Source organism: Arsenicicoccus sp. UBA7492, from assembly GCF_002479615.1.
Classification (GTDB): domain Bacteria; phylum Actinomycetota; class Actinomycetes; order Actinomycetales; family Dermatophilaceae; genus Arsenicicoccus; species Arsenicicoccus bolidensis.
Genome location: NZ_DLOE01000042.1, coordinates 6261 through 47626 on the forward strand (window position 1 = coordinate 6261; position 41366 = coordinate 47626).

At 72.9% G+C, this 41366-nt stretch carries 36 protein-coding genes and 1 tRNA gene; 20 read left to right on the plus strand and 17 right to left on the minus strand.

What is annotated here, in order from left to right:
• Positions 1-35 precede the first annotated feature (35 nt).
• Together B4E97_RS12160 and B4E97_RS12165 are read right to left on the minus strand one after the other, a co-directional pair.
• Positions 36-1016: an LLM class flavin-dependent oxidoreductase gene (locus B4E97_RS12160; protein WP_019285181.1), complete on the minus strand. Its 981-nt coding sequence runs from the start codon at positions 1014-1016 to the stop codon at positions 36-38.
• 128 nt (positions 1017-1144) lie between these two features.
• On the minus strand, positions 1145-2275 hold the full coding sequence (locus B4E97_RS12165) for a citrate/2-methylcitrate synthase (RefSeq protein WP_286960040.1): 1131 nt from the start codon (positions 2273-2275) through the stop codon (positions 1145-1147).
• A 95-nt stretch (positions 2276-2370) separates the two neighbouring features.
• Here B4E97_RS12165 and B4E97_RS12170 point away from each other — a divergent pair, with 95 nt between their 5' ends.
• Together B4E97_RS12170 and B4E97_RS12175 are read left to right on the plus strand one after the other, a co-directional pair.
• A complete protein-coding gene (locus B4E97_RS12170; protein ID WP_286960042.1) occupies positions 2371-3579 on the plus strand; it encodes a citrate/2-methylcitrate synthase in 1209 nt (402 codons plus the stop codon).
• A gap of 276 nt (positions 3580-3855) precedes the next feature.
• On the plus strand, positions 3856-5823 hold the full coding sequence (locus tag B4E97_RS12175) for a PTS mannitol transporter subunit IICBA (protein WP_084412765.1): 1968 nt from the start codon (positions 3856-3858) through the stop codon (positions 5821-5823).
• An 84-nt stretch (positions 5824-5907) separates the two neighbouring features.
• On the opposite strand, the gene B4E97_RS12180 is transcribed toward B4E97_RS12175, so the two are convergent.
• Together B4E97_RS12180 and B4E97_RS12185 are read right to left on the minus strand one after the other, a co-directional pair.
• Entirely contained in the window at positions 5908-6444 is a 537-nt protein-coding gene (locus tag B4E97_RS12180) for an AAA family ATPase (protein ID WP_286960044.1), read from the minus strand.
• Positions 6445-6446: 2 nt separating this feature from the next.
• On the minus strand, positions 6447-9959 hold the full coding sequence (locus tag B4E97_RS12185) for a TM0106 family RecB-like putative nuclease (RefSeq protein ID WP_286960045.1): 3513 nt from the start codon (positions 9957-9959) through the stop codon (positions 6447-6449).
• Between the two features lie 119 nt (positions 9960-10078).
• On the opposite strand from B4E97_RS12185, the gene B4E97_RS12190 reads away from it, so the two are divergent.
• The 5 genes from B4E97_RS12190 to B4E97_RS12210 all read left to right on the plus strand — a co-directional run bounded on the left by B4E97_RS12190 (position 10079) and on the right by B4E97_RS12210 (position 15823).
• On the plus strand, positions 10079-10729 hold the full coding sequence (locus tag B4E97_RS12190) for an SDR family oxidoreductase (RefSeq protein WP_019285176.1): 651 nt from the start codon (positions 10079-10081) through the stop codon (positions 10727-10729).
• Between the two features lie 122 nt (positions 10730-10851).
• A complete protein-coding gene (locus tag B4E97_RS12195; protein ID WP_019285175.1) occupies positions 10852-11112 on the plus strand; it encodes a hypothetical protein in 261 nt (86 codons plus the stop codon).
• A gap of 14 nt (positions 11113-11126) precedes the next feature.
• Entirely contained in the window at positions 11127-12947 is a 1821-nt protein-coding gene (gene glmS, locus B4E97_RS12200) for a glutamine--fructose-6-phosphate transaminase (isomerizing) (protein ID WP_029211751.1), read from the plus strand.
• Between the two features lie 185 nt (positions 12948-13132).
• A complete protein-coding gene (locus tag B4E97_RS12205) occupies positions 13133-14683 on the plus strand; it encodes an amidohydrolase (RefSeq protein WP_286960046.1) in 1551 nt (516 codons plus the stop codon).
• A gap of 231 nt (positions 14684-14914) precedes the next feature.
• Positions 14915-15823 carry a DUF559 domain-containing protein gene (locus B4E97_RS12210; protein WP_286960047.1) on the plus strand — a complete coding sequence of 303 codons (909 nt, stop codon included), beginning with the start codon at positions 14915-14917 and terminating at the stop codon, positions 15821-15823.
• Between the two features lie 230 nt (positions 15824-16053).
• Here the strand turns inward: B4E97_RS12210 and B4E97_RS12215 are convergent, their stop codons facing one another.
• Positions 16054-17277, minus strand: a complete 1224-nt coding sequence (locus tag B4E97_RS12215) for a globin domain-containing protein (protein ID WP_029211753.1) — start codon at positions 17275-17277, stop codon at positions 16054-16056.
• A gap of 161 nt (positions 17278-17438) precedes the next feature.
• Between B4E97_RS12215 and B4E97_RS12220 the strand changes: the two genes are divergently transcribed.
• Positions 17439-18374, plus strand: coding sequence for a pirin family protein (locus B4E97_RS12220; RefSeq protein ID WP_029211754.1), 936 nt, complete (start codon positions 17439-17441; stop codon positions 18372-18374).
• Positions 18371-19012, plus strand: a complete 642-nt coding sequence (locus tag B4E97_RS12225) for a phosphoesterase PA-phosphatase (RefSeq protein ID WP_156911357.1) — start codon at positions 18371-18373, stop codon at positions 19010-19012. Before B4E97_RS12220 ends, B4E97_RS12225 begins: the two co-directional genes overlap by 4 nt.
• 52 nt (positions 19013-19064) lie before the next feature.
• Here the strand turns inward: B4E97_RS12225 and B4E97_RS12230 are convergent, their stop codons facing one another.
• The 3 genes from B4E97_RS12230 to B4E97_RS12240 form a co-directional block, all read right to left on the minus strand.
• Positions 19065-20219 carry an NAD(P)/FAD-dependent oxidoreductase gene (locus B4E97_RS12230; protein WP_286960048.1) on the minus strand — a complete coding sequence of 385 codons (1155 nt, stop codon included), beginning with the start codon at positions 20217-20219 and terminating at the stop codon, positions 19065-19067.
• A 272-nt stretch (positions 20220-20491) separates the two neighbouring features.
• Positions 20492-20568, minus strand: a tRNA-Pro gene (locus B4E97_RS12235).
• Positions 20569-20641: 73 nt separating this feature from the next.
• Positions 20642-21586 (minus strand): metallophosphoesterase, encoded by a 945-nt coding sequence (locus B4E97_RS12240; RefSeq protein ID WP_286960049.1) that lies wholly within the window; start codon positions 21584-21586, stop codon positions 20642-20644.
• An 89-nt stretch (positions 21587-21675) separates the two neighbouring features.
• Here B4E97_RS12240 and B4E97_RS12245 point away from each other — a divergent pair, with 89 nt between their 5' ends.
• Entirely contained in the window at positions 21676-22128 is a 453-nt protein-coding gene (locus tag B4E97_RS12245; protein WP_029211758.1) for a GatB/YqeY domain-containing protein, read from the plus strand.
• Between the two features lie 338 nt (positions 22129-22466).
• Here the strand turns inward: B4E97_RS12245 and B4E97_RS12250 are convergent, their stop codons facing one another.
• On the minus strand, positions 22467-24872 hold the full coding sequence (locus B4E97_RS12250) for a penicillin-binding protein (protein WP_029211759.1): 2406 nt from the start codon (positions 24870-24872) through the stop codon (positions 22467-22469).
• Between the two features lie 186 nt (positions 24873-25058).
• Here B4E97_RS12250 and B4E97_RS12255 point away from each other — a divergent pair, with 186 nt between their 5' ends.
• Entirely contained in the window at positions 25059-25388 is a 330-nt protein-coding gene (locus B4E97_RS12255; RefSeq protein ID WP_034252972.1) for a WhiB family transcriptional regulator, read from the plus strand.
• Positions 25389-25428: 40 nt separating this feature from the next.
• Here B4E97_RS12255 and B4E97_RS12260 read toward each other — a convergent pair whose 3' ends face one another.
• Both B4E97_RS12260 and B4E97_RS12265 read right to left on the minus strand, forming a co-directional pair.
• Positions 25429-26604, minus strand: coding sequence for an ArsA family ATPase (locus tag B4E97_RS12260; protein ID WP_286960052.1), 1176 nt, complete (start codon positions 26602-26604; stop codon positions 25429-25431).
• Entirely contained in the window at positions 26601-27641 is a 1041-nt protein-coding gene (locus B4E97_RS12265; RefSeq protein ID WP_286960053.1) for an ArsA-related P-loop ATPase, read from the minus strand. Before B4E97_RS12265 ends, B4E97_RS12260 begins: the two co-directional genes overlap by 4 nt.
• Positions 27642-27692: 51 nt before the next feature.
• Between B4E97_RS12265 and B4E97_RS12270 the strand changes: the two genes are divergently transcribed.
• The 4 genes from B4E97_RS12270 to B4E97_RS12285 are packed head-to-tail and all read left to right on the plus strand — an operon-like array spanning position 27693 to position 30094.
• Entirely contained in the window at positions 27693-27848 is a 156-nt protein-coding gene (locus B4E97_RS12270) for a hypothetical protein (protein ID WP_286960054.1), read from the plus strand.
• A 14-nt stretch (positions 27849-27862) separates the two neighbouring features.
• Complete coding sequence (locus tag B4E97_RS12275) at positions 27863-28339, plus strand: RidA family protein (protein ID WP_286960055.1); 477 nt, start codon at positions 27863-27865, stop codon at positions 28337-28339.
• 7 nt (positions 28340-28346) lie between these two features.
• Complete coding sequence (locus B4E97_RS12280; RefSeq protein ID WP_019285158.1) at positions 28347-29252, plus strand: NUDIX hydrolase; 906 nt, start codon at positions 28347-28349, stop codon at positions 29250-29252.
• Positions 29249-30094 carry an MBL fold metallo-hydrolase gene (locus tag B4E97_RS12285; RefSeq protein WP_376786868.1) on the plus strand — a complete coding sequence of 282 codons (846 nt, stop codon included), beginning with the start codon at positions 29249-29251 and terminating at the stop codon, positions 30092-30094. The genes B4E97_RS12280 and B4E97_RS12285 overlap by 4 nt, the downstream gene beginning before the upstream one ends.
• Before the next feature lie 116 nt (positions 30095-30210).
• Here the strand turns inward: B4E97_RS12285 and B4E97_RS12290 are convergent, their stop codons facing one another.
• Positions 30211-30888, minus strand: coding sequence for a Crp/Fnr family transcriptional regulator (locus B4E97_RS12290; protein WP_029211765.1), 678 nt, complete (start codon positions 30886-30888; stop codon positions 30211-30213).
• 63 nt (positions 30889-30951) lie between these two features.
• Here B4E97_RS12290 and nth point away from each other — a divergent pair, with 63 nt between their 5' ends.
• Genes nth through B4E97_RS12305 form a run of 3 tightly spaced genes read left to right on the plus strand, consistent with a single transcriptional unit; the run spans position 30952 to position 33620 of the window.
• Complete coding sequence (gene nth / locus B4E97_RS12295; RefSeq protein WP_019285155.1) at positions 30952-31758, plus strand: endonuclease III; 807 nt, start codon at positions 30952-30954, stop codon at positions 31756-31758.
• A complete protein-coding gene (locus B4E97_RS12300; protein ID WP_286960056.1) occupies positions 31755-32408 on the plus strand; it encodes an NUDIX hydrolase in 654 nt (217 codons plus the stop codon). The genes nth and B4E97_RS12300 overlap by 4 nt, the downstream gene beginning before the upstream one ends.
• 6 nt (positions 32409-32414) lie before the next feature.
• Positions 32415-33620 carry a MarP family serine protease gene (locus B4E97_RS12305; protein ID WP_286960058.1) on the plus strand — a complete coding sequence of 402 codons (1206 nt, stop codon included), beginning with the start codon at positions 32415-32417 and terminating at the stop codon, positions 33618-33620.
• 187 nt (positions 33621-33807) lie between these two features.
• On the opposite strand, the gene B4E97_RS12310 is transcribed toward B4E97_RS12305, so the two are convergent.
• The 4 genes from B4E97_RS12310 to nhaA all read right to left on the minus strand — a co-directional run bounded on the left by B4E97_RS12310 (position 33808) and on the right by nhaA (position 37924).
• Positions 33808-34737: an alpha/beta fold hydrolase gene (locus B4E97_RS12310; protein ID WP_286960059.1), complete on the minus strand. Its 930-nt coding sequence runs from the start codon at positions 34735-34737 to the stop codon at positions 33808-33810.
• Positions 34738-34917: 180 nt separating this feature from the next.
• Positions 34918-35514, minus strand: a complete 597-nt coding sequence (locus B4E97_RS12315) for a phage holin family protein (RefSeq protein WP_029212948.1) — start codon at positions 35512-35514, stop codon at positions 34918-34920.
• 179 nt (positions 35515-35693) lie between these two features.
• Positions 35694-36557: a YwiC-like family protein gene (locus B4E97_RS12320; protein ID WP_286960061.1), complete on the minus strand. Its 864-nt coding sequence runs from the start codon at positions 36555-36557 to the stop codon at positions 35694-35696.
• Positions 36554-37924 (minus strand): Na+/H+ antiporter NhaA, encoded by a 1371-nt coding sequence (gene nhaA / locus B4E97_RS12325; protein ID WP_286960062.1) that lies wholly within the window; start codon positions 37922-37924, stop codon positions 36554-36556. The genes B4E97_RS12320 and nhaA overlap by 4 nt, the downstream gene beginning before the upstream one ends.
• Positions 37925-38175: 251 nt before the next feature.
• On the opposite strand from nhaA, the gene B4E97_RS12330 reads away from it, so the two are divergent.
• Positions 38176-38988 carry a glycerophosphodiester phosphodiesterase family protein gene (locus B4E97_RS12330; protein ID WP_239264271.1) on the plus strand — a complete coding sequence of 271 codons (813 nt, stop codon included), beginning with the start codon at positions 38176-38178 and terminating at the stop codon, positions 38986-38988.
• Positions 38989-39061: 73 nt separating this feature from the next.
• Entirely contained in the window at positions 39062-40687 is a 1626-nt protein-coding gene (locus tag B4E97_RS12335) for a hypothetical protein (protein WP_239264273.1), read from the plus strand.
• On the opposite strand, the gene B4E97_RS12340 is transcribed toward B4E97_RS12335, so the two are convergent.
• Positions 40688-41366, minus strand: a 679-nt coding sequence (locus B4E97_RS12340) for an AMP-binding enzyme (RefSeq protein ID WP_286960063.1), incomplete at its 5' end; no start/stop codon positions are given. It abuts the gene before it with no gap.

The following is a 41366-nucleotide window of genomic DNA, read 5'->3' on the forward strand; positions in this document are numbered from 1 at the left end:
GAGGAAACACTCACGATCTTTTGTGGTGGGGAGGGTCAGGGGACGGTGGCGATGATCTCCAGCGCCCGCTTGCGGTCCTCGAGGCCCTGCGTGGCGTTGGTGACCATGAGCTCGTCCGCCTGGGCGTGCTCACGGAACTCCGCGAGGTAGCGCGCCACCTCGGCCCCGTCACCGACCGCCGTGTAGCGCATCATGTGCTGCACCTGCTGCCCGAAGGCCGTCCCCATCGCCTCGTCCACCTGCTCCTCGGTGAGCTCGGTGCCGCGGCGGCCGGCCATGGTCCGCAGCCGCTGGCGGCGCACCAGGCGGGCCTGCTCCTCGGCCGCGGCCGTGTCGTCGGCCGCGATGACGTTGAGCGCGGCGATGACATAGGGCTCGGCGAGCTGCTCGGAGGGCTGGAAGCGCTCGCGATAGACCTGCACGGCCTGCTCGAGCGCGTCGGGCGCGAAGTGGCTGGCGAACGAGTAGGGCAGGCCGAGCGCCGCCGCGAGCTGGGCGCCGAACAGCGACGACCCGAGGATGTAGAGCGGGACCTGCGTGCCCCAGCCGGGGTAGGCGTGGATGCCCGGGATCAGGCTGTCCTGCGACAGGTAGCCCTGCAGCTCCTGGACGTCCTGCGGGAACTGGTCGGAGGCGCGGGGGTCGCGGCGCAGCGCACGCAGCGTCTGCTGGTCGGTGCCGGGGGCGCGGCCGAGCCCCAGGTCGATGCGGCCGGGGTGCAGCTCGGCCAGGGTGCCGAACTGCTCGGCGATGACCAGCGGGGAGTGGTTGGGGAGCATGATGCCGCCGGCGCCGACGCGGATGGTCGAGGTGGCCGACGCGACGTGACCGATCAGCACCGACGTCGCCGCGGACGCGATGGTCCGCATGTTGTGGTGCTCGGCGAACCAGATGCGCTCGAACCGGCCCGTCTCCTCGGCCTTCTGCGCCAGGGCGACGCTCTCGAGGAGCGCGTCGCGCGTGCTCTGGGCGGGGGCGACGAACGCCAGGTCAAGGATCGACAGGGGAGTGGCCATGTGGTGGACAACCGGTCGGGCGCGGCGAGGATTCCCGGCGCCCGTGGACCAGCCCGTCCACCAGCCCGTATGCCGACCCGCCCGCCGCCACACGGGGCGGATTCGGGGTGGCGGCGCCGCGCGCGGGCTCAGCGCACGACCGGAGGGCCCACGTAGCGCGCCGACGGGCGGTAGATCTTGGTCGTCGTCGCCTGCTCGAGGACGTGCGCGCTCCACCCGACGACCCGGCTGACGGCGAAGGTCGGCGTGAACATCGAGCGCGGGATCCCGCAGCGCTCCATGACGACGCCGGCGTAGTACTCGACGTTGGCGTAGAGCCGGCGCCCGGGCTTGAGCTCGGCGAGCGTGTCCTCGACGACCTGCTCGACGGCGACCGCGAGGTCGACGAGCGGTCCACCGAGGCGCTGCGCCTCGGCCTTGAGCATCTCGGCCCGGGGGTCGTGCGTGGTGTAGACGGCGTGCCCGAACCCCATGATCCGGTCGCCGGCCGCGACGCGCTCGCGCACCCAGGCGGGTGCCCGGTCGACGGTGCCGATCTGGTCGAGCGCCTCGAGGGCCCGGTCGGGTGCGCCACCGTGCAGCGGTCCGGAGAAGGCCCCGAGCGCCGCGCACAGGGCCGACCCCACGTCGGCGCCCGAGGACGCGACGACCCGGGCCGCGAAGGTCGAGTTGTTGAAGCCGTGGTCGACCGTCGCGACGAGGTAGCGGTTGATGGCGCGCTCCACCTCCGGCGTGGGGCGCTGGCCGGTGACCATCCACAGCCAGTCGGCCGCGGCCGAGAGCGTGGGGTCGGGGGCGACGGCGGGGAGCCCGGCGCCGCGTCGGTGCAGCGCGGCGAGGATCGTCGGGGTGGCGGCGGCCAGGCGCAGTGCCTCGGCCCGGACGGCGGCGGGCGAGGCGCCATACGTGGGGGGTGAGCCCGTGGCGAGGTGCGAGAGGACGGTGCGCAGCTGGGCGAGGGGCGCGCCCGTGATGCCGGTCGAGGCCTCGCGGTCGACGAGGTCGAGCGTCGCGTCGTCGAGGACCCGCAGCGGCGCGAGCTCCTCGGCGAAGGCGCGGGCCTCGTCGGGTGTCGGCAGGTCGCCGGTGAGGAGCAGGTGCCAGACCTCCTCGAGGGTGCAGCGCTCGACGAGGTCCAGCGCCGAGTGCTCGCGGTAGTGGTAGAAGCCCTCGGCGCCACGCACGTCGCCGACGGTCGTGTCGGCGACGACGAGGCCCTTGAGCCCGGGTGGGACGGCGATCTGACGGGTGTCGGTCATGTTGATACGGTCGGCCTGCTATCAATGTGTTGTCAACGTTGATCGCGTGCATGGTTGATCCTGTCAACGTCGCCTGATCGCCCCTCGGAGGTCGTATGCCGAACCGCCCCGCCCCGGATCGCGAGCTGCTGACCACGGCCCAGGTCGCTCGTCTGCTGGGGGTCAAGACCCAGACCGTCTACGCCTACGTGAGCCGGGGGCAGCTCCGGCCGACGCACCGTGACGGCCGGCGGGCGAGCTACTTCGCGCCGGAGGACGTCGAGGCGCTGCAGGGGCGTTCGGGCACGCTCGGGCGGGGGACCGGGCTCGCGGAGTCGGTGCGCACGACCATCACGCGGCTCGAGGGCGACCGGCTCGCCTATCGGGGGCGCGACGCGTCCACCCTGGCGGAGGCGGCCTCGGTGGAGGAGGTGGCGGGCCTGCTGTGGGGCGGTGACGAGCCCGTCTCGCTGGTCGTGGACGAGGAGGCCCTGGCCGACGTCCGCGACGGGCTGGCGGCCCTGCCCGAGGGTGCTCGCCTCGTCGAGCGGCTGCGCCTGGCCGTGCTGCTGCTGACCGCGCGCGACGCGCGACGCCACGACCTCGACCCGGCGGCCGTGCGGGAGCGGGCCGGGCTCCTGATCGCCACCGCCACCGCCGCGCTCCTCCCCCGCGAGGCGTGGGGGTCGGCATACGAGGGCTCCGACCAGGCGACGCGGTGGACGGCGGTCGTCGGCGGCGACCCCGACGACGAGGCGCTCGTGGACCTCGTGCGGCGGGCGCTCGTGCTCCTCGCCGACCACGACATGGCCGCGTCGACGACGGCGGTGCGGGTGAGCGCCAGCGTGCGCGCCGACCTGGGGTCGTGCCTGCTGGCGGGGCTGAGCGCCATGGACAGCCCGCTGCACGGGTCTGCCGGGGTCCAGGCGCGGCTGCTCCTCGAGGCGGCGGTCGCCGACCCGCCCAGGACGCTGGGGCGGGTGCTGGCGGACCCGTCGGCGGCGGCGGGTTTCGGCCACCGGATCTATCGCGAGAGCGACCCGCGGGCCGAGCACCTCCTGGGCAGGCTGCGGGTCGCGGGGCTGGGGGCGCTGGAGGGGCCGGCGACGCTGCTCGAGGAGGGGCTGTGGGAGCGGCACGGCCTGTTCCCCAACAGCGACTGGGCGCTCGCGGTGCTCGCCCACCGCCACGACCTGCGGGTGGACGCACCGGAGGCGGTGTTTGCGGGGGCCCGCCTGGTGGGGTGGGTGGCCCACGTGCTGGAGGAGTATGCCGAGGAGCCGCTGCGCTTCCGTCTGACAGGGGTCTACCAGGGGCCGCGATGAGACATCTGATGTGCCCGTTTGAGGGGGGACGTTTCGGGGGTTGGACCTGCGGATCTGTCCGTTGCGGCGAGGATCGTGCCCGAATTTCTGTGTTCTCTTCACTTTTGCTATTGACTGGACAGAAGCGGGCGCGCTTTACTGGTGCCACGGATCCTCGCCGTTGAGGGTCACCTTGTGAAAGGAACGGCCGTGGCTAGTACCACCGCTACCTCGGGCGGCGCAGAGCGCGTGTCGGCCCGCGTGCACGTCCAGAAGTTCGGGACCTTCCTGTCCAACATGGTCATGCCCAACATCGGCGCGTTCATCGCGTGGGGCCTCATCACCGCACTCTTCATCGAGAAGGGGTGGCTCAACTCCGGCGGAACCGGTGGCCTCGCCGCCAACAGCTGGGTGGCCCAGATCGGTGGTTGGGGTGACTTCAAGGACGGCGGCATCGTCGGTCCGATGATCACGTACCTGCTGCCCCTGCTCATCGGCTACACCGGCGGCAAGAACATCTACGACGTCCGCGGTGGCGTCGTCGGCGCCATCGCCACCATGGGCGTCATCGCCGGCACCGACATCCCGATGTTCATGGGCGCCATGATCATGGGCCCCCTCGGTGGCTGGACGATGAAGAAGATCGACGCCATCTGGGACGGCAAGATCAAGCCCGGCTTCGAGATGCTGGTCAACAACTTCTCGGCCGGCATCTGGGGCATGGTGCTCGCCATCTTCGGGTTCTTCGCCATGGGCCCGGTGGTCAAGGCGTTCAGCAGCGCCGCCGGCAGCGTCGTCGGCTACCTGGTGGACCACGGGCTGCTGCCGCTCACCTCGATCCTGATCGAGCCGGCCAAGATCCTCTTCCTCAACAACGCCATCAACCACGGCATCCTCACGCCGCTCGGCACCAACGAGGCCGTCCAGAAGGGCAAGTCGGTCCTCTTCCTGCTCGAGGCCAACCCCGGCCCCGGCCTCGGCCTGCTGCTCGCGTTCTCGCTCTTCGGCAAGGGGCTGGCCAAGGGCTCTGCTCCCGGCGCCGCGATCATCCACTTCTTCGGCGGCATCCACGAGATCTACTTCCCCTACGTGCTCATGAAGCCGAAGCTGATCGCGGCCGTGATCCTCGGTGGCATGGCCGGCGTGTTCACCAACGTGCTCTTCGGCTCCGGCCTGCGCGCCCCCGCCGCTCCCGGCTCGATCATCGCCGTGCTGCTCCAGACCGCCAGCGACAGCTACATCGGCGTCATCCTGTCCGTCATCGTCGCCGCGGCCGTGACGTTCGCCGTCGCCGCCTTCCTGCTCAAGACGGACCGGGCCGACGACGAGGGTGACCTCGCTGCCGCCACCGCCCAGATGGAGGCCAACAAGGGCAAGAAGTCCTCGGTCGCCTCGTCCCTGACCGGCGGAGCCGCCGGTGCGGGTGTCGGCACCGACGGCCACAGCGGCCCGATCCACAAGATCGTCTTCGCCTGCGACGCCGGCATGGGCTCGTCCGCCATGGGCGCCTCGGTCCTGCGCCGCAAGGTCAAGGCCGCGGGCCACGACGACGTCACCGTCGTCAACAAGTCCATCGCGAGCCTGTCCGACGAGTATGACCTCGTGGTCACCCACCAGGACCTCACCGACCGTGCCCGCCAGCGGACCGGTTCGGCCGTCCACGTCTCCGTGGACAACTTCATGAACAGCCCGCGGTACGACGAGATCGTCGATCTCCTCGGTCGCACCAACGGCTCCCAGACCCCCGCGGCCGTCGCTGCCCCCTCGGCGGCGGCCGTGGGCCCCACGTCCGGCGTCACGCACGACGCCACCGCCGGCGCCCCGCAGGGCGGCGTCCTCGACCGTGACGGCATCGAGCTGTCGGGTCGGGCCCGCACCCGGGACGAGGCCATCGAGGAGGCTGGGCGTCTGCTGGTCGCGCAGGGCGCGGTCGACGACGCCTACGTCGCCTCGATGCACGAGCGCGAGCGCTCCGTCTCGACCTACATGGGCAACCTGCTGGCGATCCCGCACGGCACCAACGAGGCCAAGGCGTCGATCCGCCGCACGGCCCTGTCGTTCGTGCGCTACGCCCACCCGGTCGACTGGAACGGCAGCGAGGTGAGGTTCGCGGTCGGCATCGCCGGTGCCGGGGACGACCACCTCACCCTGCTGGCCTCGCTCGCCCAGGTGTTCCTGGACGAGCAGCAGGTGGCTCGCCTCGAGGCGGCGACGTCGCCCGAGGAGGTGCAGGAGATCCTCTCGACCGTGCAGGCGCAGGCCTGACACAGCCCCTGAGGACTCACCTCCACAGAACCCCACGAGGGGTCGCTGCGACTGATCGCGGCGGCCCCTCGTGGTATGTCTGCGTCAGGCCACCGACGCAGGCCAGCGGTGCCGGCGCCACGCGTCCCAGGTCGCGAAGCCGGCGGGTGGCGCATCGATCGGCTCGCTGCCGTCGAGCTCACCCGGGGTGGGGACCTCCATGGCGGCAGCCCACTTCGTCAGCTCCTCGTCGGACATCGGCCAGGTGGTGCGTGGCTCCTCGGCCTGGCGTCGGTCCAGCCGTCGGCGCTGCTCCTCGCGCGCGAGCTCGACGTAGCGCAGCTCCACCGTCGCCCCACGATCGAAGGCCGCCTGCCGGAGTGCGGACCGCTCGTCCCGGCTCCACAGGCCGAAGTCGATGACGACGTCGACCCCGAGCTCCAGGGCGCGGAGCCCGATCTCGACGAGGCGGCCCTCGATGACGGCCTGGGCCTCCGGTGGGTTGTCGGGCCCGTAGAGGGCGCGCACCCACTCGTCCTTGGTGAGGCGGAGCGCCTGGTGCTCGACCTCGAGGGCGCGGGCCACCGTGGTCTTGCCGGTCCCGGGCAGCCCGACGGTCAGGTACAGGGTGGCCCGCCGCATCGTCACCGGCCGCGGCACAGCCGGATGAACGCGCCCAGCTGCAGCAGCTGCTCGGGGGTCTGCGGCGTGAGCTCGGTGAGTACGCTCGAGCGCACCACCACGGCGAGCCACTGGGCCCGCGAGATGGCGACGTTGAGCCGGTTGCGGTCCAGCAGGAAGTCGGCCCCGCGGGGCAGGTCGGCCAGGGCGGACGCGGTCATCGACATGATCGCCACGGGCGCCTCCTGGCCCTGGAACAGGTCGACCGTGCCGACCCGCACCTCGTCGAGGCCTGCGCGGTCCAGCGCCTCCCGCAGCGCGCCGACCTGTGCGTTGTAGGGCGCGACCACCACGAACCCGTCCTGCCCGAGCGGCTGCTCGTCACCGTCGGGCATAACGCGCCAGGGAGTCCCGAGCAGGCCCCGCACGACCTCGACGACCGCGTCGGCCTCCTCGGGCGAGGAGACGGAGTTGTCGTGGTGCTCGACCGTGACGACGCGCAGCCCGGGCTCGACGCCGCTCAGCGACCGGCCCAGGGTGACGGACTCCTCGGAGCGCAGACGCCCTGCGTAGGCCAGGTGCGAGATGGGCTCGCACACCGCCGGGTGCATCCGCCACGTGCGTTCGAGGAAGTACCCGAGCTCGGCGGGGAGGGTGTCGTGCCCGGCCGAGAGCCACCCGAGGGCGGACTCGTCGACGGGCTCGGGGTGGATGCCCTGGGACACCTGCGGCAGCTGCTGGGGGTCGCCGAGCAGCAGGAGCCGGGAGGTGCAGCGGGCCACGGCGAGGGTGTTGGCCAGGGAGTACTGGCCGGCCTCGTCGATGACCAGGACGTCCAGGTCGCCGTCGTCGACCGCGTTGAGGTTGCAGAAGTCCCACATCGTGCCGCCGACCACGCAGCCCCGGGATGCGGCCCGGTGCTCGTCGAGGAATCCCCGCACGGCGCGCGCGTCCTTGAGCGCCGTCCAGGAGGGGTCCTCGTGCTTGGTCTTGGGCTTGCAGACGTCATCGGCGGGGACGCCGACCTTGACGACTCTGTCGAGGACGTTCTCGACCACCGCGTGCGACTGGGCGACCACGCCCACCCGCCAGCCCAGCCGGACCAGAGCAGCGATGACGTGCGAGGCGACATAGGTCTTGCCGGTCCCTGGAGGTCCCTGCACCGCGAGGTAGGACCCGTCGAGCGCCGTGACGGCGGCCGTGATGGCGCCCACCGCGTCACCGTTCACCACGGGCGGCAGGCGGTCCAGCCCGCTGAGCCGGGGCGGCCGGCGACGCAGGACCTCGATGCCGGGGTGGGGCGGGAGCGCCGCGACCCCACCGGCCGCGTCCACCCGTGACGCCAGCGTCAGCAGCGCGTCCTGGATGGCCTTGACCATGGGGCCTGGTCCGACGGTCAGGGCCGCGGGCAGGTCGTCGTGCTCGTCAGCGCCCTTGGCGAGGCGTTCCTCGATGGTCAGGCGCAGCCGCCCGCCGGGGACCACCTCGGCCTCGGTGACCGCGAGGGTGCTGGTGGCTCCCATCGCTTCGGGGCTCGGCGCCTCGATGCTCACGGGGACGGGTGAGGGGTAGACGAGGAAACCGCCCCCCTCGCCCTTGCCGAAGGACATGCCCGGCTCGTGCCGACCCACCGCCGACAGCACCCGGCGGACGCTGCGCTTGCCGGGCGGCTTGCCCCAGTCCTCGACGACCTCGACGCGGTCCAGCACGACCGCGTCCCGCGAGGCGGGCCAGTCGTCGAGCGAGGACTGCAGCCGGTCGAAGTGCGCCCACCAGAAGGGCTTGCCCTCGCGCCGGTGGTAGTCGACGGCCGCGCCCACCATGGCGACCGCCTGGTCGTCCGCGTCGCGCTCGTCGGCCGGGCCCGCCAGCGCGAGGAGCCGGTCCACCACGACGGCGCCGGGATCGGCAGCCGGGGCGTCGCCCTCGGGCTCTACGTCGACCAGCGCTCCTTTGGGCGAGCGCTCCGTGGCGACGCCCGACTCGGCGAGCCGGTCGAGCAACCAGTCGCGCAGCCGCAGGGTAGAGACGCAGTCGTATTCGTTGTAGTCGGCGATGGACTGCAGCAGCCGGTCGGCCTCCTCGACGTCGCCGCGGGCCCGGGCCTCGGACCACCGGTGGTACTCGACGATGGAGTCGCCGGCCGTCGTGACCTCGCCACCGCGCAGGTCGTCGCCCATGTAGAGGGGCTCGAGCTTCTTGATGGAGTAGGACGGCTGCGAGACGCGCAGGGACCGCTTGACCACGGTGTAGAGGTCGACCAGGACGCCCTCCCGCAGCAGACGGTCGACGGCATCCTCGCCGACACCGTGACGCCCGGCGAGGCGCAGCAGCGCCGTCCGCTCGTAGGCGGCGTAGTGGTAGATGTGCAGCCCCGGGTGGCGGGCCCGGCGCTCCTCGACGTAGGCGAGGAAGTCGATCAGCGCCTGCCGCTCTTCGCCTCGGTCGTGCGCCCAGAACGGCCGGAAGGTGCCGTCGGTCTCGACGACGCCGAAGAGGTACTCCAGGCCCTGGTCGCCCGCCTCGTCGCCGGCCCACATCGGGTCGCCCTCGAAGTCGAAGAAGATGTCGCCCTCGTCCGGGGCCGGGATCGCCCGGATCGCCTCGGGGGTGTGGACGTCGAACTCGACGGGCCGCGTCGAGCCGTCGGGCGGGCACTGCCGCACCTGCAGCCGTGCCTGCGCCCGCAGCTTGTCGAAGGTCGTCCGTGGCAGGTCCTCCACCGGCTCCTCGCACGCGGCGAGCTGGTCGATGGTGCTGATCCCGGCGGCGAGCAGCTTCTTGCGCTGCACCGCGCGGACACCCGCGACCTGCCAGACGTCGCGGGTGGCTGCCACCTCGGCGGCGCACACGTCGCAGGACCCGCAGGCCGTGATGCCGGGGGCGCCCCAGGCGACGGGCTCGGTGGCGGCCAGCCGGTCGGCGACCAGCGAGACGAGGTGGGCGCGGCGCTCGGCATACACCGCCTCGATCTCGGCCACCGGAAAGGTGGGCCGGGAACGGTCACCCAGCACGAGGGTCACCCGATCCGTCGGGTCGATGCCCCCACGGCGCAGCTGGTCGGCGTAGGCCGCCAGCTGCAGCAGCGCGGTGACCTTGGCGTGGCGCGCCAGCTTGGTGTCGTGCACCTCGTAGGCCGGATGCTCCGGGGTCCAGGAGTCGGCGCGCACGAGGAAGTCCGAGTAGCCGAGGAACTCCCCGTCGTAGAGGCAGCCCTGGTAGACCACGGGCACGCCCTCGCGCATCGCGGCGAAGGTCGCCTCCCGCGCCGCCCACAGCGCGATCGGCGTGGACCGCGGGTGCTCGATCCGGCGCACGCCCTCCGCGCCGTGCACGGCGAGCAGCCGCTCGAGCTCCACCTGCTCGTGCGCGTCACCGAGGGTCGCCAGCTGGTCCAGCATCGCGTCCGGTGCGGCCTCGGTGCGGGGCAGGCGCCCCAGCATCACGTCGAGCTGACGCAGCAACCCGAGCTCGCACGCCGATGCGCGAGACAGGTCCGTGGCGCTGATGACGATGCGTTCGCCGATCTGGTGCATGTCGACCCCCTTGGTCCTCTGCCAGGAACCTAGCAACGACCACCGACACACCCCCTCGGGGCATGAACCCGGACGTGTCGTCGTTGGCACGAAGACACCCCGAACGGAAAGGACTCCTCATGTCCCGCATCGCCGTCATCGGTGGCCACGGCAAGGTCGCCCTGCTCCTCGCCCCTCTCCTCGTCGCCGACGGTCACGAGGTCACCTCGATCATCCGCAACCCCGAGCACGCCGCCGACGTGGAGGCGACCGGTGCCACCGCGCGCGTCGCCGACGTCGAGCAGCTCGACACGGACGGCATCGCCGACGTGCTCCGCGGGCACGACGCGGTCGTCTGGTCCGCCGGCGCCGGCGGGGGAGACCCCGAGCGGACGTATGCCGTCGACCGCGACGCCGCGATCCGCTCGATGGACGCGGCCGGCCAGGCCGGCGTCCAGCGCTACGTGATGGTGAGCTACCACGGGGCCGGCCAGGACCACGGGGTGGACCCCGACGACGCCTTCCACGCGTACGCGCAGGCCAAGGCCGACGCCGACACCTACCTCAAGCGCACCGACCTCGCGTGGACGATCCTCGGGCCGAGCCGGCTCTCCCAGGACCCGGGCAGCGGTCGCATCGCCACCCCTGGCGTCAAGGACGCGGCCGTGTCGCGCGCCAACGTCGCCGCGGTGATCGTCGCGACGGTCGACCGGTCCGGCCTCACGGGCCAGACGATCGAGTTCAACGACGGCGACACCCCCATCGCGGAGGCGCTGGCCGACCTCGGCTGAGACCGAGCGAGATCGAACGAGATCGAGGCTCAGACCCTCCTAAACAGTGCACAACGCCGAGTTCCTGCCCGATATCGGGCAGGAACTTGTCGTATGACATCCCTCCGCCTCACGATCATCCTGTGCACGACCCCGACATCGTCGATCGCGTCGCCGCCTCGACCGGCCTGAGCCGCTCCGAGGCCGAGCGCGTCGTCGACGACGTCGTGGCCTGGCACCGGGAGAGCGTCGAGGACTACGTCCGCCGCCGCCACGCCCACCTCAAGACCTACGGCACCCGCAACGCCGAGGCGTTCGCCATCATCGCGGACGAGCTGCGATCGCGGGTCGTCGCGGCGCCCGAGCTGTCCGAGCGACAGCTGCGGCGCATCATCTACGGCTGACCAGGAGATCACCCATGTGCGGCATCGTCGGATACATCGGATCCCAGCCCGCGGCACCCCTTCTCGTCGAGGGGCTGCAGCGGCTGGAGTACCGCGGCTACGACTCGGCCGGCCTCGCCGTGCTCGGTCGGACGGGAACCACGGTGGTGCGCACCGTCGGTCGCGTCCGCGGGCTCGAGGCTGCGCTGCCCAAGCGGCTCGCCGGCAAGGTCGGCATCGGCCACACCCGGTGGGCGACCCACGGACCCGCGGCCGAGCGCAACGCCCACCCGCACCGCAGCGAGGACGGTCGGATCTCGGTGGTGCACAACGGGATCATCGACAACGCCACCGCGCTGCGCGCCCAGCTCACCTCTGCCGGGGTGGAGCTCGCCAGCGACACCGACACCGAGGTCGTCGCCCACCTCGTCGCCTGCTCCGGCGCCGACACCCTCGAGGGCGCCGTGCTGGAGGCCCTCGACCGCATTACCGGCACCTACGCGCTCGCCGTGGTCGACGAGCGTCACCCGGACCGGATCGTGGTGGCCCGCAACGGCTCTCCGCTGATCATCGGCGTGGGGGACGGCGAGATGTTCCTGGCCTCGGACGTGGCAGCCCTGGTCCGTCATACGACCTCCGTGGTGCACCTCGACGACGGCGAGCTGGCGACCATCACCGCCACGGGCTTTCGCACGTTCACGGCCGACGGCGAGGACACCGGGCGCACGCCCGTCGAGATCGCCGTCGCCGCAGAGGATCTCGAGCTGGCCGGGCACGAGCACTACATGCGCAAGGAGATGCTCGAGCAGCCCGACAGCGCCGAGGCCGTCATCCGTGGCCGGCTCGACGAGCGCTTCGGCACCGCCCGGCTCGACGGCCTCAACCTCGCCCCGCGCGAGCTGCGCGGGTTCCGGCGCGTCAAGATCCTCGGCTGCGGATCCGCCTACTACGTGGGGCAGCTCGGCGCCCAGCTGCTCGAGGAGCTCGCCCGCGTCCCCGCCGACGCCGAGGCCGCCTCCGAGTTCCGCTACCGCAACCCCGTGATCGAGCCGGACACGCTCTACGTCGTCGTGTCGCAGAGCGGCGAGACCGCCGACACGGCCTTTGCCGTGCAGGAGGTCAAGCGCAAGGGCGGCCAGGTCGTCGCCCTCGTCAACGTCGTCGGCTCGACCATCGCCCGCGAGGTCGACGGTGGCATCTACCTGCACGCCGGGCCCGAGATCGCGGTCGCCTCGACCAAGGCGCTCACCAACATGGCCATGGCCTTCGCGATGCTGGCGCTGCTCATCGGGCGCGTGCACGACCTGTCGGTCGCTGACGGCAAGCGAATCATCAACGGACTCAAGGCGATCCCCGCGCAGATCCGCGAGATCCTCGACCAGGAGGGCGAGATCGCCGAGCTCGCCCGCGAGATCGCCGGCTCCCAGAGCGCGTTCTACATCGGACGCGTGCGCGGCTTCCCGGTCGCGCGCGAGGGCGCGCAGAAGCTCAAGGAGGTCAGCTACATCCACGCCGAGGCCTACCAGACCTCCGAGCTCAAGCACGGCCCGCTGGCCCTGATCGACGAGTCCATGCCCACCGTCGCGATCATCCCCGACGACGACCTCACCGACCGCAACGTGGCCGCGGCCGAGCAGGTGCTGGCGCGCAAGGGCCCGCTCGTCGCCATCACCCACCCCGGAGTCGACCTGTCCCACCTCGGGATCCGCTCGATCGTCGTGCCTCGCAACGAGCCCGAGCTCGACCCGATCCTGCTGACCATCCCCACGCAGCTCATCGCCTACCACGCGGCCCTCGCGCTCGGCCACGACATCGACAAGCCGCGCAACCTGGCCAAGTCCGTCACCGTCGAGTGACGGCGCGGGGTCGTCTTGGCCGGCTGCCCCCGTCGCGAGCTCCATCCGCCGTCTGCGGCTGCGGCCCCGGTCTCGTGCTGCAGCCCGAGACCGGCGCCAGCGAGCAAGACGGTGGACAGGGCATCAGACGCCGCGTCGTGGACGCCCACCTCCGAGCGGCCCGGCGCGCCAGGTAGCGTCGCCGCATGAGCTCGACCTCCCTCCTGATCCACGACGTGCGCCCGGTCGGCCTCGACGGGCCCGCCGGCAGGGCGGCGTCGCTGTCGCGAGGCGAACCTGTCGAGCCGGTCGAGCCTGTTGACGTCTTGGTGATCGACGGGGTGATCCGCGAGGTCGGCCCACGCCTGACGGGTCGCGCGGGCCAGGGCGTCGACGTGCTCGACGCCGGTGGCCGCTTCGGCATACCGGGCCTGTGGGACCAGCACGTCCACCTCGACCAGTGGGCGCTGCAGCAGGTGCGGCTCGACACGACGCTCGCCACGGGGCCGGGCGACGTCGTCGAGCTGGTGCGCCGCCGGGTCGCGGAGCTCGGGACGGCCGACCGGACCAGCGTGGTCCAGGGCTGGGGACATCGCTCGTCGACCTGGACCGAGGCTCGCACCGCCGCCGCGCTGGACGAGGTCAGCGGCGATCACCCCGTCGTCCTCATCAGCGGCGACGCCCATCACGGGTGGATGAACTCCGTTGCGCTGCAACGACTGGGCTTCCCGACCGGGGCTGGCGCGGGCGTGGTGGAGGAAGGGCCGTGGTTCGCGGCCTACGGGCGTCTGGGGGCGACGTTCGGGCCCGACCCGCACCTCGACGACGGCCTTCGGACCGTGCTGCGATCGGCCGCCGAGCTCGGCGTCGTCGGCGTCGTGGACTTCGAGTTCGGCGGGGCGCTGGGGTCGTGGCCGGGCCGGGTGGCCGCGGGACTGGACACGCTGAGGGTGCGGGCATCGACCTACGAGGACGGTCTGGCCGACGTGCTCGCCCGCGGTCTGCGCACCGGGGACCCGCTGGACGCGACCGGACTGGTCACCATGGGCCAGCTCAAGCTCATCTCCGACGGCTCGCTCAACACCCGTACGGCGCACTGCTGCTCGCCCTACCTCGACGGGACCGGACGCGGCGCGCAGAACTACTCGGCCGAGCAGCTGGTGGAGCTCCTCGGCCAGGCCGCCCGGGCGGGGCTCGAGTGCGCCGTGCACGCCATCGGGGACGCCGCGGTCGAGATCGCCCTCGACGCCTTCGCGGCGACGCGGGCACACGGCTCGATCGAGCACGCCCAGCTCGTGCGGTGGCCCGACGTGCCTCGGCTCGCGGCGCTGGGCCTGCGCGCCAGCGTCCAGCCCGCGCACCTGCTCGACGACCGCGACGTGAGCGACGGCTGCTGGGCCGACCGGACCGAACGCTGCTTCGTGCTGCGGTCGATGCTCGACGCCGGCATCGGGCTGGCCCTCGGGTCCGACGCCCCCGTGTCCCCGCTCGACCCCTGGCTCGCGATGGCTGCCGCGGTCCACCGTTCCGGCGATGACCGCGCGCCGTGGCACCCGGAGCAGGCCATCTCCGTGCGCGAGGCGCTCGCCGCCTCGGTCGACGGTCAGCGGCTCGTGCCCGGATCACGCGGCGACGTCGTCCTGCTCGACACGGACCCCCTTGCCCTGCAGGGGGACTCGCGCGAGGTTGCGCACGGGCTGCGGCGGATGCGCGCCGGCGCCACGATCGTCGCCGGCCGCCTGGTCCACGGCCTCTGAGCCGTATGCCGCGCGCACTGCCGCGTGCACAACTGCTGCACTACCGCGCACGCATACCGCGAATTCCGTTGTGGCACAGCGCGCGAGTGCCGCGACGCAGCCGGATGTGCAGCAGTTGATCGCGGGTAGCGCTCCAGCACCAGCCACCCAGCACCTCGGTAGCCACGAGGCGGGCCAGGGTCCTGTGGATGACGCGCTCGGCCGCCCGCCGGACCTGGGCATGCTGGTCCGATGCGCACCGTTGCCGAGATGATCGCCGAGCTGGGGCACGTCGCGACGTGGTCCGAGCTGCAGCCGCACGTCACCCGCCGCGCCGTCACCGCAGCGATGACGCGTGGCGAGGTCGAGCGCCTGAGCCGCGACCGCTATGCCACGCCCGGACTTCACGCCGCGCGGCGCGAGGCGGAGCGGCACCACGGGGTCGTGTCGCACCTCAGCGCCGCGGTGCATCACGGGTTCAAGGTGCGCACCCCGCCGGCGCGTCCGCAGGTCACGGTGCCGGGCACGCACCACGTGACCCGGGCGGACGAGGACTGCTGCGAGATCAGGCTCCGGCACCTGGGGCCGGGCGACCACGCGCAGGGAGTCACCACGCCCCTGCGCACGGTGGTGGACTGCGCACGCGACCTGCCGTTCGAGGAGGCGCTGTGCGTCGCGGACTCCGCCTTGCGCTCGAGCCTGGTCACCCCGGACGACCTGGTCTCGCTCGCACGCCGCGCGCGAGGGCCAGGTGCCCGGGCGCTGAGGCGGGTGGCGCAGCAGGCAGACGGTGGCTCGTCCGGTCCGATGGAGACGGTGCTGCGGGTCATCTCCCTCGACCGCGGCCTCGACCTGTCGACCCAGCTGCAGATCGTGGATCACGGCTTGTTCGCGGTCGTGGATCTGGGTGACCCCGCCCTGCGGCTCGCCGTGGAGGCCGACTCGTTCGCCTGGCACGGCGATCGCCGGGCCCTGGATCGTGACTGTCGCCGCTACGACGAGCTCGTCGTGTGGGGGTGGACGGTCCTGCGGTTCAGCTGGGAGCAGGTGATGATCGACCGCGACTTCGTCGAGTGGTGCTTCACGCACGTCCTCGACGGGAGGGACGGCATCTCCCCGCCCGTCCCCCCGCGTCCGGGGCGTCGCCGCCGCCCACTGTGACCAACTGCTGCACATCGGATGGCGTCACCGACGAATTCCGTTGCAGCACAATGACTAGGTGCGAACGTGACCCCCTATCTGCAGCAGTTGGTCGCGCGGGAGCGACCACAGTGCCGGCTCGCCCGCCGGCCGCACGCCCGCCGGCCGCACGCACGCCCGCCCGCCGGACGCACGCACGCCAACGGCCCGCCCACACGAGGTGGACGGGCCGCCGGCCGGCAGGACGCGGGTCAGGCCGCGTTGTCGGCGTTGTCGGGGTTCTGCGCCCACAGGTCGGGGCCGAAGACCTCGTAGCTGATGTCCTCGGGCGCGACGCCCTTGTCGATCAGGGTGCGCCGCACGACCTGCATGAACGGCAGCGGGCCGCACATGAACACCTTGGCGCCCGAGGGGATCTCGGCGTCGGACAGGTCCATCAGGCCCGGCCGGGCGGGGTGGATGGTGGGGGCGGACTCCGCCTCCTCCTCGTACCAGAACTGACCGACGACGTCGTTCATCGCCTCGGCCTGCCCGCGCATGGAGGTGTAGAGCGCCTGCGTGGAGTGCGAGCGGTCGGCGTGGAAGACGCGGATCGAGCGGTGCGGCTGGCGCTGGGACAGGTCCTCGAGGATCGCCGCCATCGGGGTGATCCCGATGCCCGCGGAGACGAGCACCAGCGGTGCCTCGGACTCCTCGAGCACGACGTCGCCGGCTGGCTGGGAGACCTCGAGGACGGTCCCGACCTGCGCGTTGTCCGCGAGCCAGTTGCTGACCTGGCCGTCCGGCACGTCGTCGGCGCCGTGCACGCGCTTGATGGTGAGGCGGAAGGCCTCACGCCCGGGCACGCCGGAGATGGTGTACTGCCGCGGCTGGCGCTCGCCGCCGGGCAGGTCCACGGCGACGCCGACGTACTGACCGGTGCGGTGGGACGGCAGCTCCCCCTCCGCGGGCTTGATGACCAGTGAGAAGGATTCGGGCGTCTCGTCGTCGCGCTCGACCACGGTGTAGGGGCGATAGGGGTGCTCGGGGTCGGTCCCGCCGAGGGCGTAGAGCTTGCCCTCCTCCGCGATGAGCTGGCACGCGAACAGCCAGTACACCTCGTCCCACGCGGAGGCGATCTCGGGGGTGACGGCGTCGCCGAGGACGTCGCCGATGGCCCACATGAGGTGGTGGCCGACGATGGTGTACTCGTAGGACTTGATGCCGAGCGAGACGTGCTTGTGCGCGATGCGCTGCATGATCGGCGTGAAGTCGGGGGCGGCCGGGTCGATCAGGTGGACGGCGTAGGCGACGACCGACGCGGCCAGCGCCTTGGGCTGCTCACCGATGGCCTGGTTGGCCTTGTTGAACACCCGCATCAGCTCGGGGTGCGCCTCGAACATGTGCGGGTAGAACCGCTTGGTGATCTCCTCGGCGTGCTCGGCGACGACGCCGGCCGTGGCCTTGACGGTCTCGGTGGACTGCGGTGACAACATGTGGGGATTCTCCTCGCGTCCCGGCGTCAGCGCCGGGGAGTAATTACGGGATTTTGAGGAACAAAGGTCAGCGTATCGCCTTCGCTTGGCAGTCGCCCCTCGGAGTGGCATGGTTCCCTCATGCGTCTCCCTCTGACCCGTTCTGGGGCAATGGACTTCGTATGACGCACGCCCTGGCGCCTCGACTCGTTCCGCTCGGCGGCCCGCGGGCCATGACCGTCCGCCGCACGCTGCCCCACCGTGACCGGACCCTGGTGGGGCCGTGGTGCTTCGTCGACCACTACGGGCCCGACGACGTGGCGGTCACCGGCGGGATGCTCCTGCCGCCCCACCCGCACATCGGGCTGGCCACGGTGAGCTGGCTCTTCGACGGGGAGCTCGAGCACCGCGACAGCCTCGGCACCTCGGTGGTCGTGCGTCCCGGTGAGCTCAACCTGATGACCGCCGGCGACGGCATCGCCCACTCCGAGGTCTCGACGGACGCCACGACGACCCTGCGCGGCGCCCAGCTGTGGCTGGCCCTGCCCAGCGGATCCCGGGGCGTGGCACCGCGGTTCGAGCACCACGCCCCCACGCCCGAGCAGGACGAGCACGGCACGCTGCGCGTCGCGATCGGATCGCTCCAGGGGGTCACGTCTCCCGTCGAGGTCGAGTCGCCCACGGTGGCAGCGGAGCTCGTCGTCCGTCCCGAGGCGGAGCGCGCCGTGCGGCTGGACCCGGCATACGAGCACGCGGTCCTCGTCGACTGCGGGGTCGTGGTCGTCGACGGGCACGTCGTCGCGCCCGGCAGCCTCCGGCTCCTCGACGCGGGACGCACCAACCTCGGCGTGCGGGCCGGGGCCCACGGAGCGCGCCTGCTGCTGATCGGCGGGGAGCCGATGGACGAGTCCCTCGTCATGTGGTGGAACTTCGTCGGTGGCAGCGACGAGGAGGTGCGCGCCGCCCGCGCGGACTGGATGACGGCGATCGGCGCGGACGACGATGGTGACCGTCCTGAGCGGTTCGGTGCGGTGCCGGGATGGCCGGCCACGTCCGTCCTGCCCGCCCCCACCCTGCCGGCAGCGCCCATGCGCCCGCGCCCACCCCGGCGGTCATGAGCTCCACGAAGGACCCCTGGGACGGCCACCCGGACGTCGTGCGCCTGCTCGGTGCGCCACCGTCCCGCTGGGCCGACGTGGTCGGGCGGGTGCTCGACCCGAGCTGGCAGACGCTCGTGCTGGCGCTGGTGGTCTCGTTGCGCCACAGCCCCACGGTCGCGAGCGGGCTGGGGTGGGCGGTGGCCGCCACCACCTTCTGCGTGGTCGTGCCGTATGCCGTCCTGGCCGCCCTCGTCGGTCGCGGGCACGTCACGGACCGTCAGGTGGTGATCCGCGAGCAGCGCCGGATCCCGCTCCTCGCGGCGCTCGCCTCGGTGGTCGTGGGGCTGGTGACGCTCGCCCTCGTCGGCGCGCCCCGCCCGCTCGTCGCCCTGGTCGCGACGGTCCTGGTGGGCCTGCTCGTCCTCGGCGGCGTGTCCCGGTGGCACAAGGCGTCCTTCCACGCCGCCGTGACCACGGTGTCCGTCGTGGTGCTCACGCGCGAGCTCGGCCCGGGGTTCCTGCTGGTGGGGGTCCCCGTGCTGGCGCTCGCCGCCTGGGCTCGGGTCCGTGCGGGCAGGCACAGCCGCGCGCAGGTCGCGGTGGGTCTGGTGGTGGGGGTGCTCGTCACCGCCCTGATCGACCACACGACGATCTGAGTCGCCCGTCCAGCGCCGCCAGGCCGGGCCGGGCAGCCAGGCCAGGCCAGCGTCAGACGTCGTCGATCGAGGCGCCCTCGGTGACCAGCTGCTCCGCCCGCTCGTAGTCGTCGTCCGCCTCGTAGGTCAGCGCCCCGACGACGATCCCGTCCTGGGCATACCAGACGGTGAGCCCCCCCGGCCGCTCAGCGACCCGGACCTCGTCGAAGCCGTCGCCCCACGCCGCGTGCTTGAGCCACCGGTCACCGATCTGCGACCAGAAGCCCGGCACCGCGGTCCAGGACTCGTCCCCACCTGCGGCGTTGCGCCCCGCGATCTCGCCCATGGTCAGCGCGTCGCCCCAGTGCTCGACGTGCAGCGGACGCCCCGCGGCGGCGTTGTGGGCGCGGGTCACGTCGCCGGCCGCCCAGACGCCGTCGACCGAGGTGCGTAGCCGGTCGTCGACCACCACGCGCCCCTCGTGCGTCGAGATCCCCGTCCCCGCAAGGTAGTCCGTCGACGGGGCGACCCCCAGCGCAGCCAGGACGAGGTCGGGGGAGCGCGTCGTGCCGTCGGACAGGTGCACCTCGCGCGGCGCCCGCACGCTCGTGACCTCCACGCCGGTGACCAGCGCGACGCCCTCCTCGACCAGCCAGTCCTGGAGCAGCCGCGACGCCCGGTCGCCGAGCCGTGCGGCCTGGGGCGCCTGCTCGGTCGTGACGATCGTGACGTCGATGCCGCGCCGGGCCAGCGAGACGGCCGCCTCGCAGCCGATGAACCCCGACCCGATCACGACCGCCGACCGCTCATGGCTCGCCGCCTCCACCAGGCGCTCGGCGTCGGCGAGGCTGCGCAGCAGGTGCACGTCCGCGTCGGGGTCTGCGGTGGGCAGCCGGACGGGGGTGGCCCCCGAGGCGAGCACCAGTGCGTCATACGGGATCTCACGGCCCCCGGCGTGGATCACCCGGGCGTCGGGGTCGATGCGATCCACGTGGGCGCCGAGCTCGACGGTGATCCCGGTGAGCTCGGGGTCGGCGTCGTCGATCGCGACCGGCTCTGGGGGCAGATCCCCGCGCAGGACGTCCTTGCTGAGCGGGGGCCGCTGGTATGGCGGATGCCCGTCCGCCGTCACGACCAGCACCGGCCCGGGGCCACCGGCATCGCGATAGGCCTGGGCGGCCCTCACCCCCGCAGGTCCCGATCCGACGACGACCAGTCCGTGGCTCATGGCGGCTCCGCTCGTTCGATGCGTGTCCTCGGGAGGCGCGGTCGCGGTGCGCCGACCCTGTGTGCCTCGATCGCATACCCCGGCTGGGCCCCATCATCCGGCCCGCGTCCTCGGGCATCCCCGCGCTCGCAGCTCACGAACGCGCGATCCGGAGGCTCAGATCCGGACCTACGTGAGCTCCGAGCGCACGAATGGCCACCCGGTCCCGGCGCTGGGAGAGAAGAAAACCGGCCCTGGCCCGCGTTGCCGCGGATCAGAGCCGGTTGCTCAACTGGTCGGGGTGACAGGATTTGAACCTGCGACCTCGTCGTCCCGAACGACGCGCGCTACCAAGCTGCGCCACACCCCGTGTTGACTGACCGAGGATAGCCGACGAACGCCCCCGGACACGAATCGGTCCGGTCCGACGCCGACCGGCGCCGTCAGTCCCGAGCCCGGTCCCGCGCGCGCAGGGTGATCAGGGTCGCCTCGGGACGGCAGGCGAACCGCACGGGCGCGGTCGGGGACGTGCCGAAGCCCGCCGACACGTGCAGCCACGCGGCGTCGTCGGGCGCCTCGGACGACGGGGCGTTGTCGCAGCCGGGCCACCAGCGGGACAGGCCCTTGACCCGCTCGCGGCCGAGGTCGCAGTTGGTGACCAGCGCGCCGTAGAACGGGACGCACACCTGCCCGCCGTGCGTGTGACCGGCCATCACCAGGTCGGCACCGTCGCGCGTGAAGGCGTCCAGCGTGCGCAGGTACGGCGCGTGCGCCACCCCGATCGTGAGGGCGGCGTCGGGGTCGGCGGGCCCCGCGACCTCGTCATACCGGTCCCGCTCGATGTGCGGGTCGTCGACGCCGACCAGCTCGAGGTCCAGGCCCTCGACGCTCAGGTGGCCGCGGCGGTTGTTGAGGTTGAGCCAGCCGGCGTTCTCGAAGCCGCGCACGAGGTCCTGCGTCGGCAGCCGGGTGCGATCGCCCTCGACGCGGGCATGGTCGGAGGTGAAGTAGCGGAAGGGGTTCTTGATGACCGGCGCGAAGTAGTCGTTGGACCCCATCACGAAGGCGCCCGGCCGCTCCATCAGCGAGCCCATCGCGTCCAGCGCCGCGGGCACGGCCTGGAGGTGGGCGAGGTTGTCGCCGGTGTTGATCACCAGGTCCGGCTCGAGCGCGTCCAACGAGCGCACCCACTCGATCTTGCGCCGCTGCGACGGCACCAGGTGCATGTCGGACACGTGCAGGACGCGCAAGGGGGCGGAGCCACGCGGCAGCACGGGCGCGGTGACCCGCCGCAGCGTGAAGGAGTTGCGCTCGACCAACGAGGCATACGCGAGGGTGGCGGCTCCGGCCGCGGTGACGCCGGTGAGGGTGCGCGCGAGAGTGTTCATCACGGCCATGCTCCCAGACATCCAGCCCGTATGACGGCCCGACGTCATCTCGGGTGACCGCACGGTGGCGGGGGAGGACACTGGTGCCCATGAGCACTCTGAAGCAGACCCTCCAGCACGACCTGACCGAGGCGATGCGCGCCCGCGACCAGGTCCGCACCGCCACGCTGCGCATGGCGCTGACCGCCGTGACGACCGCCGAGGTGGCGGGGGAGCACCACGAGCTGACCGATGCCGACGTCCTCAAGGTCCTGACCAAGGAGGCCAAGAAGCGGACGGACGCGGTCGAGGCCTACCAGGCGGCGGGACGGCCGGAGCTCGCGGAGGTCGAGGAGGCCGAGCGCGCGGTGCTCGAGGGCTATCTGCCGGCGCAGCTGGACGACGCGGCCATCGACGCGCTGGTCGCCGAGGCCGTGACCGAGACGGGCGCGACCGGTATGCCGCAGATGGGCCAGGTCATGAAGGCCGCCCAGGCCAAGGCGGCGGGGCAGGCCGAGGGCGGACGGATCGCCGCAGCCGTGAAGCGGGCCCTCGCCTCCTGACGGGTCGCCGCTCCCGGACCGCGCCGCTCCGCCCGGTCGTCGTCGTCGTCGAGGTTCTGGCGTTCGTGGTGTCCAGCAGCGGCCGTGGCACCGGATGGCGGTTGTGGCGTGCTGCAGCACGCCGCGTGCACTGGCCGTCGCCACAGGAACCGGTCGCCGCCACCGGCGCAGCACGCGCGAGGCGCCCGCCCCCACGTGGGGGCGGGCGCCTCGGCATACGGGCTCGTCCTGTGCTTCATCCGCCCGACCCGGGTGCTAAGGCGGGCTGATGTGCCTACCTCAGGTAGGCACATCGACCCGGGGTGCTAAGGCGGGCTGATGTGCCTACCTGAGGTAGGTCAGGGCGCCGGGGGAGCCGCGGGGGGTGCTGCTGGGGGTGCGGCCGCGCGGTTGGCGGTGGGCGCGCGGGGGGTCGAGCGGACGCCGGTGGAGATGCGGAGCGTCACCGCGCTGCCCTTGGGGGCGCGATCCGTCGGGCGGGTGCGGGCGACCGTGCCGCGGGGGTAGCCGCTGGCGACGCGACCGCCCACGGTGACCCGGAAGCCGGCCGCCTCGATCGCGCTCGTGGCCTCGTCGACCGACATGCCCCGGACGTCCGGGATGTCGACGGTGCGTCCGTCGTCGGCGGGCTGAGCGGCCTGGCCGAACGGAACGACCGGCTTGCCGTCGTGCGCGGCCCGCATGACGCCCTGCCAGATCGGGCCGGGGATCAGGTAGCCCATGGCCTTCGGGTAGTAGCGCGCGTTCCCGTCGACGGAGTGCAGGCGCATGCGGGCCCAGGACCCGTTGTTCTGGTCGGGGGTGCCCGCCCAGACGGCGGTGGAGTACTGCGGGGTGGCGCCGACGAACCAGGTCTCGTTGTCGGCGTCGGTGCCGGTCTTGCCGATGGACGGGCGGCCGATCTGGACGGGACGGCCCGTGCCCTCGGTCATGACGGTCTGGAAGATCCCGGCGGCCTGGTTGGCGATGCCTTCCTCCAGCACGCGGCGGCATCCCGGCAGCTGCAGGTCGACCTTCTTGCCGTCGCTGTCGGTGACCGACTCGAGCGGCGTGTTGGGGCAGGAGATGCCGCGGTTGGCGACGATGGCGTACATCTGGGCCATGGTCTCGGGGCTGGCGTCCTCACCGAGGAGCAGGGTGGGGGGATAGGTGCTGAGCGGCTTGCCGTCCTGGGAGCCGTCCTCGGCCGAGCGGCGCGAGTTGTGCATCCCCATGGCGAGCGCCGTGTTGCGGATGTTGCAGGTGCCGATGTCGGCGGCCAGCGCGACGAAGGCGGTGTTGATCGAGTTGCGCGTGGCGATCCCGATGTCCGCTCCGGGCGGGGGGTCGTCACCCTCGGCGTTGCCCGGTGTCCAGGGCGCGCCGGCACCCGTGGTGCAGCCGTTCTGGAAGTCACGGGGGTACCAGGGGGTGCCCGGGGGGCGGATGTCCGGGATGACATAGCTCTCGCCCTTGCCCTGCTTGAGGGCTTCGATCACGGCGAAGAGCTTCATGGTTGAGCCGACGCTGAAGCCGCCCGAGGCGCCGTAGCGGAAGTCCGCGCCCCAGTTGACCTGGGTCTTGCCCGGCTCCGGCTTGCCGGTCGGGTTGTAGCTCGTCGACTGGACCATCGCGCGGATCTTGCCGGTGTTGGACTCGATCGTGGTCGCGGCCGCGCCGAACGTCGGGTAGTCCTGCGGCGAGATGATCCGGCCCATGGACTCGGCGGCGCGCTCCTGCAGGTCGGGGTCGAGGGTCGTCACGATGCGGTAGCCGCCGCGGCGGATCCGACCCTCGCGCTCGTTGGGCTGCGTGCCGAAGGCCGGCAGCGTCTTGAGGTAGTTGACGACGTAGTTGCACCAGTAGGGGTAGCTCGACGCGGCGCAGCTGTTCTTGGGCGGGTCGGCCTTGATGACACCCAGGGGCGAGGCCTTGGCGGTCTTGAGCTGGGTCGCGTCGATGTAGCCGTACCGGTGCATCGCGTCCAGCACGACGTTGCGGCGGGTGAGAGCGGCCTTGGGGTTCTTGACGGGGTCGTTGGCGCCCGGCTGCTGGACGACACCGGCGAGGGTCGCGGCCTGCGGGATCGTCAGCTTGGCCGCCGTGGTCCTGAAGTAGTGCCGCGCAGCGGCCTCCACGCCATACGCCTGGTCCCCGAAGTAGACCAGGTTGAGGTAGTTCTGCAGGATCTGCTCCTTGGTCATCTCCTTCTCGACCTGGGCGGCGTACTTGAGCTCCTGCAGCTTGCGGGAGGCCGTCACGGCCTTGGCCGCCTTGGCCGCCTTGGTGTCGCCGCGATCCAGGGCAGCCTTCTCGAGGGTGACCTTGACGTACTGCTGCGTGAGGGTCGAGGCGCCGCGGGCGGTCCCGCCCAGCGCCGCGCCGGCGACCGCCGAGCCGATGCCCTCGAGGTCGACGCCCCCGTGCTCGTAGAAGCGGTGGTCCTCGATCGACACCTGCGCCTTCTGCATCCACGGCGAGATCGCGCTCAGCGGCACGACGATGCGGTTCTCGCTGTAGAGCGTGGCGATGACGGTCTTGCCGTCGGAGGCGAGCAGCTCGGACTGCTGCTGAGGCACCACGGAGGTGAACTCCGTGGGAAGAGCTTCGTAGACCTCCGTGCCGGACTTGACGACGGTCCCCATCATCGCCGTGGCTGGGATGAGCAGCCCCGCCCCGAGGAACCCACCGACCACGGAGACGGCGAGGAATGCCGCCAACAGGCTCATCACGGTGGGGATGGCGCTCAGTCGTCCCTGCTTCATGGGCCCAGCGTACTTTTTTTCGCTCCACCCGTAACTCACCGCCGGGGGGCGCGTTTACAGCACAGAAGACACCAACCGCAGCACGTGTGACTAGTCCTTGTGATCGACCGTAACCCCCCGGACGAGCCATGTGTCGCGAACCGAAGAACACCTACCCTTACGGGTGAAGACTGGGAGGCTTTCGACATGACTGTTCTGACTGCGCGCTCTGGTGAGCGCGCCGGCCAGCAGTGGATCCAGGAGTGGGCACCGCTCGGCAACTGCGTGGCGCAGGACCCCGACGCGTTGTTCGTCCAGGGAGCCGCCCAGCAGCAGGCCAAGCAGATCTGCGTCGGGTGCCCGGTCATCGCCGATTGCCTGGCCGACGCCCTCGACAACCGCACGGAGTTCGGTGTGTGGGGCGGCATGACCGAGCGCGAGCGCCGTGCCCTGCTCAAGCGCCGCCCGGACGTCCAGTCGTGGCGTCCCGTGCTCGAGGCGATGCTCAACCGCAGCAACCCCAACAAGGTCGCCTGACCCGCACCTCACGCACGCCGACCGGCTCGACGAGGGTGCGTCAGCCCGCGAGGGACGCCCCCACCCGCCGCAGCGCGGCGAGGTCGTGCACGTCCGTCGCCTCCGCGGCCGCCACGCTGACCAGCAGGCCGGGGCGGCTCGACCGCAGCTCCGCCAGCACCTGCGCGTGGCGCTCCGCCACCCGGTCCGACGCAGCCCCCACCCGCAGCAGTGCCCGGGCCGCCCGGGCCGCCCCAGCCTCCTGACTCCCTCCCGTCAGTCGCTCCGCGGCCCCGTCCGCCCCTCGTGCGTCCAGCGTCCCCGTCGCTGGGCGCACGAGCCGGTTGAGGACCAGCGCGGCGGCCGGCATCCCCTCGGACCGCAGGCGCCGCAGGAAGTAGTCCGCCTCGCGCAGCGCCGTCACCTCGGGCGTCGCCACCACCACGAACGCCGTGCCCGGCTCCGAGAGCCGGGCATAGGTCTGCTCGGCGCGCTCGCGGAAGCCGCCGAACATCGTGTCCAGCGCCGTCACGAAGGTCTGCACGTCCCCGAGCAGCTGCGTCCCCAGCACCTTGGACAGCACGCCCGACACCAGCGCCATGCCGCCACCGAGCGCCCGCACACCGACCCGTCCCCCGAGTCGTGCGGGGGCCGTGAGCAGCCGGATCAGCCGGCCGTCGAGGAAGGACCCGAGCCGCTCGGGCGCGTCCAGGAAGTCCAGCGCGGACCGGCTCGGGGGCGTGTCGACGACGATCAGGTCCCACGTGCCGTCCCGCTCGGCCTGCGTGCGGAGCTGGCCGAGCTTCTCCATCGCCATGTACTCCTGCGTGCCCGCGAACGAGCTCGACACCGACTGGTAGAAGGGGTTGGCGAGGATCTGCTCGGCGGCCTCCGGGGTCGCGTGCGCCACGACGACCTCGTCGAAGGTTCGCTTCATGTCGAGCATCATCGCGTCCAGGCGCCCGCCCCGCGTCTCGTCGATGCCGACCACGGTCCGCGGGCGGTCGTCGAGCTCGGACAGCCCGAGCGACTGGGCGAGCCGGCGCGCCGGGTCGATGGTGAGCACGACCACGCGGCGTCCGGCCTCGGCGGCGTGCAGGGCGAGGGCCGCGGACGTCGTGGTCTTGCCCACCCCGCCCGAGCCGCAGCAGAGCACCACGCGGGTGGCCGGGTCCCGGACCAGGGCGGCGAGGTCCGAGGCCGTATGCCGGGCGCCGGGGCGGGGCGGGGTCGTCATACGAGCGCTCCGACCTGCGAGGTGAGCGCGGCCGCGAGCCGGGGGAGGGTGCGCGGACCGGCGCCGCCCTCGAGCGTGGGCAGCAGGACGGTGGGGAGCTCCAGGGCGTCGAGGATCTCCTGCTGCTCGCCCTCGGCCAGGAGTCGCTCGGCGTGACCGCGGGCGTGCTCGAGGAGCCGGCGGGCGGTCTCGTCGGGGTCGGGGACCTGCGCCGCGCGCAGCTCCTCGGCGATGGCCGTCAGGTCGACGTCGCCGTCGACCGCCGCGTGGAAGGCGTCGAGGTCGTCCTCGCCGAGCCCGTCGTCGCGGACCTGGTTGACCACGAGCAGACCCGTGCGCAGGCCCGCGGCCCGCAGCTCGGTGATCGCCTCGACGGTCTCGGTCACGGGCATCTCCTCGAGGACCGTCACGAGGTGGACCACGGTCTGGTCCGAGTGGACGACCGCCGTGACCGCGTCGGCCTGCGCCTTGATCGGCCCCACGCGCGCCAGGTCGGCGACCTCGGCGTTGGCCTCGAGGAAGCGGACCACCCGACCGGTCGGCGGCGCGTCCACGACGACCACGTCATAGCTCTCGGGCGTGCCGCGACGCCGCTGGTGGCGGGGGGTGCGGCGGGTGGCCTCGTAGAGCTTGCCCATCACCAGCACGTCCCCGAGGCCCGGCGCGATGCTGGTCGCCAGGTCGACGGCACCCACCTGGTCCAGCACCGTCCCGGCGGGGCCGAGGTGGTAGTGGACGCGGAGGTACTCCATCAGCGAGGCCCGCGCATCGACCGCCAGCGCGTGCAGCTCGCCGCCCGCCGGCGTCACGTGCACCAGGCGTTCGTGGTCGTCGAGCGGGCTGCACCCGAGCACGGGGGCCAACGCCTGACGCTGCTCGACCTCGGCCAGCAGCACCCGGCGCCCGGACTCGGCCAGCGCCGTGGCCATCGCCGCCGCCACCGTCGTCTTGCCGGTGCCGCCCTTGCCGGTGACCACGTGCAGCCGGGCCTCGCGCCAGGCGTCCGGCCAGAGGTCGGGGGTGGGCGCGGTCGGCATACGGCTGATGCTAGTGCTGTGACCCTCGGCCGTGGTCGCTAGAGTGCGGGCATGACCACCTGGGAGTACGCCACCGTGCCGTTGATCGTCCACGCCACCAAGCAGATCCTCGACCAGTGGGGGCAGGACGGGTGGGAGCTCGTCACCGTCCTGCAGTCGGGCGAGGGCAACCTCGTCGCCTACCTCAAGCGCCCCAAGCAGGACTGACGAGGAGTCGCGCCATGAGTGCAGTCGAGGATCGTCTCGCCGAGCTCGGGCTCAGCGTCCCCGACGTCGCCGCCCCCGTCGCGGCCTACGTCCCGGCGCTGCGCGACGGCCGGCGCATCCACACCTCCGGGCAGCTGCCGATGGTCCAGGGCTCGCTCGCCGAGACCGGCAAGGTCGGCGAGGGCGACGGGCTCGTGAGCCCCGAGCGCGCCAAGGAGCTCGCGCAGGTGTGCGCCCTCAACGCCATCGCCGCCGTGAAGTCGGTCGTGGGTGACCTCGACCAGGTCGCGCAGGTCGTCAAGGTGGTCGGGTTCGTCGCGAGCGACCCGTCCTTCACCGGCCAGCCCGGCGTCGTCAACGGCGCGAGCGAGCTGCTCGGGCATGCCTTCGGCGACCGCGGGGTGCACGCGCGGTCCGCGGTCGGGGTGGCCGTCCTGCCGCTCGACGCGCCGGTCGAGGTCGAGATCACCGTCGCGCTCGCCGACGACTGAGGACGTGATGGGCGACCAGGGCGGGGTCGTGCGCGACTTCCCCGCGGGCGGGCTCGGGACGCGCGCCCGCGCGTGGCTCGACGGCGACGCCGAGGTGCGTCGGCACCAGGTCCCGCGGTATGCCGCCACGGTGCAGCTGGTCCGCGACGCGTCCGTGAGCGGGGCCGCCGACGACGAGTCATCGTGCGGCGTCGAGGTGTTCATGCTGCGCCGTGTCGCCTCGATGGCGTTCGCCCCCCGCATGATGGTCTTTCCCGGCGGCGGGGTGGACCCGCGCGACGCCGACCCCGCCCTGGTCGCCGAGCACTGGGCCGGGCCCTCGCCCGCGTCCTGGGCGGCTCGGATGGACTGCCCCGACGACGTCGCCCAGCAGCTCGTCGTGGCCGCGGTGCGCGAGGTGTTCGAGGAGTGCGGGGTGCTGCTGGCGGGGCCCGACGCGACCACCGTCGTCGAGGACGTGCGCGACGCGGGGTGGCACGCCGACCGGGTCGCGCTCGAGGCCCGCGAGCTGTCGTTCACCGAGCTGCTGCGGCGCCGTGGGCTCGTGCTGCGGTCCGACCTGCTGTCCTATCGCGCTCACTGGGTGACCCCGGAGTTCGAGCCGCGGCGCTACGACACGGCGTTCTTCGCGGCGCTGCTGCCGGTCGGGCAGGTCCCCGACGACGCGACCTCCGAGGCCGACGCCGCGGGGTGGTGGCGTCCGGCGGACGTGCTCGCCGGCGCGCGTGACGGCTCGGTGCTCATGCTGCCGCCCACCCTGGTGGCTGTCGAGCAGCTGGCGGGCGCCGCGTCCTCGGCCTCGTTCGTCGCCGAGGAGCCCCTGGTCTGGTCGATCTCGCCCGACCTGGTCGAGGACGACGAGGGGCGGATCTGGATGCGCGCTCGGGTGCCCGACACCGGAGCCCGCTCGTGACCGCCCCTGGCACCCGCCTGGTGCAGCCGCCACCGACCGCCACGCCCTGGCTCGGCGGTGCCGTGACCTCGCGGGCAACCTGTGTCCTCGCCCCCAACCCCAGCCCGATGACCCTGGACGGCACCAACACGTGGGTGCTCGCGGAGCCGGGCAGCGGTGCCGTGGCGGTCGTGGACCCAGGGCCGCTGGACGAGCAGCACCTGCGCGCCGTGATCTCGCTCGTCGAGGAGCGCGGCGCCCGCGTCACCCACACCCTGCTTACCCACGGCCACGCCGACCACGCCGAGGGTGCAGGCAGGTTCGCCGAGCTCACGGGCACCCGGGTGCAGGCGATCGGGGACGGTCACCACGACCTGCGCGAGGGCTCGGTGCTGCACGTCGGTGACCTCGAGGTGGCCGTCCTGGCGACGCCGGGCCACACGTCCGACTCCGTGTCCTTCGTGCTCCCGGCCGACAACACCGTGCTGACCGGCGACACCGTGCTGGGTCGCGGCACCACGGTCGTGGCGCACCCCGACGGCGTGCTCGCCGACTACCTCGCCTCGCTGCGGCGCCTCCGGTCGCTGACCGGCAGCGGCGCCGTCACCCGGATCCTGCCCGGGCACGGGCCGACGGTCGACGCGGCGGACGAGGCCGTCGCCTACTACCTGCGGCACCGCGCCGACCGGCTCGACCAGGTGCGCGCCGCCCTCGCCGCCGGAGACACCACCGCCGACGAGGTGGTCGAGCGGGTGTATGCCGACGTGCCGCGCGAGGTCTGGCCCGCGGCCCGGCTCAGCGTGCTCGCCCAGATCGCTTACCTGCCCACCAGCCCTGATGCCGCGGCCGTCACCGACGGGTAGCGACCCGCGAGGGCACGTTGAACGATAAAAGGCCCGCTGAGACAGCGAGAAGTGACCTCTCAGGGCGCGTGGGGCCGAGTCAGGGGCGGGCCTCCGGCATACGGCCGGAGAAATCCTCAGCGGGCGCGGCGGTAGAGGCGCTCGATGTCCAGCAGCACGACCGAGCGGGCCTCGAGACGGATCCAGCCGCGGCCGGCGAAGTCGGCCAGCGACTTGTTGACCGTCTCGCGCGAGGCGCCGACGAGCTGGGCCAGCTCCTCCTGGGTGAGGTCGTGCGCGACGAGGACGCCGTCCTCGCAGGGGCGACCGAAGCGGCGGGACAGGTCGACGAGGGCCTTGGCCACGCGGCCGGGCACGTCGGTGAAGACCATGTCGGCGAGGGACTCGTTGGTGCGGCGCAGGCGACGGGCGAGCGCGGCCAGCAGGGTGAGCGAGACGTCGGGGCGGGCGCCCAGCCAGGTGCGCAGGCTGTCGTGGCCGAGGCCGACCAGGGAGGTCTCGGCGACCGCGGTGGCGGTCAGCGTGCGGGGGCCGGGGTCGAAGAGCGACAGCTCGCCGAACATCTCGGCCGGCCCGAGCACCGCGAAGAGGTTCTCGCGCCCGTCGCCGCTCGTGCGCCCGAGCTTCACCTTGCCGTCGACGATGATGTACAGGGCGTCGCCCTGGGCTCCCTCGTGGAACAGCACCTCTCCCCGCTCGAGGCTCACGGGGCTCATCGAGGCCCGCAGCGTGCTGGCTGCCTCGTCGTCGAGCGCCGCGAAGAGCGGAGACCTTCTCACCACGTCGTTGTCCACGTCGGTCATTGTGCCATCACGGACGTGCAGGGGTGTGACGGACCGCACGAGTAGCCTGATCGGGTGTCCACCCTCGATCCCGCCTCGCGTCCGACGCCCACCGGCGAGTCGCCGCTCGCGCTCAAGCGCCGCGCCCGACGGACCTATCGCGTCCTGCACGACACCTATCCCTACGCCATCGCCGAGCTGGACTTCACGACGCCGCTGGAGCTGTTGGTCGCGACCGTCCTGTCGGCGCAGACGACCGACGTGGGGGTCAACAAGGTCACCCCGGCGGTCTTCGCGCGCTACCCGGACGCGGCGGCCTACGCAGCGGCGGACCGCACCGAGCTGGAGGAGCTGGTCCGGCCGACCGGCTTCTACCGCGCCAAGACCGACGCCCTGATCAAGCTCGGGACCGCCCTCGTCGAGCGGTATGACGGGCAGGTCCCGGGCCGCCTCAAGGACCTCGTGACGCTGCCCGGCGTGGGCCGCAAGACCGCCAACGTCGTGCTCGGCAACGCGTTCGACGTCCCGGGCATCACGGTGGACACGCACTTCGGGCGCCTGGCGCGGCGCCTCGGGTGGACCGCCGAGGAGGACCCGGTCAAGGTCGAGCACGAGGTCGGCGCGCTGTTCCCCCGCAAGGAGTGGACGATGCTGTCGCACGTCCTCATCTACCACGGACGCCGCATCTGCCATGCCCGCAAGCCGGCGTGCGGGGTGTGCCCCGTGGCGGACCTCTGTCCGTCATACGGCGAGGGAGAGACCGACGCGACCAAGGCGCGCACGCTCGCCAAGTTCGAGCTCGCCCCCGGCGCACCCTGGCCGGAGCGGCTGGGAGAGGCCCCCTCGGGCCTGGCCGCCCGCTGGGCGCAGGAGGGCGTATGACGGTGGCCCGGCCCACCTGGCTGGACGAGCTCGTGGGCCAGGTGGAGACCACCCCGGCCCACTACTACTCAAGCTTCCTGCCGCCCGATCACGGAGCGGGACGGCGCGCCGGCGTGCTCGTCCTCGTCGGCCCCCGTGACGAGGATCCGGGCGACCACGACATCCTGCTCACCGAGCGCGCGCACGGGATGCGGACGCACGCGGGGCAGGTCGCCTTCCCCGGCGGATCGCTCGACCCGGAGGACCGCGACGTCATCGACGCGGCGCTGCGGGAGGCCCACGAGGAGGTGGGCCTGGACCGGTCCTCCATCGACGTGCTCGCGACCCTGCCCGAGCTCTACATGCCCCACCGCGACTTCGGGATCACCCCCGTCGTCGGGTGGTGGCGCGACCCCCACCCGCTGACGGCCGGCGACCCGCGCGAGGTCGCCTCGGTCCTGCGGGCACCCGTCTCCGAGCTCGTCGACCCCGCCAACCGGTTCACCGTGACGCATCCCAACGGCTACCGCGGGCCGGCGTTCGAGGTCGACGGGCTGCTCGTCTGGGGCTTCACGGCGGGGATCATCGCCAAGCTGCTGGACCTCGCGGGTCTCGCCGAGCCGTGGGACGACTCGCGTCACGAGGAACTTCCCGAGCGCATGTGGCGCTGAGCAGGCATGAGCCCAGTCGTCCTCGACGTGATCCTGCTCGTCGCCCTCGGCCTGCACGCCGCCGCGGGCTGGCGTCGCGGTCTGGTCATGTCCGCCTTCGCGACGGCGGGCCTGGTCGCCGGGGCCGTCCTCGGCCTGCGCGCCCTGCCGCCGCTGCTCGAGAACGCCCAGGCGCTGCGTGACTCCCTCCTGCTGCGGGCCGCGGTCCTGGCGCTCGGGGTCCTGCTGCTCGCGGTGATCGGGGAGGCCCTGCTCGGACGTCTCGGCGCGCACCTGCGGTCGCGCAACCGCCTGCGCCCCACCCAGCTGCTGGACGCCGTCACCGGGGCCGTGGCGTCGGTGCTGGTCCTGGCCACGATCTACTGGTTCGTCGGGGACACCCTGCGCACGGCCGCGCCGGGGAGCGTGGCCCGCACCGTCGCCGGGTCGCGCGTGCTCGGGGCCGTCGACGCGGTGATGCCCGCCCAGGTCGGGCGGGCGTTCGCAGACTTCCGGTCGCAGGTCGAGGCCAGCGAGTTCCCCCGCGTCTTCGAGGGGATGGGGGCCGAGCCGATCGCGCCCGCCGCCCCGCCGGACCCGCGCGTCGCCCAGACGGCCGGCGTGGTCGCCGCGCGCGACTCGATCGTCAAGGTCGTCGGGGACGCGCCCGTGTGCCGTCGCGAGCAGGACGGCAGCGGCTGGGTGATGTCGCCGCAGCGGGTCGTCACCAACGCCCACGTGGTCGCCGGCACCGAGCGGGTCCGGGTGCAGGTCGGTGGGCAGGGACGGTCGTATGCCGCCACCGTCGTCTCGTTCGACCCCCGCCTGGACGTGGCGGTGCTGCACGTCCCCGCCCTGCGGGCGCGACCGCTGCAGGTCGCCGACACGCTGCGCTCCGACGCGGACGCGGTGGTCGCGGGCTTCCCCGGCGGCGGGCCCTATCGCCTCGGCGCCGCCCGCGTCCGCTCGGTCATGTCGGCCCGTGGCGCCGACATCTACGGCAGCACGGGGGCCGTGCGCCAGGTCTACTCCCTCTATGCCACCGTCCGTCCCGGCAACTCGGGCGGCCCGCTGCTCACCACCGACGGACGCGTGGCGGGCACGATCTTCGCCCAGTCGGTCGACGACCCCAGCACGGGCTACGCCCTGACCAGCGCGGCCACCCGGCCCATCCTCGCGGAGGGTGTCTCCGACACCTCGCCCGCCGCCACGGGATCCTGCTCCGCCGCCTGACCGCGCACGACATGTCGTGAGCTGGGAGCTCAGTTCGGGTCGTGCGGGGCGCCGAAAGGAGGGGTCAGGCGACATGTCGTGAGCTGGGAGCTCAGTTCGGGTCGTGTGGGGCGCCGAAAGGAGGGGTCAGGCGACATGTCGTGAGCTGGGAGCTCAGTTCGTGTCGTCCGGGGCGCCCAGGGCGGGATCAGCGCGGCAAGGCGGCGAGCCAGGGGAGGAGCAGGGCGTCCACGCGGTCCGGGGCTTCCTCGGCGACGAAGTGGCCCGTGCCCGGCAAGAGGTGGGCGTCCAGGCCGGACGCGGCGTAGCGTGCCGAGCCGCCCATCGTGATCGGCAGCACGGCGCGGTCCTCGGCGCCGTGCAGGTGGAGGGCGGGCACGCGCATGGGGCGACGCAGCGCCGCGGCCCACTGCCGCCCGGAGATCCACAGCTGGGAGCGAGCCATCCAGCGGTAGTACTCCGCCGCGGAGTGCGCCACGAACGGCAGGGCCATCTGCTCGGCATACCGGGTGGTGATGTCGACGTCCAGCCAGGTCGCGCCGGGGGCCGACCACTCGGTGAGGATGCGCGCGACGTAGCCCGAGGCCGGGTCGCCGAGGCGGCGCTCCGGCACGAACGGCCGCTGCAGCCCGGCGAACGTGCGGCCCGCCTGGATCTGCGTGGGCAGGGTCAACGACGCCGTGCGCAGGGCGAGCGGGTGCGGGGCGCCGAGCGCGACCACCGCTCGGGTCGCCGGGGGCTGCAGGGACGGCATCGACCAGGCGATCCAGGCGCCGAGCCCCTGGCCGACGACCACGGCCGAGCGCTCGCCGAGGGAGCGCACCACGCTCGCGACGTCGGCGGCGGACGTGAAGGTGTCATAGCCGACGGGCGGCTTGTCCGACGAGCCGAAGCCCCGCAGGTCAAGGGCAGCCACGCGATAGCCGGCCTCGGCCAGCGAGACCAGCTGGTGCCGCCAGGCCCACCAGAACTGCGGGAAGTCGTGCAGCAGCAGCACGAGCGGGCCGGTCCCGGCCTCGGCGACGTGGAACCTCGCGCCGTTCGCGGACACGAACCGGTGCCGCCAGGGCCCCGGGACCAGGGTGCTGGCGGCGTCACGCATGGTGCCGTCGTTCATCGGCCCCATCCTGGCAAAGGTCGGGCGGGGCGCACCAACGGCTCGCGGGTCGGCGGGGTGGGGTCATGACGCAGGGCCGTGACGCAGGGTCATGGTGCTGAGTCATGACGGAGGGTGGGGACGACAGCGGCCCCCTCCCTGGTGGGGAGGGGGCCGCTGGTCGGACCAGGTGGTCGGTGCTCAGGCGCGCGTGGCGCCGGCCTCGCTGCGGGTGTCCGTCGCGTCGGTCGTCGCGTAGGTCGACGTGGCCTCGCGGGACGTGGTCTCCCGGGCCGAGCCGTAGGCCGCGGTGCGCTGCTCGGTGACCGCCGGGCGGGAGGTGTTGGGCTTGAGGGCCTCGACCGTCTCCTGCGCGTTGCGGATGGTGCGCTCGGGCTTGACGTTGACGGTGCTCAGGGCCTTCTTGCCGACCATCGCGAGGATGCCGGCGACGACCAGCAGCACGATGGCGACGATCAGGAAGGACAGCCACGGGGCCAGGCCGAGGGCGATCAGGCCGTAGGCCGCGGCGATCAGCAGCAGGATCAGGGCGAGGAAGGCGAAGACGCCCGCGCCGGCGAACATGCCGATGCCCTTGCCGGCCTTGGCGACGTCGGTCTTGACCTCGGCCTTGGCGAGCTGGATCTCGTTGCGCATGATGCTCGACACGTCCTGCGTCGCGTCGGCGACCAGCTGGCCGATGGTGCGAGCAGTGGTGTCGCTGCCGTAGTTGCGCGCCTCGCGGTCGCGGTCGGCGCGGCGAGCGTCGTGCTCCTGCTCGGTGTAGGACGTGGACATGGGGGCGACTCCTCGTGGACTGTGGGATCGAGATCCCGGGGCAGGGTTCGATCATGTCATTCACACATTCACCCGAAACCATACCTACATCGCGGTGGCCGCCGGGGGAGGTTCCGCGACGCGGGCACGGCTCGCACCTCGGACGATCTGGTGGACGACTTGTGGACGACGCGGTCGGGTCAGGCCAGCAGGCAGGCGACGAGCACAGCCACGCTGAAGCCGATCTCCACGAGCCCGACCTGCAGCGGCGTGATCTGGCGCCCGCGCAGCGGGCCGAGGGTCGGCATCGCCCAGGCGCGTGCGGTCGCGAGGGCCAGCACCACGGTGGCCAGGACGAGAGCGGCCCCCGAGACACCGGTGGCCAGCGCCGGTATGCCGCCCAGCGCCGCCGCGAGCAGCACCGCCGTCACCGCCGCGTGATAGGCCACGGACGCCGCGAACCAGCGCCGGTCCCCGCGCTCGCGGATCATCGTCTTGACATAGACGACCGTGCCGAAGAAGTAGGCCAGCTGCAGCAGCGTCACGAACGCCACGACCCTGACCTGGTCGGGTCGGCGCGCGGCGACGTCGGCGACGGCGCTCACCGCGCCCAGGGGGAGCCGGGCCGGCAGACCTGCGCTCCACAGGACGGGCGTCACGAGGCAGGCCGCGGTGACGGTGACCAGCCCGCTGAGGGTGGCCCGGTCCCGACGGCGCGACGCGAGGACCAGGGCCACCGCCAGGAGCGGGGCGGCCACGACGAGCCAGCCCGTGAGCCCGGGTCCGAGCGCCATGACGGCGACCCCGAGGACGCCTCCGGCGACGGCATACGCCCGGACCGGGGGCCAGTATCGGGGCTTGCGACGAGCCTTGAGCCACAACGTGACCGCGTTGAGCAGGAAGTAGCCGACGACCGTGATCACGAGGACCGGCAGGGCCACCCACCGCCAGCCGTGGTCGCGCACCAGCAGCACCGCGCCGGTCACCGCGGGGACCACGAGCATGGCCCAGGCACCGTGCTGCTGGGGGACCCAGCCGGGGGCGCGCTTCCTGCCTCGGGTCATGAGGACAGCGTGCCATCCTCGCGACGCCCGTCCTGGCGCCCGCGGTGACGGCCGTCCTTGAGGCCGTCGGGGGTGATGCTGCCGTGGGCCTCGTAGACGTCCGGGACACCGTCGAGGTCGAGGTCCTCGGCCTCGCGCGCCGCGATCCGGGCGTAGTGCCGGTTGCGGCTGCGCAGGACGACCGACGCGAGCACGGCCGCGACCAGCGAGCCCAGCAGGACGGCCAGCTTGACGTGGTCGTCCCGCGCGGAGCCGGCGCCGTAGGCCAGCTCGCCGACCAGCAGCGACACCGTGAACCCGATGCCAGCCAGCAGGGACAGGCCGGCGATGTCGGCCCAGGCGAGGTCGCTGTCGAGCTCGGCCTTGGTGAAGCGGGCCAGGAGCCAGGTCGCGCCGAGGATCCCGACGAACTTGCCGACGACCAGGCCGGCGACGACGCCCTGCGCGGCCGGGTCGCTGACGGCCTCGCCGAAGCCGCCACCCACGACCGTGACGCCGGCCGCGAAGAACGCGAACAGCGGCACCGCCACGCCCGCCGACACGGGGCGCACGACGTGCTCGAGTCGGTGGCCGACGTCGACCGGGGTGACCAGGCCGAGCAGGACGCCGGCGACGGTCGCGTGGATCCCGGACGCGTGGACCAGGCCCCAGGTGAGCAGCGCCAACGGGATCAGCAGCCACGGGGAGGTCCAGCCGCGCCGCGTCGCCAGGGCGAACGCCGCGAGGGGGACGAGGGCGGCGAGCAGCGCCAGGGCCTGCAGCGACTCGGTGTAGGCGACGGCGATGATCGTGATCGCGATGAGGTCGTCGACGACGGCCAGCGTCAGCAGGAAGGACCGCAGCGCGGACGGCAGGTGGGTGCCGATGACGGCGAGCACCGCGAGGGCGAACGCGATGTCGGTGGCGGTGGGGATGGCCCAGCCGCGCAGGACGTCACCGCCCCCGCCGCGCAGCATCCCGACACCCAGGAAGAGCAGGGCGGGCAGGATCACGCCGGCGCAGGCCGCCGCCACGGGGACGGTCGCCTTGCGGATGTCGGACAGGTCGCCGCGCGTGAACTCGTGCTTGAGCTCGATGCCGGCGACGAAGAAGAAGATCGCGAGCAGGCCGTCGGCCGCCCAGTGCCCGACCGAGAGATCGAGGTGCAGCGCCGATGGGCCGACGTGCAGGTCGCGGAGAGCGGCATACGACTCCCGCCAGGGCGTGTTGGCCCAGACCAGGGCGGCCAGGGCCGCGACGAGGAGGAGGGCGCCTCCGACGGTCTCGGTGCGCAGCGCCGCGGTGATGCGCTGGGTCTCGCGCCAGCTGCCGCGGGCGAAGAGTCGGGAGCTGCCGGTGGCGGAGGGGCGCGGGGAGTTCGCTGGCATGATGCCTTTCGCGGACGAGGTGGGGACCCGGTCGAGGGGTCGCGAGGGACGACGCCGACCAGACTTCCCGGCACACCAACGGGCATTCTATCGCGTCCGAGCGGTCGCTCGGGCGCTCTGGGAGCGCGAGAGGTCGCGCGGCCACCGGCGTCCGAGCAACGCATGGCCGGATCGGGAAGCCCCGGTGAACACCTCGTCGTGGACCCCGGGCACGGCCCCCAGCAGCCCGGCGAGGCCCTGACCATGGAGACATGGCCTACGGCGACGGTCCCTTCCCCCTGGCGCTCGCGCACCGCGGTGGCGCGCAGCTGGCCCCCGAGAACACCCTGGCGGCGTTCGAGCGATCGGTGGCGCTCGGGGTGCGCTACCTCGAGTCCGACGTGCGGCTCACCGCCGACGGACAGCTCGTGTGCTTCCACGACGAGACGCTCGACCGCATCACCGACGGCACCGGCCCAGTGGCAGGCCGCAGCCTGCGCGAGCTCCAGCGGCTGCGGGTGTGCGGGCAGGAGCAGGTGCCGACCCTGGTGGAGGCGCTCGAGGCCTTCCCCGACGCGTGCTTCTCGATCGACCTCAAGGACGAGTCCGCACTCGAGCCGCTGGTGCAGGTCCTGCGGATCCGGCGCTATCGCGAGCGGGTGTGCGTCGCCGGCGCGTGGGACGGCTGGCTGCGTCGGGTCCGCGAGGGTGCCCCGGGCGTGGCCACCTCCCTCGGCTGGCGCTCCCTGACCACGCTGATCGCCTGCTCGCGCGCCGGCGTGCCCGTGCCGCGCTGGATCGGCTCGGCGCCGTTCGCGCACGTGCCGATCCAGCTGGGGCGCGTCCCGATCTTCGTCGAGGAGGTGGTGCACCTGGCCCACTCCGTCGGGGTGCGGGTCATCACCTGGACGTGCAACGACCCGGTCGCGATGGACCGCCTGCTGTCGCTCGGCGTCGACGGCGTCATCTCGGACCGCCCCGACCTGCTGCGCGAGGTCCTGGTCGCCCGCGGCGACTGGGTGCCGATGCCTGGCGCGGTTCCGGCCGCCGACGAGCACGAGGTGGGGCTGCCGGGCAACCTGTGACAGGCTCGCTGCGTCCTCCGAGGAGCAGTCCTTCGAGCAGCTGGGACGTGCCGACGAGCCAGGGGGTGCCCGCATGGTCGACGACCTCGACGGTCTGGTGCGTCGCGCCGGCCCGCTCGTCTGGCGCTGGGCGCAGGCGATCGTGCCCCGGCCCGCCGCCCGTGAGGTGACCGAGGACGTGCTCGTCACCCTGGCTGGGCGGCGCGGTGAGGCCTCCCACGGCCAGGTGCGAGCCGTCGCCGAGCGCCGGATCCGGCTGGCCGCCCGCGAGCAGGACGTGCCCCAGCCCGACCACGACGACCTCGACGCCCTGTGGGGACGCGCCGCGAGCCTCGCCGGCGACGGGGTGTGCCCCGTCTCGGCCGACGACGTGCGGGCCCGTATGACGACCGCCCACCGTCGTCGCCAGGTCACCGCCCTGGCGCTGGCCGGAGCACTCGTGGTCGCCGGCGGGTGGGTCGCCGTCGACCGGCTGCGTGACGGCACGCCTTCGCCCACGACCACGCAGTCACCCACCGCGTCCCCGACCTCGAGCGGCGGTGCGGCGTCGCCCACGGCATACCCGCCCTCGTCCACGACCCCGTCGTGGACGCCGACCCAGAGCGGGTCGGCGCAGCCGACCCCCGTCCCGGAGCCGGACGTCCTGCCGCTCGAGGCCTACGAGGCCGCCCTCGGCACGGCGGCAGGCCGCCGGACGAGCGCCCTGCCCCGCGTCGAGCAGCAGGGCGCGGACCTGTGGCTGGTGCGCGGCTCGGGCACGACCCGCCTGGCGCGGTCCTCCGGCAGGCCGGACCTGGCGATGGTCACGCCGGTGGCCTTCGGACCGGACGGCGGCGCCGTCGTGGTCCTCGCCGACCAGGGCGGCCAGGGCGAGATGGGGACGGAGCTGCGGTGGTGGAAGGGACAGGGGGCGCCGGTCAGGGCGGCGGGTGGCGAGATCAGTGGCTTCGCCGTGTCCCCGGACGGGTCCCGGCTGGCCTACGTCGAGTGGGCGACCGACGGGGGTCCGGCGCCGTTCACGGTCCGGGTGATCGACGCCGCGACGGGCACCGAGGTCGCGCGTCAGGAGGTGCCGACCTCCGCGTGGGTGGCGTCCTGGACCACGCGCGGGGTCCTGATCATGCAGACCGTGATGCCCGAGACACCCACGCCGACCGGCACGGCCGGCCCGAGCGGCGACCCGACGCCGGCGGAGGGCCGGCAGGGCACGCTCCACTTCCTCTGGGAGCTGGGGCAACGGATGCGCCACCTCGACCTGCCGGACGACGCGGTCGTCGCGCCGGACTCGCAGGGCGACCCGGCCTATGTCATGCGCCTGGACGACGGACGCGCGTGCACCTACCGGGTGCCGGTCAGCGACATCACGTCGACGTCGCACCCGTGCCTGCCGACGGAGGCCATGGCGCCGACGGCGACCAGCCCGGACGGGCGATACCAGGCCCGGACCGCGGGGCCCGTGCAGGTCATGGACCTGCACAGCGGACGCTGGCGGGCCTATGGCGGCAGCAACCCCGCCATGCGGTCGCCGGCGACGATGATCTCGGGGTGGGAGGACGGGCGCACCCTGCTGCTGGCGGTGAACCCGGACGACGGCAAGGCGCCGGTCATGCTGCGCTGGGACGTCGAGACGGACGCCGTCGAGCGGGTGCCCGGCCCGCCGACGGTCGTCGTCCCCGCCCTCCGCACCTTCCCTCGGTAGTCAGTCCTGGGACATCCCCTGCTTGATGAAGTCCATGACCGAGGCGTCCGTCAGCGTCGTCGAGTCGCCGATCTCGCGGCCCTCGGCGACGTCCTTGAGCAGGCGCCGCATGATCTTGCCGGATCGCGTCTTGGGCAGCTCGGTGACGATCATGACCGACTTGGGCTTGGCGATCGGGCTGATCTCCTTGGCGACGTGGGACCGCAGCTCCTCGACCGTGGAGTCGCTCTGCTGCGCGCCCTCGCGCAGGATCACGAACGCGCACACGGCCTGACCGGTCGTGTCGTCCGCCGCCCCGACGACGGCCGCCTCGGCCACCGACGGGTGCGACACCAGGGCCGACTCGATCTCGGCGGTGGACAGGCGGTGGCCCGAGACGTTCATGACGTCGTCGACCCGGCCGAGCAGCCAGATGTTGCCGTCCGCGTCGTACTTCGCGCCGTCGCCGGCGAAGTAGTACTTCTCGCCGAAGCGGCTCCAGTAGGTGTCCTTGTAGCGCTCCGGGTCGCCCCAGATGCCGCGCAGCATCGACGGCCACGGCTTGGTGAGCACGAGGTAGCCGACCTTCTCGGCCTCGGTGAACGGCTCGCCCGCGTCGTCGAGGATCTCGGCGCTGATGCCCGGGATGGGCCGCTGCGCCGAGCCCGGCTCCAGCGAGGTGACGCCCGGCAGGGGGCTG

Excerpts from the sequence above, each read along its gene's own strand:
- B4E97_RS12210 (WP_286960047.1), top strand. The coding sequence starts at position 14,915 with ATGCGCACCGTTGCCGAGATGATCGCCGAGCTGGGGCACGTCGCGACG.
- B4E97_RS12220 (WP_029211754.1), top strand. The coding sequence starts at position 17,439 with ATGACGCACGCCCTGGCGCCTCGACTCGTTCCGCTCGGCGGCCCGCGG.
- B4E97_RS12330 (WP_239264271.1), top strand. The coding sequence starts at position 38,176 with ATGGCCTACGGCGACGGTCCCTTCCCCCTGGCGCTCGCGCACCGCGGT.
- nhaA (WP_286960062.1), bottom strand. The coding sequence starts at position 37,924 with ATGCCAGCGAACTCCCCGCGCCCCTCCGCCACCGGCAGCTCCCGACTC.
- B4E97_RS12250 (WP_029211759.1), bottom strand. The coding sequence starts at position 24,872 with ATGAAGCAGGGACGACTGAGCGCCATCCCCACCGTGATGAGCCTGTTG.
- B4E97_RS12335 (WP_239264273.1), top strand. The coding sequence starts at position 39,062 with ATGGTCGACGACCTCGACGGTCTGGTGCGTCGCGCCGGCCCGCTCGTC.
- B4E97_RS12300 (WP_286960056.1), top strand. The coding sequence starts at position 31,755 with ATGACGGTGGCCCGGCCCACCTGGCTGGACGAGCTCGTGGGCCAGGTG.
- B4E97_RS12270 (WP_286960054.1), top strand. The coding sequence starts at position 27,693 with ATGACCACCTGGGAGTACGCCACCGTGCCGTTGATCGTCCACGCCACC.
- B4E97_RS12265 (WP_286960053.1), bottom strand. The coding sequence starts at position 27,641 with ATGCCGACCGCGCCCACCCCCGACCTCTGGCCGGACGCCTGGCGCGAG.
- B4E97_RS12260 (WP_286960052.1), bottom strand. The coding sequence starts at position 26,604 with ATGACGACCCCGCCCCGCCCCGGCGCCCGGCATACGGCCTCGGACCTC.
- B4E97_RS12310 (WP_286960059.1), bottom strand. The coding sequence starts at position 34,737 with ATGAACGACGGCACCATGCGTGACGCCGCCAGCACCCTGGTCCCGGGG.
- B4E97_RS12190 (WP_019285176.1), top strand. The coding sequence starts at position 10,079 with ATGTCCCGCATCGCCGTCATCGGTGGCCACGGCAAGGTCGCCCTGCTC.
- B4E97_RS12275 (WP_286960055.1), top strand. The coding sequence starts at position 27,863 with ATGAGTGCAGTCGAGGATCGTCTCGCCGAGCTCGGGCTCAGCGTCCCC.
- B4E97_RS12180 (WP_286960044.1), bottom strand. The coding sequence starts at position 6,444 with ATGCGGCGGGCCACCCTGTACCTGACCGTCGGGCTGCCCGGGACCGGC.
- B4E97_RS12215 (WP_029211753.1), bottom strand. The coding sequence starts at position 17,277 with ATGTTGTCACCGCAGTCCACCGAGACCGTCAAGGCCACGGCCGGCGTC.
- B4E97_RS12170 (WP_286960042.1), top strand. The coding sequence starts at position 2,371 with ATGCCGAACCGCCCCGCCCCGGATCGCGAGCTGCTGACCACGGCCCAG.
- B4E97_RS12245 (WP_029211758.1), top strand. The coding sequence starts at position 21,676 with ATGAGCACTCTGAAGCAGACCCTCCAGCACGACCTGACCGAGGCGATG.
- B4E97_RS12255 (WP_034252972.1), top strand. The coding sequence starts at position 25,059 with ATGACTGTTCTGACTGCGCGCTCTGGTGAGCGCGCCGGCCAGCAGTGG.
- glmS (WP_029211751.1), top strand. The coding sequence starts at position 11,127 with ATGTGCGGCATCGTCGGATACATCGGATCCCAGCCCGCGGCACCCCTT.
- B4E97_RS12315 (WP_029212948.1), bottom strand. The coding sequence starts at position 35,514 with ATGTCCACGTCCTACACCGAGCAGGAGCACGACGCTCGCCGCGCCGAC.
- B4E97_RS12160 (WP_019285181.1), bottom strand. The coding sequence starts at position 1,016 with ATGGCCACTCCCCTGTCGATCCTTGACCTGGCGTTCGTCGCCCCCGCC.
- B4E97_RS12280 (WP_019285158.1), top strand. The coding sequence starts at position 28,347 with ATGGGCGACCAGGGCGGGGTCGTGCGCGACTTCCCCGCGGGCGGGCTC.
- B4E97_RS12165 (WP_286960040.1), bottom strand. The coding sequence starts at position 2,275 with ATGACCGACACCCGTCAGATCGCCGTCCCACCCGGGCTCAAGGGCCTC.
- B4E97_RS12175 (WP_084412765.1), top strand. The coding sequence starts at position 3,856 with ATGGTCATGCCCAACATCGGCGCGTTCATCGCGTGGGGCCTCATCACC.
- B4E97_RS12305 (WP_286960058.1), top strand. The coding sequence starts at position 32,415 with ATGAGCCCAGTCGTCCTCGACGTGATCCTGCTCGTCGCCCTCGGCCTG.
- B4E97_RS12205 (WP_286960046.1), top strand. The coding sequence starts at position 13,133 with ATGAGCTCGACCTCCCTCCTGATCCACGACGTGCGCCCGGTCGGCCTC.
- B4E97_RS12320 (WP_286960061.1), bottom strand. The coding sequence starts at position 36,557 with ATGACCCGAGGCAGGAAGCGCGCCCCCGGCTGGGTCCCCCAGCAGCAC.
- B4E97_RS12225 (WP_156911357.1), top strand. The coding sequence starts at position 18,371 with ATGAGCTCCACGAAGGACCCCTGGGACGGCCACCCGGACGTCGTGCGC.
- B4E97_RS12240 (WP_286960049.1), bottom strand. The coding sequence starts at position 21,586 with ATGAACACTCTCGCGCGCACCCTCACCGGCGTCACCGCGGCCGGAGCC.
- B4E97_RS12230 (WP_286960048.1), bottom strand. The coding sequence starts at position 20,219 with ATGAGCCACGGACTGGTCGTCGTCGGATCGGGACCTGCGGGGGTGAGG.
- B4E97_RS12185 (WP_286960045.1), bottom strand. The coding sequence starts at position 9,959 with ATGCACCAGATCGGCGAACGCATCGTCATCAGCGCCACGGACCTGTCT.